52 protein-coding genes and 3 pseudogenes (1 of these 55 running past the window's edge) are annotated in these 57,671 nt (G+C 60.4%); 19 read left to right on the top strand and 36 right to left on the bottom strand.

What is annotated here, in order from left to right; translation table 11 throughout:
- The 10 genes and pseudogenes from maiA to G3O06_RS49955 form a co-directional block, all read right to left on the bottom strand.
- Nucleotides 1–580, bottom strand: partial view of a maleylacetoacetate isomerase gene (maiA, locus tag G3O06_RS14050; protein WP_205816425.1) — the 5' portion only. The gene continues 80 nt to the left of window position 1, outside the view; 580 of the gene's 660 nt are visible here — the first part of the coding sequence; its start codon is at nt 578–580; its stop codon lies beyond the left edge, outside the window.
- A 1-nt stretch (nt 581) separates the two neighbouring features.
- Entirely contained in the window at nt 582–1,913 is a 1,332-nt protein-coding gene (gene fahA, locus G3O06_RS14045; RefSeq protein ID WP_205816406.1) for a fumarylacetoacetase, read from the bottom strand.
- Nucleotides 1,910–3,244 (bottom strand): homogentisate 1,2-dioxygenase, encoded by a 1,335-nt coding sequence (gene hmgA / locus G3O06_RS14040; RefSeq protein ID WP_205816405.1) that lies wholly within the window; start codon nt 3,242–3,244, stop codon nt 1,910–1,912. Before hmgA ends, fahA begins: the two co-directional genes overlap by 4 nt.
- Before the next feature lie 3 nt (nt 3,245–3,247).
- On the bottom strand, nt 3,248–3,598 hold the full coding sequence (locus G3O06_RS14035; RefSeq protein ID WP_205816404.1) for a DUF2783 domain-containing protein: 351 nt from the start codon (nt 3,596–3,598) through the stop codon (nt 3,248–3,250).
- 5 nt (nt 3,599–3,603) lie between these two features.
- A complete protein-coding gene (locus tag G3O06_RS14030; protein ID WP_205816403.1) occupies nt 3,604–5,310 on the bottom strand; it encodes an FAD-dependent oxidoreductase in 1,707 nt (568 codons plus the stop codon).
- Between the two features lie 205 nt (nt 5,311–5,515).
- Nucleotides 5,516–6,307 carry an IclR family transcriptional regulator gene (locus G3O06_RS14025; RefSeq protein ID WP_205816424.1) on the bottom strand — a complete coding sequence of 264 codons (792 nt, stop codon included), beginning with the start codon at nt 6,305–6,307 and terminating at the stop codon, nt 5,516–5,518.
- Between the two features lie 163 nt (nt 6,308–6,470).
- Nucleotides 6,471–6,702 (bottom strand): annotated as a pseudogene (locus G3O06_RS49045) (porin); the annotation flags it as partial.
- Nucleotides 6,703–6,984: 282 nt separating this feature from the next.
- Nucleotides 6,985–7,527 carry a hypothetical protein gene (locus G3O06_RS49040; protein ID WP_241019927.1) on the bottom strand — a complete coding sequence of 181 codons (543 nt, stop codon included), beginning with the start codon at nt 7,525–7,527 and terminating at the stop codon, nt 6,985–6,987.
- A gap of 63 nt (nt 7,528–7,590) precedes the next feature.
- Nucleotides 7,591–8,367, bottom strand: coding sequence for a sulfatase-like hydrolase/transferase (locus G3O06_RS49960; protein ID WP_346779517.1), 777 nt, complete (start codon nt 8,365–8,367; stop codon nt 7,591–7,593).
- Nucleotides 8,368–8,391: 24 nt separating this feature from the next.
- Entirely contained in the window at nt 8,392–8,826 is a 435-nt protein-coding gene (locus G3O06_RS49955) for a twin-arginine translocation signal domain-containing protein (protein WP_346779516.1), read from the bottom strand.
- Between the two features lie 604 nt (nt 8,827–9,430).
- On the opposite strand from G3O06_RS49955, the gene G3O06_RS14015 reads away from it, so the two are divergent.
- From G3O06_RS14015 to G3O06_RS14005, 3 genes are all read left to right on the top strand, one after another.
- Nucleotides 9,431–10,666 carry an MFS transporter gene (locus G3O06_RS14015; protein ID WP_205816402.1) on the top strand — a complete coding sequence of 412 codons (1,236 nt, stop codon included), beginning with the start codon at nt 9,431–9,433 and terminating at the stop codon, nt 10,664–10,666.
- A 108-nt stretch (nt 10,667–10,774) separates the two neighbouring features.
- The gene (locus G3O06_RS14010; RefSeq protein ID WP_346779520.1) at nt 10,775–11,827 is read left to right on the top strand and encodes a porin; all 1,053 of its coding nucleotides are present in this window, start codon (nt 10,775–10,777) and stop codon (nt 11,825–11,827) included.
- A 15-nt stretch (nt 11,828–11,842) separates the two neighbouring features.
- The gene (locus tag G3O06_RS14005) at nt 11,843–12,205 is read left to right on the top strand and encodes a BON domain-containing protein (RefSeq protein WP_205816401.1); all 363 of its coding nucleotides are present in this window, start codon (nt 11,843–11,845) and stop codon (nt 12,203–12,205) included.
- Nucleotides 12,206–12,418: 213 nt separating this feature from the next.
- On the opposite strand, the gene G3O06_RS14000 is transcribed toward G3O06_RS14005, so the two are convergent.
- The 5 genes from G3O06_RS14000 to glnT all read right to left on the bottom strand — a co-directional run bounded on the left by G3O06_RS14000 (nt 12,419) and on the right by glnT (nt 18,380).
- Nucleotides 12,419–13,810, bottom strand: a complete 1,392-nt coding sequence (locus G3O06_RS14000; protein ID WP_205816422.1) for an ammonium transporter — start codon at nt 13,808–13,810, stop codon at nt 12,419–12,421.
- A gap of 196 nt (nt 13,811–14,006) precedes the next feature.
- Complete coding sequence (locus tag G3O06_RS13995) at nt 14,007–15,368, bottom strand: FMN-binding glutamate synthase family protein (RefSeq protein ID WP_124502117.1); 1,362 nt, start codon at nt 15,366–15,368, stop codon at nt 14,007–14,009.
- A 25-nt stretch (nt 15,369–15,393) separates the two neighbouring features.
- Nucleotides 15,394–16,083, bottom strand: a complete 690-nt coding sequence (locus G3O06_RS13990) for a protein glxC (RefSeq protein WP_205816400.1) — start codon at nt 16,081–16,083, stop codon at nt 15,394–15,396.
- On the bottom strand, nt 16,071–16,979 hold the full coding sequence (locus tag G3O06_RS13985) for a class II glutamine amidotransferase (RefSeq protein ID WP_205816399.1): 909 nt from the start codon (nt 16,977–16,979) through the stop codon (nt 16,071–16,073). Before G3O06_RS13985 ends, G3O06_RS13990 begins: the two co-directional genes overlap by 13 nt.
- A 12-nt stretch (nt 16,980–16,991) precedes the next feature.
- Nucleotides 16,992–18,380, bottom strand: a complete 1,389-nt coding sequence (gene glnT, locus G3O06_RS13980) for a type III glutamate--ammonia ligase (RefSeq protein WP_205816398.1) — start codon at nt 18,378–18,380, stop codon at nt 16,992–16,994.
- 249 nt (nt 18,381–18,629) lie between these two features.
- On the opposite strand from glnT, the gene G3O06_RS13975 reads away from it, so the two are divergent.
- Nucleotides 18,630–19,232 (top strand): XRE family transcriptional regulator, encoded by a 603-nt coding sequence (locus tag G3O06_RS13975; protein WP_124502114.1) that lies wholly within the window; start codon nt 18,630–18,632, stop codon nt 19,230–19,232.
- 212 nt (nt 19,233–19,444) lie between these two features.
- Here the strand turns inward: G3O06_RS13975 and hutG are convergent, their stop codons facing one another.
- Nucleotides 19,445–20,254 (bottom strand): N-formylglutamate deformylase, encoded by an 810-nt coding sequence (hutG, locus tag G3O06_RS13970; RefSeq protein ID WP_205816397.1) that lies wholly within the window; start codon nt 20,252–20,254, stop codon nt 19,445–19,447.
- A gap of 17 nt (nt 20,255–20,271) precedes the next feature.
- Nucleotides 20,272–21,237 carry a LysR family transcriptional regulator gene (locus tag G3O06_RS13965; RefSeq protein ID WP_205816421.1) on the bottom strand — a complete coding sequence of 322 codons (966 nt, stop codon included), beginning with the start codon at nt 21,235–21,237 and terminating at the stop codon, nt 20,272–20,274.
- Nucleotides 21,238–21,418: 181 nt separating this feature from the next.
- Here G3O06_RS13965 and G3O06_RS13960 point away from each other — a divergent pair, with 181 nt between their 5' ends.
- The 9 genes from G3O06_RS13960 to G3O06_RS13920 all read left to right on the top strand — a co-directional run bounded on the left by G3O06_RS13960 (nt 21,419) and on the right by G3O06_RS13920 (nt 31,293).
- Nucleotides 21,419–22,603 (top strand): FAD-binding oxidoreductase, encoded by a 1,185-nt coding sequence (locus G3O06_RS13960; protein ID WP_205816396.1) that lies wholly within the window; start codon nt 21,419–21,421, stop codon nt 22,601–22,603.
- Nucleotides 22,604–22,629: 26 nt separating this feature from the next.
- Nucleotides 22,630–23,409 carry an electron transfer flavoprotein subunit beta/FixA family protein gene (locus G3O06_RS13955; protein WP_205816395.1) on the top strand — a complete coding sequence of 260 codons (780 nt, stop codon included), beginning with the start codon at nt 22,630–22,632 and terminating at the stop codon, nt 23,407–23,409.
- Nucleotides 23,406–24,350 carry an FAD-binding protein gene (locus G3O06_RS13950; protein WP_205816394.1) on the top strand — a complete coding sequence of 315 codons (945 nt, stop codon included), beginning with the start codon at nt 23,406–23,408 and terminating at the stop codon, nt 24,348–24,350. Before G3O06_RS13955 ends, G3O06_RS13950 begins: the two co-directional genes overlap by 4 nt.
- Complete coding sequence (locus G3O06_RS13945) at nt 24,347–25,012, top strand: HutD family protein (RefSeq protein WP_205816393.1); 666 nt, start codon at nt 24,347–24,349, stop codon at nt 25,010–25,012. The genes G3O06_RS13950 and G3O06_RS13945 overlap by 4 nt, the downstream gene beginning before the upstream one ends.
- A 21-nt stretch (nt 25,013–25,033) precedes the next feature.
- Nucleotides 25,034–26,707, top strand: coding sequence for an electron transfer flavoprotein-ubiquinone oxidoreductase (locus G3O06_RS13940; RefSeq protein WP_205816392.1), 1,674 nt, complete (start codon nt 25,034–25,036; stop codon nt 26,705–26,707).
- 442 nt (nt 26,708–27,149) lie between these two features.
- A complete protein-coding gene (locus G3O06_RS13935; protein ID WP_205816391.1) occupies nt 27,150–27,968 on the top strand; it encodes a molybdenum cofactor biosynthesis F family protein in 819 nt (272 codons plus the stop codon).
- Between the two features lie 81 nt (nt 27,969–28,049).
- Nucleotides 28,050–29,351 carry an FAD-binding oxidoreductase gene (locus G3O06_RS13930; protein WP_205816390.1) on the top strand — a complete coding sequence of 434 codons (1,302 nt, stop codon included), beginning with the start codon at nt 28,050–28,052 and terminating at the stop codon, nt 29,349–29,351.
- Nucleotides 29,352–29,385: 34 nt separating this feature from the next.
- Complete coding sequence (locus G3O06_RS13925) at nt 29,386–29,754, top strand: cupin domain-containing protein (RefSeq protein ID WP_205816389.1); 369 nt, start codon at nt 29,386–29,388, stop codon at nt 29,752–29,754.
- Between the two features lie 51 nt (nt 29,755–29,805).
- Entirely contained in the window at nt 29,806–31,293 is a 1,488-nt protein-coding gene (locus G3O06_RS13920; RefSeq protein ID WP_205816388.1) for an aldehyde dehydrogenase family protein, read from the top strand.
- 69 nt (nt 31,294–31,362) lie between these two features.
- Here the strand turns inward: G3O06_RS13920 and G3O06_RS13915 are convergent, their stop codons facing one another.
- From G3O06_RS13915 to G3O06_RS13905, 3 genes are all read right to left on the bottom strand, one after another.
- Nucleotides 31,363–32,595 (bottom strand): porin, encoded by a 1,233-nt coding sequence (locus G3O06_RS13915; protein WP_205816387.1) that lies wholly within the window; start codon nt 32,593–32,595, stop codon nt 31,363–31,365.
- 334 nt (nt 32,596–32,929) lie between these two features.
- Nucleotides 32,930–33,634, bottom strand: coding sequence for a LuxR C-terminal-related transcriptional regulator (locus G3O06_RS13910; RefSeq protein WP_205816386.1), 705 nt, complete (start codon nt 33,632–33,634; stop codon nt 32,930–32,932).
- Nucleotides 33,635–33,654: 20 nt separating this feature from the next.
- Entirely contained in the window at nt 33,655–35,094 is a 1,440-nt protein-coding gene (locus G3O06_RS13905; RefSeq protein WP_205816385.1) for an APC family permease, read from the bottom strand.
- A 289-nt stretch (nt 35,095–35,383) separates the two neighbouring features.
- On the opposite strand from G3O06_RS13905, the pseudogene G3O06_RS49035 reads away from it, so the two are divergent.
- From G3O06_RS49035 to G3O06_RS49030, 3 genes and pseudogenes are all read left to right on the top strand, one after another.
- A pseudogene (locus G3O06_RS49035) lies at nt 35,384–35,551 on the top strand (IS3 family transposase); the annotation flags it as partial.
- 622 nt (nt 35,552–36,173) lie between these two features.
- Entirely contained in the window at nt 36,174–37,301 is a 1,128-nt protein-coding gene (locus G3O06_RS13900) for a DUF2827 family protein (protein ID WP_205816384.1), read from the top strand.
- A gap of 105 nt (nt 37,302–37,406) precedes the next feature.
- Nucleotides 37,407–37,668: pseudogene (locus G3O06_RS49030) on the top strand (IS5/IS1182 family transposase); the annotation flags it as partial.
- Here the strand turns inward: G3O06_RS49030 and G3O06_RS13895 are convergent.
- Complete coding sequence (locus G3O06_RS13895) at nt 37,629–37,832, bottom strand: hypothetical protein (protein WP_205816383.1); 204 nt, start codon at nt 37,830–37,832, stop codon at nt 37,629–37,631. The pseudogene G3O06_RS49030 and the gene G3O06_RS13895 sit on opposite strands and share 40 nt — an antisense overlap.
- 2 nt (nt 37,833–37,834) lie before the next feature.
- Nucleotides 37,835–38,545, bottom strand: a complete 711-nt coding sequence (locus G3O06_RS13890; RefSeq protein ID WP_346779515.1) for a DUF5672 family protein — start codon at nt 38,543–38,545, stop codon at nt 37,835–37,837.
- A 1-nt stretch (nt 38,546) separates the two neighbouring features.
- On the opposite strand from G3O06_RS13890, the gene G3O06_RS13885 reads away from it, so the two are divergent.
- Nucleotides 38,547–38,975 carry a hypothetical protein gene (locus tag G3O06_RS13885; RefSeq protein ID WP_205816381.1) on the top strand — a complete coding sequence of 143 codons (429 nt, stop codon included), beginning with the start codon at nt 38,547–38,549 and terminating at the stop codon, nt 38,973–38,975.
- A 556-nt stretch (nt 38,976–39,531) separates the two neighbouring features.
- Here G3O06_RS13885 and G3O06_RS13880 read toward each other — a convergent pair.
- The 4 genes from G3O06_RS13880 to G3O06_RS13865 all read right to left on the bottom strand — a co-directional run bounded on the left by G3O06_RS13880 (nt 39,532) and on the right by G3O06_RS13865 (nt 45,310).
- On the bottom strand, nt 39,532–40,863 hold the full coding sequence (locus G3O06_RS13880; protein ID WP_205816380.1) for a hypothetical protein: 1,332 nt from the start codon (nt 40,861–40,863) through the stop codon (nt 39,532–39,534).
- Between the two features lie 169 nt (nt 40,864–41,032).
- Nucleotides 41,033–41,782, bottom strand: coding sequence for a class I SAM-dependent methyltransferase (locus G3O06_RS13875; RefSeq protein WP_205816379.1), 750 nt, complete (start codon nt 41,780–41,782; stop codon nt 41,033–41,035).
- A gap of 25 nt (nt 41,783–41,807) precedes the next feature.
- Nucleotides 41,808–43,370: a UDP-N-acetylglucosamine-peptide N-acetylglucosaminyltransferase gene (locus G3O06_RS13870; RefSeq protein WP_205816378.1), complete on the bottom strand. Its 1,563-nt coding sequence runs from the start codon at nt 43,368–43,370 to the stop codon at nt 41,808–41,810.
- A 149-nt stretch (nt 43,371–43,519) separates the two neighbouring features.
- On the bottom strand, nt 43,520–45,310 hold the full coding sequence (locus G3O06_RS13865; RefSeq protein ID WP_205816377.1) for an OmpA family protein: 1,791 nt from the start codon (nt 45,308–45,310) through the stop codon (nt 43,520–43,522).
- On the opposite strand from G3O06_RS13865, the gene G3O06_RS13860 reads away from it, so the two are divergent.
- Nucleotides 45,293–45,580, top strand: a complete 288-nt coding sequence (locus tag G3O06_RS13860) for a hypothetical protein (RefSeq protein WP_205816376.1) — start codon at nt 45,293–45,295, stop codon at nt 45,578–45,580. The genes G3O06_RS13865 and G3O06_RS13860 overlap by 18 nt on opposite strands.
- A gap of 6 nt (nt 45,581–45,586) precedes the next feature.
- Here the strand turns inward: G3O06_RS13860 and G3O06_RS13855 are convergent, their stop codons facing one another.
- From G3O06_RS13855 to G3O06_RS49025, 10 genes are all read right to left on the bottom strand, one after another.
- Nucleotides 45,587–46,597: a DUF937 domain-containing protein gene (locus tag G3O06_RS13855; protein WP_205816375.1), complete on the bottom strand. Its 1,011-nt coding sequence runs from the start codon at nt 46,595–46,597 to the stop codon at nt 45,587–45,589.
- Between the two features lie 239 nt (nt 46,598–46,836).
- Nucleotides 46,837–47,595: a hypothetical protein gene (locus G3O06_RS13850; RefSeq protein WP_205816374.1), complete on the bottom strand. Its 759-nt coding sequence runs from the start codon at nt 47,593–47,595 to the stop codon at nt 46,837–46,839.
- Complete coding sequence (locus G3O06_RS13845) at nt 47,588–48,169, bottom strand: hypothetical protein (RefSeq protein WP_205816373.1); 582 nt, start codon at nt 48,167–48,169, stop codon at nt 47,588–47,590. The genes G3O06_RS13850 and G3O06_RS13845 overlap by 8 nt, the downstream gene beginning before the upstream one ends.
- A 350-nt stretch (nt 48,170–48,519) precedes the next feature.
- Nucleotides 48,520–49,863 carry a hypothetical protein gene (locus G3O06_RS13840; protein ID WP_205816372.1) on the bottom strand — a complete coding sequence of 448 codons (1,344 nt, stop codon included), beginning with the start codon at nt 49,861–49,863 and terminating at the stop codon, nt 48,520–48,522.
- Between the two features lie 153 nt (nt 49,864–50,016).
- The gene (locus tag G3O06_RS13835) at nt 50,017–51,072 is read right to left on the bottom strand and encodes a hypothetical protein (protein ID WP_205816371.1); all 1,056 of its coding nucleotides are present in this window, start codon (nt 51,070–51,072) and stop codon (nt 50,017–50,019) included.
- 18 nt (nt 51,073–51,090) lie between these two features.
- Nucleotides 51,091–52,263, bottom strand: a complete 1,173-nt coding sequence (locus G3O06_RS13830; protein ID WP_205816370.1) for a DUF2827 domain-containing protein — start codon at nt 52,261–52,263, stop codon at nt 51,091–51,093.
- A gap of 23 nt (nt 52,264–52,286) precedes the next feature.
- A complete protein-coding gene (locus G3O06_RS13825) occupies nt 52,287–52,883 on the bottom strand; it encodes a hypothetical protein (RefSeq protein ID WP_205816369.1) in 597 nt (198 codons plus the stop codon).
- Nucleotides 52,880–54,019 carry a DUF2827 domain-containing protein gene (locus G3O06_RS13820; protein WP_205816368.1) on the bottom strand — a complete coding sequence of 380 codons (1,140 nt, stop codon included), beginning with the start codon at nt 54,017–54,019 and terminating at the stop codon, nt 52,880–52,882. Before G3O06_RS13820 ends, G3O06_RS13825 begins: the two co-directional genes overlap by 4 nt.
- Nucleotides 54,020–54,021: 2 nt before the next feature.
- A complete protein-coding gene (locus G3O06_RS13815; protein WP_205816367.1) occupies nt 54,022–55,161 on the bottom strand; it encodes a DUF2827 domain-containing protein in 1,140 nt (379 codons plus the stop codon).
- A gap of 142 nt (nt 55,162–55,303) precedes the next feature.
- The gene (locus G3O06_RS49025; protein WP_346779519.1) at nt 55,304–56,170 is read right to left on the bottom strand and encodes a YadA-like family protein; all 867 of its coding nucleotides are present in this window, start codon (nt 56,168–56,170) and stop codon (nt 55,304–55,306) included.
- Nucleotides 56,171–56,462: 292 nt separating this feature from the next.
- Here G3O06_RS49025 and G3O06_RS49010 point away from each other — a divergent pair.
- Nucleotides 56,463–57,671, top strand: a 1,209-nt coding sequence (locus G3O06_RS49010) for a hypothetical protein (protein ID WP_346779521.1), incomplete at its 3' end; no start/stop codon positions are given.

The raw sequence follows: 57,671 nt of genomic DNA, 5'->3' as shown, positions 1-57,671 counted from the left end.
AGAGCCGGCGCAGCGTCGGGTACGCGTCCATCGGGATCGCAAAGCGGCGCGCGTTCCAGACCTGAGGAACGAGGCACAGGTCGGCAATGCTAGGCATATCGCCGAACACGCAGCGGCCGACACGCGGATCGGACGCGAGCTTGCGTTCGAGCGACGCAAAGCCAGCGCCGATCCAGTGCGCGTACCACGCGGTCTTCTGCTCGTCGCTGACGTCGAGCACCTTCTTCAGATAGGTCAGCACGCGCAGATTGTTCAGCGGGTGAATCTCGCACGCGATCTGCAGGACGACCGCACGGACGAACGCCCGGTCTGCCGGGTCGGCGGGCAGCAGCGGCGGCTCCGGGTAACGCTCGTCCAGATACTCGATAATCGCGAGTGATTGCGATAGCGGCTGCCCATCGCCATCGATCAGCGCCGGAACGAGACCATCCGGTTGCACCTTGCGGTATGCCTCGTTCAGTTGCTCGCCGCCATCGCGCAGCAGGTGCACCGGGAGCTGCGTGTAGTCAAGCCCTTTCAAGTTCAGCGCGATCCGCACCCGGAACGATGCCGAGCTTCGAAAGTACGTGTACAGGCTCAGATTAGGCATCCGGCCCCGCCCCATCGTCCGCGCTGGCGAGCGCAGGTTGGATCTTGCCGACGCACGTGCCGAAGCCGACGCGATAGCCGTCGCCCTGGCACCAGCCCGCTAGCGTGAGCTCGTCGCCGTCCTCGATGAACGTGCGGCTGCCGCCGCCATTCAGCGCGAGCGGCTCCTTGCCGTTCCACGTCAGTTCGAGCAGGCTGCCGAACGAATCCCTGGTCGGCCCGCTGATCGTGCCCGAACCCATCAGGTCGCCGACGCGCGTGTTGCAGCCCGCGACCGTGTGATGCGCGAGCTGCTGCGCCATCGTCCAGTACATGTGCTTGAAGTTGGTGCGGCAGATCGATGTCGCTTCGGCGACGCCTTCCGCACGCAGCGTCACTTCCAGCGCGATGTCGAACGCATGCCTGCCCGCGTGCTGCAGATACGCGAGCGGCTGCGGCGACTGTTCGGGCTGCGCGACGCGGAACGGTTCGAGCGCGTCGAGCGTGACGATCCACGGCGAGATCGTCGTCGCGAAGGTCTTCGCGTTGAACGGGCCGAGCGGCACGTATTCCCACTGCTGGATGTCGCGTGCGCTCCAGTCGTTCAGCAGCACCATCCCGAAAATATGCGCTTCGGCGTCCTCGCACGCGATCGGCTCGCCGAGTGCGTTGCCCTTCCCGACGATGAAGCCCGTCTCCAGTTCGATGTCGAGCTTGCGGCACGCGCCGAACACCGGACGCTCCTGGTCGGGCAGCTTCAGTTGCCCGTTCGGGCGCCGCACCGGCGTGCCGCTCACGACCACCGACGACGCGCGGCCGTTGTAGCCGATCGGCATCTCCAACCAGTTCGGCAACAGCGCATTCTTCGGATCGCGGAACATCGAGCCGACGTTGGTCGCGTGCTCCTTCGACGAATAGAAATCGGTGTAGCCGGGAATATCGACCGGCAGATGCAGCGTCGCGTCGCGTTGCGCGACGAGCACCTGCGCACGCAACGCGGCTTCATCGCGCAGCCGCGCGTCGCCGCGCGAGAACAGCGCCGACAGCTGCACGCGCACGCTGCGCCATGCATCGCGGCCGAGTGCGATGAACGGATTGAGCGTCGGCGCGGCAAATACGTCGGCACCGGCCGACAGTGTCACGAGGCCCGCACGCGCGAGCGCGGCGAGATCGACGATCTGGTCGCCGAGCGCGACGCCCACGCGGCGCGCCGGTTGCTTCGCATCGCTGAAGATCCCGAACGGCAGGTTCTGGATCGGGAAATCGCAGGCGGGATCGTTCGCCGTATCGACCCAGCTCTTGCGGGCCGGGTCGAGCGTCGCGCGCCAGTCTTGGGTATCGCTCATCTTTGCTCCGGATTGAAGTGTTTCCTGATGCCTTGCCAGCATTCGAAGTAATCGGCCTGCAGCTGCGCGGTGTCGAGCGCGTAACGCGTCGGCCGGATCAGCGTGCGGGTTTCGAACATGAACGCCATCGTTGCGTCGACCTTGTGCGGCTTCGTCGTGTCGCCCACGGACGCCTTCTCGAACGTGTCAGCGTCCGGCCCGTGACCCGACATGCAGTTGTGCAGGCTCGCGCCGCCCGGCATGAAACCTTCGGCCTTCGCGTCGTACGCGCCATGCACGAGCCCCATGTATTCGCTCGCGACGTTGCGGTGGAACCAGGGCGGGCGGAACGTATCCTCGGCCGCGAGCCAGCGCGGCGGGAAGATCACGAAGTCGATTGAGTCGACGCCCGGCGTGTCGCTCGGTGATTGCAGCACGAGGAAAATCGACGGATCGGGATGGTCGAAGCTGATCGAGCCGATCGTGTTGAACAGGCGCAGGTCGTATTTGCACGGCGCGTAGTTGCCGTGCCATGCGACGACGTCGAGCGGCGAATGGCCGATGTCCGCGCGCCAGAGTCGCCCGTTCAGCTTCGTGACGAGTTCGAACGCGCCTTCGCGATCCTCGTACGCGGCCTGCGGCGTCAGGAAGTCGCGCGGGTTCGCGAGCCCGTTCGAGCCGATCGGGCCGAGGTCAGGCAGCCGTAGCAGCGCGCCGAAGTTCTCGCAGATGTAGCCGCGCGCGTCGCCATCCGGCAGCGCTACCGTGAAGCGCACGCCGCGCGGGATCACCGCGATCTCGAACGGCTCGACGTCGAGCCGGCCAAGTTCCGTCGCGATGTGCAGGCGCCCCTGCTGCGGGACGATCAGCAGCTCGCCATCGCCGTTGTAGAAGAAGCGGTCCTGCATCGAGCGGTTCGCCGCGTACAGGTGGATCGCGCAACCGTTCATCGCGGCGGCCGAACCGTTGCCGGCCATCGTCACCCAGCCTTCGACGAAATCGGTCGGCTCGACCGGCATCGGCAGCGGATCCCAGCGCAGCTGGTTCGGCGGCGTCGGCGGCACGTCGGCCGAGTCGCCGAACTCCGACACGAGCCGCTGCGGGCCCGCGTACGGCTCGAACGGCCGGTGCACGGCCGCCGGGCGGATCCGGTACAGCCACGAGCGGCGGTTGTGGCTGCGCGGCGCGGTAAACGCGGTGCCCGACAACTGCTCCGCATACAGCCCGTAGGGCGCGCGCTGCGGCGAGTTGCGGCCGTGCGGCAGCGCGCCGGGCAGCGCCTCGGTCGCGAATTCGTTCGCGAATCCGCTCAGGTAGCCGGCGTCGCTCGGCTTCGTAAGGTTCATCTTCATTTGTCAGCCCTCCCGTCCTGTTGCACAAGCATGCGACGTGCCACCCAGTTCCAATACCGATTCTGCGATGCGCGCCTCGGCCATCTCGGCAGCAATCGCCGCAATATCGCCGATATGGTTCGAAAGCAGCAGGATCAATTTCGCATCGCGCATCGGCGCATTCTCCGTATCTCGATTCGCAATTGTGTCAGCTTGCGCCAGCGTTTCCGGATCGGCGACGCGCCGGCGAAGCGCATTCACCAGTCGCTCGTTCAACCGTATGCTCTGCGCATCGGTCAGGCCGTTATGTGTATCGATCAGGCGCTCATAGAACGCGTCGACTTCGGCGATGTTAGGGTCGAGAATCAGCTTCATGGTGTTCATGATTGACAGATGGCACGTTGGACGGCAGCCCGGACATCGGCCGGATCGAACGCGCGCCAGCGCGCGCACAGATGCTGGTCGGGCCGCAACAGATAGCACGATCCGGCGCGCGCATCGAAACGCTGCGCGAGCACGCCATCGATATCCTCGATAGCCGTAATGCCCGCGGGGGCCGGATCTGCAACCGCCTCGCCGCTCGGCATGACGACGATCCCGTGGACCGGCACATGATCGGTACGGAGGCCGGCAAGCCGTTGCGCGTATGACGCGGCTGACTCGCCAGGCGCTGCAAATACAACTACCGCGAATGCGCTTTCCGCAACGGTTTCGAGGAACCAGCGCACCCTGCCGTCGATCGCGATCGGCGCATCGGTGCAGACCGCCCCGAGCGCCATCGCGCCGGAAAACGTGTCATTCGGCGCGTCCGGCGTGTTCAGCGGCGAATCCGATAACACCGACGGCAACGACAGACGCCCGCTGTTGACCACCCGCCGGGCAAACGCACAATCCTTCGCTAGCTTGAGCGTCGCATCGCGGAAGACGCGCGAGATAGCGCTCTTGGGCGTGATGAAGTCAGTCGCTCGCGTCGAATTCAGAATGTTTTCCTCGGCCGCGAACTGCCGCTCCGACGCATAGGTATCGAGCAATGCATCCGGCGCCGTGCCGTCGAGCACGAACTTCAGCTTCCAAGCAAGGTTGTCCCCATCCTGCACACCGCTGTTCGCGCCGCGTGCGCCGAACGGCGACACTCCATGCGCCGAATCGCCGGCGAACAGCACACGCCCGTGACGAAAGTCATCCATCCGCAGGCACGAGAACGTATATACGCTGACCCATTCGAGCTCAAACTCGACATCGTCACCGAGCAGCGCCTTGACACGCGGTATCACACGCTCCGGCTCCTTCTCGGCGACCGGATCGGCATCCCAGCCAAGCTGGAAATCGATACGCCAGACATCGTCTGGCTGCTTGTGTAGCAGCACTGACTGATTTCGGTGGAACGGCGGGTCAAACCAGAACCAACGCTCGGTCGGGAACGATGCCTTCATCTTGACGTCGGCGATCAGGAAGCGGTCCTTGAACACACGACCGCGACTGTCGAGTCCCATCGCCTTGCGGATCGTGCTGCGCGAACCGTCCGCCGCAACCACGTACTGAGCGCGTACCGTGTATTCGCCGTCGGGAGTACTGACGCGCATCGAGACTGTATCGGCCGTCTGTTCGATCGCCTCGACCTGGTTGTTCCAGCGGATCTCGAGGTTCGACATCGTCAATGCTCGATCCGCGAGATAGCCTTCCACATAGTACTGCTGAATGTTGATGAATGCCGGATACGCGTGACCGGATTCCGGCAGCAGGTCAAACGTGTAAATCAGCTCATCCTGCAGGAACACCTTGCCGACGTTCCAGCGTACTCCCTTTTCCAGCATCCGCTTGCCGCAGCCCAGTCGATCGAAGATCTCCAGCGTACGCTTCGCGAAACAGATTGCCCGCGAGCCGGTTGACAACGTGTTGTCGTTGTCGAGTAACACGACACGTATGCCCTGCTGCGCGAGGTCGATCGCGGTGGCCAATCCGATCGGGCCTGCGCCGACCACGACGACCGGATGAACGATCTGGCGGTCTTCATCCTGTTCGGCCGCGCGCCGAAATGGGAAGCTCAGTTTCTGATAGTCGACCTCACGGTGCGCCGTTGCCTCCATTTGCATCCTCCATTCACGAACTGATTTGTCAGTACCTTATTATTCATCATTGTATAATCGATTGTATATTGCAGAATTGATGTTTACCCGAACCGCGAGCGGCAATTGACTGGCATGCCGCGGACGCGCACGAGCACGCACGCCGCGCCAATGGGGCATGCGCGATACGGCTCGGAATCGGGAATCGCGGCCCGGTTGAGACCGGTCAGGGGATCTGAAAGCCGAGCTTCGCGGAAATCGCGGCGGCGCAGTCGCGCAGCGCGGTGGCAAGACGACCGTTCCAGGCCGAGTCGAACGAGCCGGTCGGCCCGATCGCGGTGACGGCCAGCACGATCTGGCCGGTGTAGTCGAACACGGGCGCACTCATCGCGCTGATGCCCTGAATCGGAGCATCGAGCGTTCGTGCCAGGCCGTGCTCGCGGATCTCGCCGAGCAATGCATCGAGCTCGGACTGCTCGAACTTCGCGTGCACAGTGCCAGCCTGGCGCGCAACCTTCGTCTCGATCTCGACGAGTGCCCGAACCGTCATCGGCGGCAGATAAGCGGCGAATGCGAGGCCAGTTGCGGTCTGCAGCAGCGACATCACCGTGCCTGTCCGCATCGCGACGTGAATTGGATCGATCGCTGGCCGGATATGGACGATCGTCGGTCCATAGCTACCGGGTGTCGCGAGCGCGACGGTATGGCCGACCGTGGGCCCGATTGCGTCGACGAGCGGAATCGCGACCCGGACCGGATCCATCCGCTGCAGGCTGATGAGCCCCATCTGCAGCGCGAACGGGCCAAGCTCGTAGCGCCCGCTCGTTGGATCCTGGCTCACAAGTCCGAGGTTGCAGTAGCTGACGAGATAGGGATGTGCCTTCGCCGACGGCATCCCGGCCTTCTTCGCAAGATCGCCAAGAAGCATCGGTCCGCCGTGGTCGACAAGCGCCCGCAGAAGCGCGCCGCCGACCTCGATCGATTGGATACCCCGTTTTTCAACCATGATTCGCCTCATTCGATGTGATGGGCGAATGATATACGGTGCGCGAACACGGTTTCGCTTGCGCCGATCGTCAGTCAGATGTTCGCTCAGCGCCGCGGAGCCGTGCAGAAACGTGCAGGGCTCCGCCGCTCGCGTCGCGACACCCAGCAAATCGATCCCGCTGGCAGACGGACACTCATAACATCATACGAATGCCCGACATCACGGCGAACTGCCGGTTCGAATTACTGTTAACGAGATTCGGAATCTGCGCGTAATTGGCGCTCGCCCCCGTGACTGGACCGATACCTAGTCCCCCGCCCGACGCGAACTGGGAAATCTCGACTGCAATATAGCGCCGTGCGCTTGGACAGCGAATAGTTCGCGCCCAAATTCACCTGATGGAAGCGTGTGCTGTCGCCGCCGTTGACGCTCGGGGGGCAACAATCGCCCCCCTTTCCCACAATTACTCGCACCGTTCCGCTTCTGCAGCGCAGAGCAGCGCGACATGGCCACGGTGGCCAGCGGAACGAGCGGTACGCGGCTGGCCAACACTAGCGGTAACGCGCCCACGGATTACGGTGCGACTCGATTTGTGCGGAACAAGCGCGCCGGCGGCAACAACCGTTCATTGCCGACGTCGCTACCGTCACCAAGCCCCTCCCTGCTCGATAGCCGGTTCCCGCAACTCCGCGAAAATGGACGAGTTTTCAGACCGCGAAGACCACCTTTCCGTCCCGCAGCGGCAGCTCGCGGCTATCGTCGTGGCTGACTTCGCTCGCGAGCGTCGTATTGAGCAGCGCGTTCATCGCTTGAAGCAGGTCGCGATGTTTCGACTTGTCGGTCGCGAGATTGTCGACTTCGTCCGGATCCGCTTTCAGATCGTAGAGTTCGACGTCGTTGTGCGCGAACAGCTCATTGAGACTGTGTGGAGCGTTGTAGTCGAGCAGCGAAAAATAGCGGCTGAACCGGTAGCGGCCGTCGAACACGCTGCGGACGCCACCACGCAGCGACAGATCCGGTTGGAACGCCGCCGCCTGCTTCAATCGCTCGGACGCCGGCTTGCTCATATCGAGCAGCGACCGAAGCTCTTTCGCGCACCACTGCGCATCCGCAAACAGCAGCATGTGGTAGTTGAAGAGCGAAGCCGCGCGCACCGCATGCAGCGGCGCCTGGCTGGGATTCGCAAGCAGGGGCGCCGCGCTTCGCCCCGGCAGCCCGCGCGTAAGATCGGATAACTGACTGTCTGGCATGCCCGTCCGTTGCAGCAGCGTCGGTACGACATCCACGTGTGACGTGACGGCGTCGCAGGTTTTTCAGCCTGGATAGGCGGGATGGCTGACGATGAATGGAACGTGATTCTGCTCGCGGTAGGTGCAGGCGCCCCTGCCCCACATCTGATGCGCGCCGTTGAGCTCGCCGTAATCGGCTGTCATCACGATAATCGTGTTGTCGGCCATTCCAAGCGCATCGAGCGCGTCGAGCAAGCGGACGACCTGACGGTCGTTGTCACGGATGCAGTTGAAATAGTAGTCCTTCAGCACGTGCCACTCGCCATCGGTGCTGGGCCAGCCACCGACGATGTCCTCATTGGCCTTCATGTACTCGAGATGGGCCCGCGGCCGGCCGGGTGCATCGAAGGGCTGCTTGCGCGTGCGCGCGAGCGAGGCCGGCCACTCTGCGTCGTACGGCTCGTCGGCCGGCGGCGTCGCTGTCGCAAGAGCACCGCGCTTCGTCAGTGTGCCGCGTGCCTGATCGCCGCGCGGGTCCACGAACATTACGTCGTGCGGATTGACCAGATTGACCGCGAGGAACCAGGGCTTGTCCTTGCCGTTGAGCGACGCTCCCTTCGATTTCATCCAGTTGATCGCGCCGGACGTCACGAAGTCGTCGTATAGATAGCCGCCGAGCGTGTAACCAATGCTGTCGCCCATCCCGTAATAGTCGTGGAAGCCGTATTTCTCCATCGCGTTCGTGTACTGTACCGGATTCGCGGTAAACGGCTGCATGGTCGTGTTGAGCGTTCTGCTCAGATGCCATTTTCCCATGTAGGCTGGGTAGTAGCCCGCGCGCTGCATCCGGTGGCCAATCATCTCGATGTCCGTCGACGTATCGCGCTACCAGACACTCTCGCTGTTGTCGAAGACGCCCGTCTCCTGAATGTGTTGCCCGGTATAGATCGTCGAGCGCGACGGCGAGCAAACACACGACGCGATCTGGTGGTTTGTGAATGTCGTGCCTTGCTGGCGAATCCGCTCACGGCCCGGCGCCGGGAACCGTGTGGTGTCGAAGTACCGCTCCTGATCGGAAATAACGAAGAGAATATTCATGCCTTTCGGCAGCGACGCAGGCGGGACCTTCAAAGTCTGCGCCGACGTCCGCCTGGCGGACACCGACGCCTGAGGCTTTTCGGCCGCCAGCGAGGCCTGGCCGCCAATCCCGAGCGCGGCAGCGGCAAGGCTCGCCGACTTCAGGAAATCGCGCCGTGACGGCTGCGTGCCCTCCGGGTTCTGCTGGTCATGCGTTGCACGCTTGAGTTGCTTTTTTTTCAATTTCATCTTCAGTATGAAGTCGGAACTGCGTTCTCCTGCAGCGCGGACTGCTCAAGGCCGATCGGCATGCGGACAGCTAACCGTGTTTGGGCCTTCTTCCTCTCCGTTTTGCAACACTCTGCCTCCGACCGCGAGATAACACTATCAACCGAAGGTATGCAGGCCATACCGATGGTTGATAGCTGAGTAAATTTTTGTCTCTTACATTTGATTTCATACCGAACGCCCTTGCAGCCGGCCAATAAACATACGATTAATTTCCTCTTCAGAGAGTCTTAGCCGCGGAAAGCGAAGCGAAAGCATCGAGCGCCAACGTGAACGAAAGAGCGTTCACAAGCGGGAAATCCATTCCGGTCGAGGCTACGAGTAGGCCGAAGCCATTCTGGTCAGGAATGGCATGATCGTCGCCGCTAGAAGCAATAGTCAGATCGAAGAAGCTGCGTCACGGAATTTACTCGCCTGGTTCGATCGACACATTGGCGATACCGGTTCCACCTGGAAAAATTGATCCGGAATCGCAGGCGCGGACAAATTCAACAGTTGCCTTACCATTATTTAACCAAGCAAATCATCATATTCTGGATTACTAATGAATACACGTAGAATGGAGAACCTACTGGTTCTCTTGCTGGCCCTGGTCTGGGGGTTCATCTTTCTCGATCGATTGGCGATAGCTTTCCTCACGCCAGAACTCGTGAACGTGTTCCACATGAGCAATACGCAGATCGGGCAGATCATGCTGACGACCACGCTCGCGTACTCTGCATCAGCCATCTCGCTGACGTCCTATATCGACCGAAAGATCGGTTCCCGTATCGGTCTGGCAGTACTGGTTATCCTTACCTCTGTCTTTGCCGGAGCGTCCGCAATGTCGGGGACTTTCTCGACATTGCTGGTCTTCCGGGTCCTCACCGGTGCGTGCGAGGGGCCAATCTTTCCCCTCATGATGGCGATCCTCTTTCGCCACAGCAGCCCCGGCCGATATGCCGTGAACGTGGGATTCGTCGGGGCTGGCGTGGTGATTATTTGCCTCACGCTGGGTCCGATCGCCGTTACCCACATCGCAGCAATTTTTGACTGGAAAGCCGCATTTATCTTGAGTTGTCTGCCCTCTCTGCTGCTGGGCTTCGCGGTGTTCTTTTTCCTGCGACATGACGCCATTCCGGGCGACGAGCCGGAAGCAGACGAAAAGTCCGGCGGCTTTCGCCAGCGCATTGCCGATACTGTCTCGACTCTTCTCGTACGAAACGTCTGGCTGTCGGTCGTTGTCTGTACCCTCACGCTGTCTGGAATGTGGATGGGTTATACATTCGGCCCCTTGTACTGGGTCAAAATCGGCAATCTCTCGACTGAGAAGATGGGCAGCCTGGCGTCAATATCTGGATTCTTTCAGATTATCTGGGTTATCGGTATTCCGATTGCGTCTAACTACATCGGCCGCCGCGCAGCTGCCATTCTGTTTCTCGGACTTGCGGCCGCCCAAATGCTGTCGCTCTACTTTGTTGGACCGTCGACCACGACGACCACCATGTACGTCCTCCTGGGCGGTGTAGCTGGAAGTGCGACGACCCTCTTCATGGCGTTATTGAGCGTCGAAAGCGTCCCGCCCCGTCTCGCGGCAACGGCAAGTTCGCTCATTATGGGAACAGGCGAGATTTTGGGCGGCGCCGTGGCCCCGATGGTTGCAGGAGCCTATGCCGATCGTCTTGGACTCCCCGTGGTGTTGTTCATTGGTGGGGCATGTCTCGCCATGGGTGCCGTCGTTTCGATTTTCTTCAAGGAAACACGAGCGCCGCGTCGTGCGAAGTCGTCCACGGCCCTGACAGCCTCGATCAAGTAACCATTTTCAATCGAATCATGCGGCGGTGAAACAGCCGCCCCTGTCCCGAATCTTTTCTTATCTAATCATGAAAAAAATCGACCATTTATTGTTAGCATAGCGAATAAAATAGCGATACCAAGCGCAGCAATACTGCTCTGCCTTCCACATTGGGCTTCAGCACAAAGTTCGGTGACGCTGTATGGTGTGCTGGATGCCAGCCTTCTGTACACGAGCAGAAACGTAGGCGCGGTACCGGGGCAAAACGCTGGCAAGCAGTTCTCGATCATCGACAGCGGACAAGCGCCGTCGCAGTTCGGATTGAGGGGCACCGAGGACATCGGCGGCGGTCTGAAAGCTCAATTCGCACTCGAAAGCGGTATCAGTGTGGCAAACGGTGGCTTCAATAGCTCGAACGGCAATCTGTTCGGTCGCCAAGCATGGATTGGACTGGACGGAGCCTTCGGCAACGCTAAGTTTGGTCTGCAGTACTCGCCCTTCTTCCTCACCCTGTACGACCTGGATCCGCGCGGCCTGTCATTGTTCGGTAGCAGCCTGCTTCCGTATGTCGGCGCCGTGGCTGCGACCGGCGTCTTCAATACAAACGCGCTGTCATACACCAGCCCAACGATCGCCGGCTTTCAGGGAAGCGTCATGTTCGCACCTGGCGGTGTGCCGGGCGATTTCCGTGCTGGCCGACAGTATTCGGCGAGCTTGAAGTACGACAACGGTAGCTTGCTGGCGGAAGCATCGATCTATGACAGCAATGCTGGCGGCGTGCAAACGCCAGTGCCCAGCGACACCCAGTTCGAAGGACGAATGCTCGGTGCCGGTTACCGCTTCGGAAAGCTGACAGTGAAAGCGTCGTTCGTCAACTACAAGGTGGCCGGCTCATTCAACAGCAATGTCTATGGCGGTGGCGTCGACTACGTCCTTACGCCGAGCATCGACCTCAATGGCGGCGCGTGGTACTCGAAAGATCGCAACAACTCGAACAATCACTCGCTGCTCGGTGCATTGGGCGCGAACTACTTCTTGTCGAAAGCCACGACGCTGTATACCCAGGTTGCCATCGTGAACAACCACGGTGCAATGAATACAGGGCTGGCAACCAACGGGGGGACAGCCGTGGCCCCTGGTACGACTACCGGCGTCAATATCGGCATCAAGCACACCTTTTAACCAGGGAACATCGACATGAAGAAAGCTTGCTCGATCGCAGTACTGTTCATCGCATCGATCTTGGGTAGCTCGACACTCGCGCACGCACAGGCCGGCAGTTCTCCCGAGGTGTCGACGAATCCGGGCAGCGCGCGGCAAGTCGCGAAGGAACAGCGGCGCGCCGACCGCAAGCTCGCGACGCAGGTGCGCCGCACGCTCGCGAGATTCAAGGGCATCGACAGCACGCAAATCGTCGTTTTCGCGAAGCAAGGTGCTGTAACCCTGACGGGCAGCGTGCCCGACGCCTCGCAGATCACGTTGGCGGTCGACGCCGCGCGCGGGGTGAGCGGTGTCATCAGCGTCGACAATGCGTTGCGAATCAAGGCGGCAGCACAATGATCGTATTGCTTCAATAGATCGTCCTTGACGAGGATGAACGCACACTGTTGATTTCCAACCCACGCCCGTTCGACGGCTATGTCGAGCGGACGCTGCGCGTGCTGTCCACCAGTCTCCCCCACTTCCAGCGTAACCGCTACAGCGTTCCCACGAAGTACATTAACCTGCTCGTGAGGCCGGTTGGCAAAGAGAGCGGCACGACTTCGCCACGCCTCACGAATGATAGGCCGTCTCCCCGTGCGAGCTGACGTCGAGCCCTTCGCGTTCGCCCTCGCCATCGACACGCAGGCCAATCGTCATATCGACGAGCTTGAATGCGACAACCGACACGACCGCCGACCACACGAGCGAGGTCCCGGCGCCCCAGCACTGCGCAATCAGTTGCTCGCCGATGTGGTAATCGGCGACCTTGTTCCCGACGTAGTCGTAGATCCCGGTTCCGCCCAGCGACGGCGATGCGAATACCCCGGTGAGCAGCGCACCCGCGATGCCGCCGATGCAGTGCACGCCGAATACGTCGAGCGAATCGTCGACGCCGAGAAGGCGCTTGAGCCCGTTGACGCCCCAATAGCACACGATGCCAGCGATCAACCCCATCGCGATCGCGCCCATCGGCCCGACGAATCCACATGCCGGGGTGATTACAACCAGCCCGGCGATCGCGCCGGACACCGCGCCGAGCATCGACGGCTTCTTCTTCAGCGACCATTCGACGAAGGTCCACGACACCGTCGCCGCACATGTTGCCAAAAGCGTCGTGACGAATGCCAGCGTGGCCGCACCGCTTGCCTCGAGCGCGGAACCGACATCGAATCCGAACCAGCCGACCCACAGCAGCGAACCGCCGATCATCGTCAACGTCAGGTTGTGCGGCGCCATCGTCTCCCGGCCAAACCCCGCCCGCTTGCCGATCATAATCGCGCCGACCAGCGCCGAGATGCCCGCATTGATATGCACCACGGTGCCTCCCGCGAAATCGATCGCACCCTTCTGGAACAGGAACCCGGCCGTCGCGTTGGCCTTGTCAGCCGCCGCGGCGCTCGTGTAAGCATCGGGGCCCGCCCAGTACCAGACCATGTGCGCGATCGGCAGGTACGAGAAGGTGAACCACAGCACCATGAACGCCAGCACCGCGGAGAATTTCGCGCGCTCGGCGATGCCACCGACAATCAGCGCTGGCGTGATTGCAGCAAACGTCAGCTGAAACGACACATAGATGAACTCAGGGATCACTACACCCTTGCTGAACGTCGCGGCTGTCGAGTCTGGCGTGATGCCAACCAGAAACGCCTTCGAGAGTCCTCCGAAGAATGCATTGCCCTCCGTGAACGCGATGCTGTAACCGTATACCGCCCACAGTACGCCGAGCAGGCAGAACACCACGAGTGTCTGCATCAGGATCGACAGCATGTTCTTCGCTCGCACCATGCCACCGTAGAAAAGGCCAAGCCCTGGCGCCGCCATCATCACGACGAGCAGCGTCGCGACGATCATCCACGCGGTGTCGCCCTTGTTCGGCACCGGCACTGCGGCTGCCACTTTGTCATCCGCGAACACGGGCAGCGCCAGCAGCCCAAGCCAGGCCCATAGAATCCAGCCAATCATCTTTTTCATGTGTCGTTTCCTCGAACAAAGACGTGCACCGCACCGCGACGCACGCGCGAACTGATGACGAACCAGCAATATCGGAACGAATGCGACACGACGCGGGTTCACCGCGCGTGTCGCATAACCTGAACCGGTTGATGACGGACGCCGCATGCCCACACGGCGCCCCGTCACACACGCGATTACATCGGAATCACTCGCGCCCGCCCGGAATCCACGACGTGCCGGCAAGCGGCACCCGCGCCATTCCGGCCGCCTCGACCGTCAGCGCGACGAGATCTTCGCGCTCGAGGTGGTGCACGTTCTGCTTGCCGCATGCGCGCGCGATGGTCGTCAGTTCCATGTTCAGCGTCTTCAGGTAGTTCCGCACGCGACGCGCGCCCTCTTCCGGTTCGAGACGCTTTTCCAGGACTGCGTCCTGCGTCGTCACACCGACCGGGCACTTGCCGGTGTGGCAGTGGTGACAGAAACCCGGCGACGTATGGAGTGCCGCGTAGTCGGCCACGGCCGAATGCAGCATGCCGTCCTGGAAGTAGGACTCGCTGTTGCAACCGAGCGCCATCAGGACCCCCTGGCCGATCGCAACGGCATCCGCGCCGAGTGCGAGCGCCTTCGCGACATCCGCCCCCGTGCGGATACCCCCCGATACGATCAGTTGAACCTGCCCCTTCATGTTCAGGTCCTCGAGCGCATCGACGGCTTGACGAACCGCCGCCAGCGTCGGGATGCCGACGTTCTCGATGAAGCAGGTTTGGGTCGCCGCCGTGCCGCCCTGCATGCCGTCGACCACGACGACATCTGCACCCGCATGCACCGCGAGCTTCACGTCGTTGAACGTGCGCGTTGCCCCGACCTTCACGTAAATCGGCTTTTCCCAGTCGGTGATCTCGCGCAGTTCCTGGATCTTGATCGCGAGATCGTCCGGGCCGGTCCAGTCCGGATGGCGGCTTGCCGAGCGCTGGTCGACGCCCGCCGGCAGCGTGCGCATCGAGGCCACGCGTGGATTGACCTTCTGCCCGAGCAGCATCCCGCCACCGCCTGGCTTCGCGCCTTGCCCGATCACAACCTCGATCGCATCCGCACGACGTACGTCGTCGGGATTGAACCCGTAGCGCGACGGCAGGCACTGGTAGACGAGCGTCTTCGACGAACTGCGCTCTTCCTGCGTCATCCCGCCGTCACCGGTCGTCGTCGACGTACCCACCTCCGTGGCTGCACGGCCGAGCGCTTCCTTGACGTTTGCCGAGAGCGCACCGAAGCTCATCCCTGCCACGGTGATCGGGATGTCGAGCACGACGGGCTTCTTTGCGAAGCGCGTGCCAAGCACGGTCTGCGACGTGCACTTCTCGCGATAACCTTCGAGCGGATAGCGCGACAGCGACGCGCCGAGGAACAGCAGATCGTCGAAATGCGGCACGCGACGCTTTGCGCCCAGACCACGGATCTCGTATAAACCGCGTTGAGCGGCCGTGTGGATGTAATCGATCGTCTTGCGGTCGTAGCCGTACGACTCTTCCTGCTGCAAGCGGGCGAAATGAATGGGTTTGACTTCCATGGCGTTTTCTCGATGGAGCGTGGATTCAATATTCCTGGTTCGCGTCGGCGTTCCAGTGGTAGAGCGTGCGGGCCGAAGCGATGCGCTTGAACGCACGCGGATTGTGGTCGAGCCCGGCCGCGTCGAGCAGCGCCGCGACGGCGCTGACGTCGGCGTCGGCCATTGGCTCGAACTGCGCGTCCGCGCCGAGCGACTTCACGTCGCCCTTCACGTAGAGCACGGCTTCATACAACGAATCGCCGAGCGCATCGCCCGCGTCGCCGCAAATCACCATGCGGCCGGCCTGGGCCATGAATGCGGAGAAGCTGCCCACCGAACCGCCGACGACGATGTCGCCGCCCTTCAGCGAGATACCGCAACGCAACCCCGCATCGCCGTCGATCACGAGCAGCCCGCCGTGCGCGGATGCGCCCGCACCGTTCGACGCGAAGCCCTTCACGTGCACCTTGCCGCTCATCATGTTTTCCGCGACGCCCGTACCGGCACTGCCCTCGATGACGATCGTCGCGCGCTTGTTCATGCCGCCGGCGTAATAACCGGCGTGGCCATCGATCGTCACGGTCACGTCGGCATCGACGCCGACCGCGATGTTGTGCGCGCCGTTCGGCGACGCCACGACGACCGCCTGGCCCTCCAGCACGTCCGCATTGCCATGCAGGTACTGATTGACGTCCCGGACAGTTGCGCTGTCCAGGTCGAATGTCATGCGTTCCATACGTACATCTCCTCGGGTGCGGGTTCGAATACCTTGGCGTTCTTGATGTCGGGCAGATGCGCGAGCGAGCGGAACTCCGATGCGATCGCGACGTAGTCGTCGTTCTCGGCGACGACGGCCGGCTTGCACGCGAACGGGTCGCGAATCAGCGCCAGCTCGGTCGGCGTACCCATCAGGAACGTGTAGAAGCCGTCGAGCTCCTCGAAGCCCTTCTGCAGCGCAACGGGAAGCGTGTCGCCCTCGCGCAGCCGCCATTCGAGGAAGCGGCACGCCGCCTCGGTGTCGTTGTCGGTATCGAAGTGAATGCCCTTCGGCTCGAGTTTCCTGCGCACGCCGTAGGGGTTCGACAGCGAGCCGTTGTGGACCAGACAGAAATCCTCGCCGGCCGTAAACGGATGCGCGCGATCCGGTGTCACGGCGGACTCCGTCGCCATCCGTGTATGGCCGACCAGGTGCGAACCCTTGAGGCCGCCGAACGCATAACGTGCGGCGATGTCCGCGGGCAGCCCGATGTCCTTATACAGGTCGATCGAGCGCCCGGCCGACAGCACGTATACGTGCGGGTAGTGCTCGCTCAGCCAGTGCCGGACCGTATCGGCCTGTGCGTGGACGGTCAGCACCGCGTGGTTCCCCTTTGCATCGACGCGCGCTACCGCGTCGACGGACGCCTTCAGCCGGTCGAGCAGCACATCCCACGGGAAATGCTCACCTTCATCCGTAAAGCCTGAGTACAAGCTCAGCTTGCGCTGGTCCGGCTCGACCACGTCGCCGAACACCGCGAGACCGGCCGAGTCCGGTCCCCGTTCGGTCATGCCGATCAGCATCGGCACCATCAGCTCGCCGAGCCGGTCGCGCAACGCCGACGTCTTGACCAGCAATCCTACGATTCCACACATGTTGTCTGCTCCTCAAAAAAATTCGACGTACTGCTTGATTTCCCAGTCCGATACGTGGCGCATGTATTCCAGCCACTCCATCCGCTTGAGCTTGAGGAATTCGTTGACCACCGGCCCGAGCGCATCGCAGATCGTCCGATCGGCTTCAAGCGCGTCGAGCGCCTCGCCGAGGTTCTGCGGCAGCACGCCGATGCCGTGTTCTCGAAGCTTCTGCGCGGGCCACTCGTACAGGTTCTCGTTCGCGGGCGCCCCCGGCGACAGGTCACGGTCGATACCGTCGAGCCCGGCGGCGATCACGGCTGCCGTCGCGAGATACGGATTGCATGCACCGTCCGGCAGACGCAGCTCGATCCGGCCGCCTGGCATGCGCACCATCGTCGATCGATTGTTGTCGCCATAGCTGATGTAGGCCGGTGCCCAGGTCGCGCCGGTCAGCGAGCGACCGACGACGAGACGCTTGTACGAATTCACCGTCGGATTGCAGAGCGCCGTCAGCGCAGGCGCGTGCGCGAGCAAGCCCGCCGTGAACTGGTAGCCGAGTGCAGACAGGCCCATGCCGAGCGCATCGCCATCGTCGGCAAACAGGTTGCGCTTGCCGTCGCCGATCGACATGTGCATGTGCATGCCGTTGCCCGGGCGGTTTGCGAATGGCTTCGGCATGAACGAACAGATCATTCCGAGCTCGTTCGCGATTTCCGACGCGGCCATCTTGAAGAACACGTAGTGATCGCACGACGTCAGGCAATCGGTGTACGTGTAGTTGATCTCGAACTGCCCGTTCGCATCCTCGTGGTCGATCTGGTAGACGTCGATGCCGACCGCGCGCAGCGATTCGGTGAGCTTTTCCAGGAACACACGGGTGCGGGACAGCCCCTTGTAGTCATAACAGGGCTTCGCCAACGTATCGCTCGAGTCGCAAGGCTCGAGCACCCCCGACACCGAACGCTTCAACAGCGAAAATTCGGGTTCGAGGCCGGTAAAAAGCGTCCATCCGCGCTCGGCGAGGCGGGCAACCTGCTTCTTCAGCGTCACGCGCGAATCGAACACCCACGGTGCGCCGTCCACATGACCATCGCAAGCGATCCGCGCGAGTCCAGCCTGCCACGGCACAGGCGTCAGCGTCGCAAGATCGCCGACCGCCATGTAGTCCGGCCCATTCGGCTCGATACCGACACCCCAGATCGCGAAGCCCGCAAAGCCCGCCCCCGCGGTCAGCACGCTGTTCAGATGCGCGACCGGCACCGACTTCGCCTTGGCCACGCCGTGAATGTCGACGAATTGCGCGAGCACATACTTGACGCCGTGTTGCCCAAGGTATGTCTGCGCTTCGTCTACCGAATCGAAGCGGGGTACGCTTCCGAGCGCGTTGACCGGCAACTGGCTCGTATCGTTCAGGTTCATCGTCTCTCCTTGCAACTGCTTCGTTCACTGGTTTGAGGAATCCGCCCGACTGACGAGCGGCCCAACTGCGCAACATGAGCAAGCACCGCGTCCGGTACGCTGCAACCACGCTTTCAACATGCGGAGATATTTATTGTCACGAAACAATAATTCCCCTTATGAAACCTTCAGCGCGCATGCCGGCATTTCCGCCTGTGCCGGCGCGCACGCCGCAATCTGCTACTCTTGCCCCTTTTGCCGAGGCCGACGATGCATACCGCTGACGACAGCAAGACACCGCTCGAACGCTATCTCGGGTCGACCATTCGCGAGCTTCGCCAGCGCCATGGCCTGACCATCGCCCAGGTCGCCGAACAGGCCGGCATCAGCCGCGGCATGCTGTCGAAGATCGAAAACGCACAAACCTCGACCGGCCTCGACGTACTCCACCGGATTGCCCAGGCGCTCGGCGTCTCCATGGCCGTCCTGTTCCGCAACTTCGACGTCCCGCAAGGCGGCGCCCAGCTCGTCAAGAAGGGCGCCGGCATGGAAGTGGTCCGCAAAGGGACGAAAAGCGGCCACACCTACCATCTGCTCGCCTACGACCAGGGTCCTCGCAAAACATTCGAGCCGTTCCTGATCACGATGGAAGACCAGGCGGAACGCTTTCCCGTGTTCGAGCATCCCGGCACCGAGTTCATCCACATGCTCAAGGGCGTAATCGAATACCGGCACGGTCAACAGACCTACATCCTGCATCCCGGCGACACCCTGACGTTCCGCGGCGACGTACCGCACGGCCCCGAACGCCTGATCAAGACCCCGATCCAGTTCCTGTCGATCTTCGTCTACGGACAACCTGCCGACGAATAAGCATCGCGTCACGGGAGATAATGCAAGCCTCGTGCCAGGTTTATCTGCAGGAATCAAAGATTCCCATGGATAAACACTCCGGGCGACACGGTACCTGTATGTCATCCAGTGCGCGCCGGCCTCTTGCGTGTTACGGGTGCGGTTCCACGCCACTTTCGGTGCAGCGTCGCACTGATACGGGTACCGCGGTTACGAAGATGTATCAGTGATCCTTATGCTGCGACCGGCGACAGCGCTGCCAACGCATCCAGTGCCGCGCGGATCATCCGGCGCACCGTGGGCTGCACGAGCGCCGCGCGCGCAGGATCGTATGCAAACGGGAGGGCTTCGTTCATGTACGTCGACTGACACATCTCCAGCTGGATCGCGTGCACGCCATGCGATGGCCTTCCGAACGAGCGGGTAATGAAGCCGCCCTTGAAGCGGCCATTGGCAACCGACGTGAACGGGCTTGCCGCGGCCTCGCGTTCGACCGCGGCCTGTACGGACGGCGCGACGGTCCGGCCGTCCTGCGTGCCGATGTTCAGGTCGGGCAGCTTGCCGTCGAACAGCCTCGGCAGCGTGCTTGCGATCGAGTGCGCTTCCCAGAGAAGCACGTTCCCGTGACGCTCGCGCAACCGCGCCAGCTCGGCCGCCAGTGCCATGTGGTACGGCTGCCAGTACGCGCCGACCCGGCGGCCCTTCTCTGCCGCGTCCGGTTCGCATCCCTCTCGATAGACCGGCTCGCCTCGAAACGTTTCGGTCGGACACAGGCCCGTCGTTGTCTGGCCGGGGTACAGGCTCTCGTCGTCCGACGGCCGGTTGAGGTCGATCACGTAACGCGAGAGCGTCGCGCCGAGCACCGTCGCGCCGAGCGTCGTCGCGAACGCATACAGGCGATCAAGGTGCCAGTCCGTATCAGCAAGCGTCAGCGCACGATCGGTGTACGCATCGCACAACGGCGCGGGTATCGCCGTTCCGAGGTGGGGAATCGAAATCAGCAGCGGCGCATCGCCGCGTTGCAGCGTGTATAGGTCACTCATCGAGGGTTCCGTACGAATCAAAGCAATGCATCTTCGGGTAACTGCGGCACGGCGCGCGCGAGCGCGGGCCGGATCGAATGATCGAGTACGGATCGCGTCAGATCGACGATCTCCGTGACGAAGTCCTCCCACTCGCCCTGCCGATGCAGGAGAAAGAAATCGCGCCGGCCGAGCCGGCCGGACGGCAACGGCAGGACGGCAATATCGCCGAGATAATGTCGCGCCTGCCACAGGCACAGCGGTGTCGAGACCGCGAAACCGAGCCGCGCGGCAACCAGGCTCAGCAGCGGATCCGTCGCGTCGAATTCAAAGCGCCTCGGGCTGTCGATACCGAGGTGACGGGCGAACCGCTCCACCTGCTGACCGATCACGGACCGCGCCGTGTAACGGATCAACGGCAGTTCGGCGGCCAGCGTCCGCCAGTCGGCCTTCGGGCGACCGGCCACATGCGCACGCGCGACGACCGCGACAAACGCTTCCGAGAACAACGGCACCTCGACGATGCGCGCATCGCTGACCGTGGTTTGCGTGCACACGGCGACGTCGATTTCCCGGTCATGCAATTGCTTGCTCAAGCCCGGCGTGATCCCGGACCACATCGAAATCTGCCTCGACGCGCCCGACACCGCGCGGATCAGTTCCGGTCCGACCGTCGCCGCGAACGAATCGACGCAGCCGAGCCTCACCGGCAGGCGCCCCGCGTCGGACGCATCGCCGACGCGCGTGCTGACCATTTGCGCATGCTCGAGCAGCGGGCCGGCCAGTTCGAGCAGGGCCCGGCCGGCGATATTGGGGCGCGGCGGGCGACTCTCGCGATCGAACAGCACCGTCCCCTGCTCGCGCTCCAGTGCCGAAACAGCCTGGCTGATGGCGCTCTGGCTGACACCGATACGCCTCGACGCACCGGTCATCGAACCGGTCTCACACACGGCGACGAATGCCTGCAGGGCACGCAGGTCGATTGGCGATGGGGTGCGTCGCATAGTAGCTCCAGATGCCGAGGGGGACGGCCATTCCGCCAATACGCGACGAATGGTCCGCCGGTTCGGTTCACCCGGGTGCTGAATGAGCACTTCCGGGCACGTTGCATAAGTTTGCCTAATACAAAATTCGGCAGCATCACGGCTCCCTAGAATCGGCTCGTCGTCTACCCAGAGGGAAACCATGAGCCATTTCGACTTCATCGTGATCGGTGCCGGCGTGATCGGCACGTCGGTCGCACATCATCTTGCGTCGCTCGGCGCCCGTAACGTCCTCGTCATCGAACGCGGCATGATCGGCGCAGGCACCACGTCGCAATCGTCCGGCCTGCTGCGCACGCATTACTCGGTCCGCCAGAACGTCGAGCTGGCGCGCTCGTCGTGGTGGGCCTTCAACAACTTCGCCGAATACGTCGGCGACGACGAGGCATCCTGCGGGCTCGTCAAGTGCGGCTACATGATCTGCGCGCCGGATGGGGAGAAACTCGAGCCGCTGCGCGCTTCGCTCGGTGCGCAGCGGGCGATGGACATCGACGTACAACTGCTCGATCGGGACGAGGCACGCGCACGCCTGCCGATCGCGCAGTTCGACGACGCGGCGCTGATCGGCTTCGAACCGGAAGCCGGCTTCGCCGATGCTTACCTCGTCGCGACGAGCTTCGCGAAATCGGCACGCCGACGCGGCGTGAAAATTCTCGAGGGCACGACCGTCACGGGTGTCTTGCGCGACGGCCGTCGCATCGTCGGCGTCGATACGAGCGCCGGTCGCTTCACGTGCGGCACGCTGATCAGCACCCAGAATATCTGGACGCCGGAACTGTCCGGCTGGATCGACGTCCCGCTCCCCGTCTCGCCGGAACGGCACACCGTGCTGGCGCTCGAATGCGACGCGAGATATTCGTTCCAGATGCCTGCATTCAAGGACCTGGGCTCGCCCGGCATGCTCTATTACCGCAGCTACGGCGGCAGCCAGATGCTGGTCTCCGAAGGCGTCGTCGGCGAAACGCTGCATGCGCCCGAAACCGAACAGGGCGACATCTCGCTCGATTACGTCGCCGAGGTCGGCATGCAGGTCGCCGAGCGTTTTCCCGCTTACGAGACGGCCGGGCTCGCTTCGTCGTGGACCGGCGTCTATGACGTGACCCCCGACTGGAACCCCGTGCTCGGCAACGTCGGCGACATCGAAGGGCTCGTGGTCGGCTTCGGCTTCTCGGGCCACGGCTTCAAGCTGTCGCCCGGCATCGGCAAGCTGCTCGCGCAGCATGCGCTCGGACAGCCGACCGACGTGTCGCTCGCCCCTTACGCGCTCGAACGCTTCGCGACCGGCGCGTTGCTCACCGGCAAGTACGGCCTCGGCGCCGTGTCCTGATCTCCCCCTTCCGACGAGACATTCCCATGCCCCTGAAGATACTGGTGCCCGTCAAGCGCGTCGTCGATCCGAACGTGCGCGTGCGGGTCGGCTCGACCGGTTCGATCGAGACGACCGGCCTCAAGATGTCCATCAACCCGTTCGACGAATGCGCGCTCGAAATGGCGCTGCGCCTGCGCGAAGCCGGTCATGCCGCGCAGGTGAGCGTCGTCACGTGCGGCCTGCCCGCGTGCCAGGACGTGCTGCGCACCGGCCTCGCCATGGGTGCCGACGACGCGATCCTCATCGACACCGGCGACGCCGCCGCGTCGCTCGACTCGCTGGGTGTCGCACGGTTGCTGCATGCGTACCTCGGCACGTCACCGTACGACCTCGTGCTCTGCGGCAAGCAGGCGATCGATGACGACACCGGCGGCGTCGCACCGATGCTGGCCGGCCTGCTCGGCTGGCCGCAGGGGCTCGACGCGACCGCACTCGCGCCCGATGGCGACGGCTGGCGCGTCACGTGCGGCGACGACAGCGGCACCGCGACCTGGCGGCTGGCCGGACGCGCCGTCGTGAGCGCCGACCTGCGCCTCGCCGAACCGCGCCGCGTGACGCTGCCGAGCATCGTCAAGGCGAAACAGAAGCCGCTCGCCGTCGTTCCCGCCGCGCAGTTCGCGGTCGATCTCGCGCCGTCGTCACGTGCAGTGCAACTCGACGAGCCCACCGTGCAGCGCGCAGGTCACCGCGTGGCCGATATCGACGCGCTGATCGCCGCACTCGCCGCACACAACGTCCTTGCCCATACAGGAGTCTCCGCATGAGAACGCTCGTTGTCTCCGAAGCCACGGCCGACCATACGCTGCCGGACGCGGTCCGGCGCGTCGTGACCGCGGCAACGGCACGCCGGCTTCCGGTCGACGTGCTGGTGCTCGATCCCGCGGCCGCCGCGGAGGCCGCGCTGATCGACGGCGTCGACCAGGTGCTCCGGCCCGATCCGCCGGACGCCGCCGGCGTCGTCACGCCGGAAAGTCTCGCCGCGTTGCTGGCCGGACTGGCGCCGCGCTACACGCTGGTCGCGGCCGCCCATCGCACGCTCGGCCGGAATGCGTTGCCGCGCGCCGCCGCGCTCGCCGGTGCGGCTTTCATCGCGGACGTAACCGGCATGATGAACGATGGACGCTTCGTTCGCGGCCTGTATGCGGGGAGCATCGTCGCGACCGTCGAAAGCGCGCGCGAGGTCACGTTCGCGACGGTGCGTGCATCGTCGTTCGCGGCGGCGGGCGCGCGCGCCGCACCGGCACCGATCGGTTCCGTGGATACACTGCCCGCATTCGTCGCGACGACGCTCGTCGAACGCAACGGCGCCCAGGCGACCGGAATCGATCTCGCAAATGCGCCGATCGTCGTGTCGGGCGGGCGCGGGCTCGCGTCCGGCGAGAACATGGCACGGCTCGGCACGCTCGCATCCCGTTTCGGCGCGGCACTCGGCGCATCACGCGCCGCGGTCGACGCCGGCTATGCACCGAACGCGATTCAGGTCGGGCAAACCGGCAAGACGGTCGCCCCGGACACATACATCGCATTCGGAATCTCGGGCGCCATTCAGCACTTGGCCGGCATGAAGGATTCGAAGTGGATCGTCGCCGTCAACAAGGATCCGGATGCGCCGATCTTCTCGTTCGCGGACGTGGGCTTCGTGGGTGATTTGTTTGACGTGATGGCCGCAATCGAATGTCACATCGACGCCGGGGGTGGCGTATGACGCGACCGGATTTCGGGCAGGGCGGCGTCCGGCGCCTGCCTGCACCGCTCTCCTCCACCGGGCGTGCGCCGTCAGCATCGCACTACCCGTCCGTCCGGTTCATCGATTGCGCGCAAATCGAGCCTGAAGCCTGGGCAAACGGCGCCGGTGTCACGCGAACGATCGCAAACCAACTCGACGCCGACGGCAACGTCGACTGGCGTGTCAGTCTCGCAACGCTCGACGGCTCGGCCCGCTTCTCGCAGTTTCCGGGCGTCGACCGGATCCTCGTGCCGGTCGACAATACGAGCGTCGAACTCCGCGCGCAGGACGGGCACCTTGTCGCCCACCCGATCGTGCCGGCTCACTTTCCCGGCGATTTGCCGGTGTGGACGACCGATATCGTGCGGCCCACGCACGTGCTCAACGTGATGACGCGCCGCGCCGCCTGCCGGGCCACCGTGAGCGTGGCGACGTATTCGCGTCGCGTGACGCCGGCGCCGACGCATCTGCTGATTTGCGCGGCCGGCCAATGGCGCTTCAGCAGCGCGTCGCTCAGCACCCAGACGCTGCTGCCGATGCATGGCCTGTGGCTCGACGGCCGCGGCGAAGCACTCGATCTGCAGTCCGACGCACTTGACTCCCGCCTGATCTCGATCTCGATCGAGCCAGTCGAACGCTAATCCCTGCCCTTTTATCCGCTCATGTCTCACGCCTCGCTTATCGAACAACATGGCCCGCGCGAATCGATGGAATACGACGTCGTGATCGTCGGCGGCGGCCCCGCCGGGCTGTCGGCGGCGATCCGGCTCAAGCAGCTGGCCGCCGAGAAAGGCACCGAAATCGGCGTGTGCGTGCTCGAGAAGGGTTCCGAGATCGGCGCGCACATCCTGTCGGGCGCGGTGATGGATCCGCGCGCGATCAACGAACTGTTCCCCGACTGGAAGGAACGCGGCGCGCCGCTCGACGTCGAGGTGACGGAAGACCGCTTCCTGTTCCTGTCCGAGAAGAGCGCGGTCACCACGCCGAACTGGGCGCTGCCCGCCAACTTCCAGAACCACGGCAACTACGTGATTTCGCTGGGCAACGTCACGCGCTGGCTTGGGGCACAGGCCGAAGCGCTGGGCGTCGAGATCTTCCCCGGCTTCCCGGCCGCCGAGATCCTGTACAACGACGACGGCTCGGTGAAGGGCGTCGCGACCGGCAACATGGGCGTGGGCAAGGACGGCGAGCCGACCGAGAACTTCCAGCTCGGCATGGAGCTGCATGCGAAGTACACGCTGTTCGCCGAAGGCTGCCGCGGCCACCTCGGCCGCCAGCTGATCTCGAAGTTCAAGCTCGACGCGAACGCGGATCCGCAGGCCTACGGGATCGGCATCAAGGAACTGTGGGAGATCGACCCGGCCAAGCACAAGCCGGGCCTCGTGATCCACACGGCCGGCTGGCCGCTGAAGTCGGATACGTACGGCGGCTCGTTCCTGTATCACATGGACAACAACCAGGTCGTGGTCGGCTTCGTGGTCGGCCTCGGCTACACGAACCCGTACCTGTCGCCGTTCGAGGAGTTCCAGCGCTACAAGACGCACCCGTCGATCCGCGCGTTCCTGGAAGGCGGCAAGCGCGTGTCGTACGGCGCGCGCGCGATCACGGCGGGCGGGCTGCTGTCGCTGCCGAAGACGGTGTTCCCGGGCGGCGCATTGATCGGCGACGATGCGGGCTTCCTGAACGCATCGCGAATCAAGGGCAGCCACGCGGCGATCAAGACCGGCATGCTGGCGGCCGACGCCGCGTTCGACGCGGTGCAGGCCGGCCGCCAGTCGGACGAGCTCAACGCGTACCCGGATGCCTTCAAGCAGTCGTGGCTGTACACGGAGCTGTACCGCGCGCGCAACTTCAAGCAGTGGATGGCCAAGGGGCTGTACCTCGGCACGCTGATGGTCGGGCTCGAGCAGAAGGTGATGGGCGGCAACGTGCCGTGGACGCTGCACCACAAGCATGCGGACCACGAGATGCTGAAGCCGGCGTCGCAATGCGAGCCGATCGAGTATCCGAAGCCGGACGGCAAGCTGACGTTCGACCGGCTGTCGTCGGTGTTCATCTCGAACACGAACCACGAGGAGAACCAGCCGGCGCACCTGACGCTGAAGGATGCGAACGTGCCGGTGAACGTGAACCTGCGCACGTATGCGGGGCCGGAGGGGCGCTTCTGCCCGGCGGTCGTGTATGAATTCGTGAAGAACGACGACGGCAGCGACCGCCTGGTGATCAACGCGCAGAACTGCGTGCACTGCAAGACCTGCGACATCAAGGACCCGACGCAGAACATCGTGTGGGTCACGCCGGAAGGCGGCGGCGGGCCGAATTACCCGAACATGTAATTGCCGGAACGCATCGCCACAAGCGGCGCGCCTGTTTGGCAGCCGCAAACTAAACGGGGTGCTGCTTGAAGCAGCGCCCCGCTTGCATTCATCGTTCGACGGTCGGGGCTGGTTTCGCTCCGACATCGAACCCGAATTCCCTACATCGCCCGTTGCCAGCCTTGGCGACATGCTCGAGGCTGCATGCTACTCGCCCCCTCCGTCCTAGTTTCAACCCTTCTTCTCACTCCTTGTCGTCGAGAAAATCATCCTTTTGGTTGATTCAATCAATTTCCGCGGCTACCTAAAATCGGCTCGATCCTATTCGACAACACGATTCGAAGCACCCGTCGCTCCCTCCCTCCCTGGTCTCACGTCGCCCAGGTAACCGTTTCCCGTAGCGGGATCGATTGTGCGATCGAACAGGCAAGTGCAGCGATTTCTACTCCAAGGAGACACCGTCATGGATTACAGCATTACCCAAGCCATCGAGAACCATCAGTTCGTTCCCGTCGAGCAATGGCCGACGCTCGAACAAATGGCCGACGGCTTCGCGGAACACAAGTATCCGCGCACCTCGGTTCTGGCAGGCGTACGCGAGGTGTTCCGCTTCGACAATGGTTGGCTCATCGAGCACCACTTCCTTGACGAAAATACGCTCTCGTGGAAGCTGCTCGAAGGCGAAGGCGCGGGGGCGAGCGGCACGCATGCGTACGAAGCCATGGAAATCCGCCCGGGCGTGGTGTTCGTCGAATTCTTCAAGGACGGATTCGACGAAAGCGTGACCCTCGTCTGGAAGCTTGAGAGCGGCAACCTGTTCGCCGCCGTCTCGGGCTTTGTCGATCGGAACGGCGAGAAACGCACCACCACCACCTATCAAACCGCGACTGTCGACGGAAAACCCGGCGACGCGCCTATTCGCCAGTCCTCTTCCCTGGTCGGCAAACGCGTGCTCTATCGCTACAGTTCGGACGACTGGTACGAACACGTCTATTTCGGCCGCGAGGTGATGGCCTGGCATTGCGTCAACGGCGCCGAAGTCGGTGTGGCAGACGTCGAGAAGTGCGCGTACTTCGATGTCGCACCGGACCTCCACATCCTGTTCTGGACAGAAACCATCATGCCGGTGGAATCGATCGTGGTGATCGATCTCCAACGCATGCGTTCCACCGGCCGGTTCTTTTGCTGGGATCCGAAGCCGAACCGGATGGTCCACCTCACGTTCGGCTCGAAAGCGACCGTCCTCAACGACACGGCCTATCCGGCCACGTTCGCGGAGTGAGACTCGGAAACCGGCAGCGGCCCCTCGTGAATCAATGGACCGGTTCACCCGCCCGCTAACGCAAAGCAAACAACCCATACAATGCATGTAGACGAAACCGCGACCTACTACACCGCAACCACCAAGTACGCTTTGAGCTTCCGGTCGCTGGAAGCCGATCTGGAAACCGATGTGGTCATCATCGGCGGCGGGTTCTCGGGTATCCACACGGCGCTCGAACTGGCCGAGCACGGGCTCACGAATACGGTCGTGCTGGAAGCCCGCCATCTCGGCTACGGCGGCTCCGGCCGCAACGGCGGCCACGTCATGGTCGGAGTCGGACACGACCTGAACGGTATCAAGCGCGACGTAGGTGAAGACGGCCTGCAGGCGATCTTCGCACTCAACGATCTGGGGCCGCAGATCATGCGCGAGCGTATCGCCAGGTACGGCATCCAGGCTGACATTCGCAGCGGTTATGGTTATCTGGCCTTCAATGCGCGCCAGGCCCGTACGCTGCAGCAATGGCAAGCCGAATTTGCGTCACTGGGATCGCCGCACGAAATCCGCTACCTCGAAGGCAGCGAAGTGAAGCAAATCATCGGCTCGGACGTCTATCATGCAGCACTCCTTCATAACGGCTGCGGCCACGTTCATTCGCTGAACCTGCTGCTGGGCGAAGCCCAGGTCGTATCGGAGCGCTACGGTGTGCGCATTTTCGAACACAGCCCCGCTCTGCAAGTCACCTATGGCGATCGCATCCATGTCCGCACAGCGAAGGGCAGCATTCGGGCGAAGCAACTGGTATGGGCCGTGGACGGCTTCAACAACCGCATCGAGCCCGAACTGCATAGAAAGACACTCGATGTCTGGGCGTTCAATTCAGTTACCGAACCGCTGCCGGCCGCGCTGATCGAGCAACTCAGCCCGATCCGTGGTGCGTACAGCGATATCCGGCCCGTCATCGATTATTTCCGCGTCACCAACGACAACCGGCTGATGTTCGGCACCGCGCACCAGTTGCTCGAATACATGCCGAGCGACCTGTATGCCTTCTGCCGGGCTCGCATGCTGCAGATCTTCCCGTACCTGACCGACGTCAAGATCGACATGGCGTGGGGCGGCCCGCTGCCCTGCAGCCTGAAACTCTTTCCGCAACTCGGCACGCTCGTCGACCGGCCCAATGTCTTCTATGTACAGGGCTACTCCGGATTCGGCGTCACGCCCAGCCAACTGCTCTGCAAGATCCTGGCGGAAGGGATCATGGGCGGCTCCGACCGCTACCGCCTGCTGAGCTCGATCAGCCATACCTCGATCCCCGGCAAGGATCATTTCCGCGCGCTGCTGGTCAGCCTCGGCAAGCTCGCGCATCAGACGTCCGGCTATTTCCACGGGCGCCGTTGAGCGCCACTCGAACCTTCCCGTTCAGGAGCACACCATGTCCATGATTCCTCTTCAGCAAGGCAAAACCATCGCCGAACTCGCTTCGCTCGGCAGTCTGACGGCCCTCGGAGGCGAAATCCTCGAAGGCGGCGACGTGCAGGCGTATGCACACAGTACCTACGGCACCTTCACGGACCCCGTCAATGCAGGTTATTTCGGCACCAGCAAGGGCAAGTACCGCCTCGTCTACCCGTTCTCGGAGCAGGCGACGATCATGCATGGCGAAGTGCGTATCACCGATGAATCGACGGGCGAGACCCGGCACTTCAAGGCCGGCGACTCCTGGTTCGTCACGAAGGGCACATCGACTGTCTGGGAAGTACTGACCGACGGCTACACGAAGCATTTCCTGCTGTTTGCCTGACGACACACCGGTTCTTCGCACCCTTCAACATCCATTTTCGATGGGTTCTCCATGACAGCGATTTCAATTCTGCCTGAAGTCAAGGCCTTTCTTTCCCGCCCTCACGGGCACTACATCCACGGCCGTGCAGTCGAAAGTCGAGGTGACCGCATTGCGGTCGTGAACCCCTCGAACGAACAGGAAATCGCCGATGTTGCCGACGCGACGCGTGACGACGTCAATGCAGCGGTGGAATCCAGCCGCGCCGCGTTCGAAGGAGCCTGGGGACAAACTACGCCGGCCGAGCGGGCGAATGTCCTGCTGCGACTGGCTGATCTGTTCGAGAAGCATCGCGAGGAACTCGCGCAAATCGAAACCCTGCAGTCGGGGAAGATCATCCAGATTTCGCGCGCGTTCGAAGTCGACCAAGCCATCGGCTTTCTAAAGCATTATGCCGGCGCCGCCACGCGCATCCACGGCGAAACCATCACCCCATCGCTGCCGTCGTTCAACGGCGAGCGATACAGCGCATTCACTCGGCGCGAGCCGGTTGGTGTGGTGGTCGGCATCGTGCCGTGGAACTTCTCGATCCTGATCGCAGTCTGGAAATTCGCGTCTGCACTGGCGACCGGCTGCACCGTCATCATCAAGCCGAGTCAGTTCACGCCGCTGACACTACTGCGCATCGCCGAACTGGCTACCGAAGCCGGTGCGCCGGCCGGGGCGTTCAACGTCGTCAGCGGCGGCGGCAATCCCGGGCGCTGGCTGATCGATCACGAAGAGACGGCCAAGGTCAGCTTTACCGGCTCGGTGCCGACCGGCATTGCAGTCGGCCGCAGTGCGATGGACGCCAAGCTCACGCGGGCGACGCTCGAACTCGGCGGCAAGAATGCCGTCGGATTTCTGAAGGACGTCGACGCCGACAAGACCGTGGCCGGCATCCTCGAATCCGGCTTCGTTCACCAGGGGCAAGTATGTGCCGCCGGCGAGCGTTTCTTCCTGCATCGCTCGCGCCTCGACGAGGTGCTCGAAAAGCTCAAGCATGCGCTGGCGAGCCTGCAAATCGGCGATCCGATGGACGAACGCACCCAGTTCGGTCCGCTCTCGAACCGCGCCCACTTCGACAAGATCGTCGGCTTCTTCGATCTCGCGCGCAGCGAAGGCAGCACGATCGCGTTCGGCGGCCAACCGCTTAACCGCACCGGCTACTTCGTGACTCCCACCGCAATCCTCGTCAACGATCGCCGCGCGAAGATGCTCAGCGAGGAAACCTTCGGCCCGATCGCGACATTCCTGGCCTATGACGATGAGGCGGAACTCTTGGACCTGTTCAACGACACGCCGTATGGGTTGGCGGCGAGCCTGTGGACCAACGATCTGAGCAAGGCGATGAACCTGATTCCTCGAATCGAAGCAGGTACCGTGTGGGTCAACATGCACACGTTCCTCGATCCTGCCCTGCCTTTCGGCGGCGTCAAGGCATCAGGCGTCGGCCGCGAGTTCGGCTCGGCCTTCATCGACGACTACACGGAACTGAAGTCGGTCATGATCCGGCACTGAAGAACACCGGGCATCATCCATTCAAGGGCCGGCGCGGCGAGGCGCCGGCCCTTTGCATTCGTGCCGCGATCAGAACGTGTGCTTGATTCCGACCGATACGGCCACTTGCGACGAGGCATTTGCGCTACCCACATAGGCCAACTGTGCGTAGTTCCGCATCACGCCGGTCAGCGGGTCGATGCCCAGACCATCGCCGGCCATCTTTTCATAGTTCACCGTCGTGTACAGTGCGGTCCGCTTGGACAGGCTGTAGATGCCGGCCACACTCACCTTGTGAATATCGGTCCGCGAATCGGTGGCCGATATCTTCGCAAGCGTGTAGCTGTACGCGATGCCTGCCTGCAGCGCCGGCGTCACGTTATAAAGCGCGCTGGCTTCGGCCGTGTCGAATCGAATATCGCTGACCGGCCCCGCAATCGCCGTCAGGTAGCGGCTACCCAGCAGCTTTGCCTGCGTGACTGTGGCCGACAGGGTCAGCTTGTCGAACGCATAGCTGGCGCCCGCTCCGAACGTGCGCAGCTCGTCGCTGTCGTGCATCCCGCAGTAACTTGACGGACTTTGCCCGCAACTCAGTTCGCCGATATACGCAGCTTCTCCGCGTAGCCCGGCTGTCAGCGGATTGCGCATCGACAGATAACCGGCCGCGGCCGAGAACGGACCGTTCGAATAGTTGATCGCCAACGCCCACGCGCGGTTTGTCGCGAACGCACCGGCCTGATTGCCGAAGCTGAACGTACCGCCAAACGACAGACCGGAAAAGCTCGGGCTCAGGTATTTCACGGCATTGTTGACGTTGAAGGCTGCGTTGAGGTTGTCGATATCGCCGAAATGCGCGCCAGCAGGCCCCGCCCAAGTATTGCTGACCGCGAACGGCCCCAAGGCATCGGTATACGAATCGAACTGTCGCCCCAAGGTAAGCGTACCCCATCGGTCCGATTGAATCCCGACGATGGCCGTCGCGTCGAACAATGCATTCTGCTCGAACAGCGCACCATTATTCGAGAGGAAATAGTTCCTCAGGTCGAAGACAGCGTTGTATCCCCCTCCCAGGCTCTCGGTACCTTTGAAACCGAGCGTAGTAGGGGCGACGTTTCCGCTTGTCATGCTCCACGCTTGTTTTCCGGCGACGCCACCCGCCACCGATTGCTGCTGATTGTTGACGTACGTGATGCCGGTGTCTATCACACCGTATAGCGCGACGTTGCTTTGCGCGTAGGAACTGCCGCAGGCAAGCATTGCCGCAACCGCGATCGCCCCACCTCTGCCTCCGTGACATGCCAGATCGAAAAGACATGCTTTCATAAGTAGTAATCCTTAGCTTTTTTAGCGCGTGCCTGACAGCTTTCTGCCAGCCCCGCCTGTCTGACTTTGCGGATTAACCGCACTATCTCGCGGCTAGCCGCCGGTTCAGCGGAACGGATAATCGTCCTGCCGAATCGATTGTCCTGCGCCGATCCACTACGCCGACATCAACCGTTTGGTTGATTTCGCGACCTGGACGGGTAAACACTTAAATGGAATGGCGCGGAGAAGACCGCGAAAGCGGAAAGCCGATACAACCGTAGCGGCATGATGGAGTGCGGTAACTGATGACTTGCATGTTGCTGCCGGGCGGCAGCGGCCGCGGCAGCGAAGATCAATGGAAACCGTACTCGGACAATTTCGACACAAGTGTCGATCGATTCGACACACCGACCTTGTGGAAGATCTTCAGTACATGGGTCTTGACTGTAGCCACGCTGATATTGAGGCTCGACGCGATATCGTTGTTCGTGGTCCCCCGCATCATCAGGTCGACCACATCGAATTCACGCGACGACAACAGGAAGCTTTGCGCCACCTCCCGCTTGCGAGCCGGCGTGCCACGATTGCGCGCCCGGCAAAGATTGAACTCGATGTACGGCTGCATCGCATCGACCGCGGACAGGATCGCCGCGTCGTCATCGCACTCGTGAAGCAGCAGCGACATGCCGCCAACCATGCGTCGCTCATTCCGAAACAACATCTCCACGACATCCGTATAACCATGCGCGCGGAGGAACCGAACATAGTGCTGATCCTCTGGACAGTGACCGACGCGCTGCGTCAGCCTCGCACTGCGCAAATCCGACAGGGCGACCCGATGAATCTCGAACGGGTCGTACTTGCACATGCCGGTTTCGTATTGGCGATGGAACGTCTCGGGCACCTCATGGCGCTGGAAATCGCAGTAGCCGGTATTGTCGTCGACGAAATAGAACGCCACCGTCCTGACCCCGGTCGTCCGCGCCACGAAATGAAGGGTCTCTTCCACAAAGCGCGAGTCCGCCGAGAACTGATTCCGCCGCTCCGCATTCGTCAACTCGCACTCATGCATTTCGACTACACCTCGCTCAATAAACGCCCCAGATTCGCGTACAGCGCCGGGCGAGCCGACCTGAGCCACATCGCAAAGGCGGCACCGACGACCGCAACCGCCAGGGTCGCGAACGGCACCATACGCGCCACGATCGAGTCGCTGCCGCTGAGCAAGTCGATATGCGCAAATATCTGCCACAGACAGAAAAACAGCCCCAGTGACGCCAGCACGGGCGCCACGAGACGCTGCCAGATCGACACGCCACGGCTATTCTTCCAGAAAAATCCCAACACTGCCAATGAAGCAAAACCCTGAACCGCAACGATGCCGACCGAGGCCACAACGCTCGACCAGGGGAGCACGCCCATCAGCGGATCGACATGCTTCACAGCACAAGCCGCCAGTACCACCAGCGCACAAGCCGTCTGCACCGCGCTGGCTACATAAGGCGTTTGCTGAGTTGCATGGGTACGCGCCAGGACGGGCCAGATCACGCCCTCTCGCGCGAGCGAGAAGAAGTAGCGGGAAATCGTATTATGAAAGCTGATCAATGCGGCGAGCAGGCTCGTGATCATCAGCACGCCCATTACATCGGCCGCCCATCCGCCCACCAGCTTTCCCGTCATCGTGAACCACATGTTGCCCGGATCCTTACCGGCTTGCACGATTGCGTCGGTTGGCCCGTAGGCGGTGATAATCATCCATACTGAGACGGCATACAGGCACATGATGGCGGTGATCGCCAGGTACGTTGCGCGCGGGATACTGCGCGCCGGATCTCGCGCCTCTTCAGCGTAGATCGCCGTGGTCTCGAAGCCCATGTACGAGCCGACGACGAACACCAGGGACGGTCCGAACCCTGCCGTGAACACTGTCGACGGGGCAAACGAACTCAGCGAGAATCCCTGGGGCCCTCCATGGCCAACAACCGCAGCATCGAAGATCACGATGATGGCGATTTCGCATCCCATGAGGATACAAAGAAACTTGCCGCTGAATTCGACGTTGCGGTAGCCAAAGTAGTGCACGACAAGCACCACGGCTGCGGCCGAGACCCACCATGGCGCATGCACCGCAAGGTGGGCTTCCAGGGACTGACTGATGAAGAAACCGACCAGCGCATAGCATGCAAGTTGCATCGCGTTGTAGGCCAGCAGCGCGAGAAATGCGCCACCGACGCCTGCCGGCCGGCCAAGGCCCGTCGCGATGTAGGCATAGAACGCCCCGGCGTTTTTCACGTAACGGCTCATGGCAGCGTATCCGACACTGAAAAGCAGATAAATCAGGCCAGCGAATACGAATGTGCCGGGAACGCCAATCCCGTTGCCGAGACTGATGCTGACCGGTATCACGCCGACAAGCGCGGTCAACGGGCCGTTGGTTGCAATAACAAGAAATACGATCGACAACATGCCGAGTGCGTTTTTCCTGAGTGCTGGTTTGCTTTGGATGTTTCCATTCATTTTCGACTGTCTCCTGAATTCACGACCTTCTCAGCAAGGCCGGATTGGGACAATTCTTCAAAACCAAATCACCGCGCACAATCAACCGTTCGGCTGATTTTTTCTTTCAATTTCGATACACCAACCTGCGCCGCCTGCCCTCGCCAGCGCGCGAGCGGCCAAAAAGCGAATGACGACCAACCCGTGAACCGCCCCGGATTTTGTGGAGGCTCCAACTCTTTAGAGCATGAAGCCATGAATAGAAGTAGTCGGGGTTTTCCCGCAAATCCGAACGCGTGCGGTGCGCCTGATGCGCGAGCAGCATAGCGAACATTCGTCGATGTGGGCTTCCATCGAATCGGTCGCCCCGATGATCGACTGCGCACCGCAAACACTGCACGTGTGGGTCAAGTGCGACCAGGTCGACCACGGTAAGCGCGATGGCGTTACGACAGACGAGCGCGAGCGCCTCAAGGCACGGAGCGCGAAGTCAAGGAAATGCGACTGTCGGAAGGCAACAACGCCAACCACCGCTCGCTAAGGCCCGCCAAGTAAGACTCCCTCGATCGCAGATGGCTATCTACCCACGATCCTACCCTTGTTTTCTCCGGCGGCAAGCCAAAGTCGACAGCGTCTACCGTAATTTTCCCCTTCCATATGGGACGGTTTTGTGGGGTACGGTCGCAAGTTCCGTCAAAACTCCTCATTGTTCAGACTTAATTTGTGCGACCAGTTTTTAAAAAATATACGATTCCTAGTATATCCCACCCACCAGCCTGCTCCTTCTTCGGTCAGCGCGAGCCATCCATATTGTTGCGAGCATTGGAGTAGCTAGCCGTCATCGGACGCGAGACGCTAGCGATGTTCGGATTGGATCGGTCGATACAACATCATGATGTTGGAGAAGCAGAACTTCCGCATCAGCGATAGATACCGATAGCTGACAGATTAACGTTTCGCATCAATTGAATAACTATTCGTTGCAGCAGCGCCGCGCTCCCTGGACTCATGCCGGAGCGGCATAATACCTATGCTACGATGACGACCGCCATGTCAGTCGCTACGTGCCGACGACGCTCCGATACCGTTTTGGAACCACTATGAAAATAAATGTCGCAATTACGATGAACGTACAACGCGACCCAAATCAGTCGATCTGGTGCAACGGCGCGAATCAGCATTGCGTGTATCTATATATGCTGCTGAAGCAATCGCCGCTAATCGGCAACGTATGGCTCGCACACGATGATGGTGTCACGGAATATCCTCCCGCGCTAATGATGGATGCGTTCGGCAACGCACTGCGGCCGCTGTCGGCGATCATCCATCAGACCGACCTGCTGATCGAGATGAATGCGTTCGTCGATTCCACGCATACGGATGCTATACGCAGGCGAGGCGGGAAATGCGTGTCCTATCGCTTCGGCAACGACTACGTGGTCGCAGTCGAGACGATCAACTTCGACAGAGGAAATTGGCGCCCAAATCCATACCGCGTACAGTTCGATCAGATCTGGACCAACCCGCAGCACATGCACACATGCGCCGCCTACTTCGAGGCCGTCTATCGCGCGCCGGTGATTGAGCTGCCGCACATCTGGTCACCGTACTTCATCGAACGTAGCCTCGACGCCGATCCCCAACTGAAGGCGCGTTTCGGCTACCGCAACCACGGCCCGGCCAAGCGGATCGCATTCTTCGAACCGAACCTGAACGTCGTGAAGAGCGCGATCGTGCCGATGCTCGCGGCAAACGCGTGCTATGTTGAGCACCCCGAACTCGTCAAGCACGTGTATATGACCAACACGTTCGACAAGAAGGAAAACGTCGCTTTCAAGCATCTTGCGCTCGGCCTCGAGGTCGTGCGGGATGGCAAGGCGACTGCCGACATGCGTGGACCGTTCGTCGCGTGGGCCGCGCATCACACCGACATCGTCGTATCGCACCACTGGGAAAACGGCCTGAACTACCTGCTGTACGACGCGCTGTATGGAAATTATCCGCTGGTGCACAATTCGCCGTTCCTGCGTGACGTCGGCTACTACTACCGCGACTTCGAGATATTCGACGCGGCGCGCGCGATCGCGGTCGCCGCGCGGACGCACGACCTGCGCCTCAACGACTATGCAGCAGCAACCCGCCGCTACCTGCATTCCGTCAATGCACTCGCCGAACACAACGTGCGCGCGTACTCCGCACAAATCGGACAGCTGTTCGGGAATCGTTAGCCTTCGATGGGTAAATCAACCGCCTATTCTGGCAGCGCGCCTCGTGCTGCTTCGCGACTTCGACGCTCGACAACTTTGTTGCCGAACATTGCTCGCAAGTGCGACCGTCCGCTTTCGAAGCCACGCATTGTTGAGGGCGACAGCGCTTACGGTCACGACAAATACCACCCGTCCGCTACACGCTGCCGGCAGCGTGACTGAAAATTCCCGACGCGGCGAGCCACATGGCAGACGATTGGGAAAGACACGTTGAGTAGTCGAACACACCATTTCACGGCCCCAGAACTTTCGACGGCGGAGTATCCACCTCGAACGTCTGGCACTCATTCACGAAGTCTTCGCGAACATCGCCGGCAACATCAGCTGATAGCGGAAACTGAAGAACGCCTTGTAAGGCAGGTGGACAACACGTCGCCTTTGCGCGCTAACCGCCACACCGACGTCGCGCACGCTTGAAAGATCATCCGGATTGCGTTCACCACGTGCCGTCACGAAGTCCAGTTTCTGTTGCAGCTCAATGGTCGTCTTCACGTTCAAAATAGTTCGCTGTCTTTTCTTTTAACCGCCCTTTCACAGTCGTCGATGTACTGAACCACCGCATGGCTTCGCACACCGGTAGCGATCATATTATGTAAAATTTGCTGCGCATACCAGATTCGCCGGTAGCGTTCGTACATCACCTTCACGCAAGCGAATTGGCTCAGATCGTAGTAAGCCATCAGCAATTGCATCACCTCGCTGGACGTGAACGAGCGGACGTCGAGCGCGCGGACAATGTCCATCATCGTGTCGTCGTCGACATGTCTCCACAAATTGAACGCCGCGTCAAATCCGAATGTTGGTCCGTCGGGGCGAGCACGTTCATAGGCGAAGCGATCCGCAATCTCAGGGCGCACAAAGCGAATACCGAACTCCGATGAAGGCCGCGGTCGATACATCCGGCAGATCAGGTCATCTTCGTTCATCCCGTCAAGAAGCTCAATCCGCTCATCGTCAAGCGCCCGCAGCAGCTTTGTCGATCGCAAGGAAAATCCTCCGTTTCCGACATTCATGCCGTCTCGATGAAATGGCCAGCTCGCGCCGATATAGTCATAGTCGAAAAACGTCTCACTCCACACCGCGGTGTCCACTACATAGCCGCCCCACTGGACGACAAGAACCCAAGGCGTAACCATATGGTCCAGCAAATGTTTGACCATGAACGCGGAATAGTCCGCTCGTGACTGCAGACAGGGAATCAGCACGGTGCGTGCCCTGGTCGGCACCGTCTCGCGGGTGAAGAGGATCGCATCGGCGAAGCTACATTATGCTGCCGATATGTCTAGCGCACGCGCGGCGAGCGCCGGATGGATCGAGTCGGCCGCACATAGCGTCGCATTGCGCAGATCCACGACCGGATCGCTGTTCACTGTTATTCGAATCATCGAGCTGGTTGATACATGGCTGACTACATGGCAGGTGTCCTTCTGGAATCAAAAATCCTGCAGCGTACGCGAGGTAAAGACCATCCTGTCGAATACCGGCATCCAATCTTTCAGTTCCTCGTTGACCGCTATCGAGGGCGACATTGGTAAGGTACACCGGCTGCCCCATCGTTTCGGCATCGTCGTACTCTGCACTTACCGCAATTTGATTGGTATCGGTACCGCAAACCGGACGTCGAGAAACTCTTGAGTTGCCACGTAATGACGGAATAGCGCAGGTGACTTGGCACGGTCTCGGCCGAATTCGTTTTCCGCGTCAATGTCGACCCATTCGCTTGGGCTCAACGACGGCTTTAGAAATGACGTCGAGGCAGGAAAAGTAGCGCATCTGCCCGAGAATCTTCTGTAGGACCAGTAGGCCCAATCTCGAAGATTTGCCACGCGCGTTGCGACAAACCCACTCCAGTTCTTCGACGTCCAGTGCATAGCAGCCGCACAATTCGAGAGCCGAAAGGATCTTGTGAAGCGAAAATCCGCGAGTAGGTTCAAGAGTTCGGGGAGAAAGTATCAACGGGTCCCAGTTCGCGACAAGAAGAATGCCGGAAAGCCCCACGACTTTCCAACGGTGCGCCTGCGATCACGAAGTCGCCGTGGCTCCGGGGGAAGGAGCGAACATCGGTCGATAAATGCCCAGCATTCGTCGTCAAATACACGATTTGACCATGCGCTTTTTTGTCAAAACGATGAAAAGGCTAACACGATTCATCAAGCGTAAGCAGCCTAATTGTTCATCTTGTTAAAGGTTATTAGGCACGTCTCAGCACACTGGACTGCATATTCGACCGCTCCTGAGCGAGCATCAGCATGGCACGGACCTCAGTGGTCATGCCGAAGAAATGAGCCATCAGGCTGGAATCGTTGTGGAAGAACCATGGCGTATTCAAACCGATCAAGTCCTGTCCAGCGTCAAGATCCCAGTCCAGCCGGCACGTAAGGAGATCGGCGATGATCGTTTGATCCCCACCGCTCGCGTATGTGCTCGATTTGTCCGGCACCGTCTGGATAGCATCAAGGATTTCATTTAGCAACTCGATGTTCCCGCTTGTCTGGCGAAACCCGAGTACGCCGCTATTGACGACCCAGGGCCCGATGTCGTGAGCAACAACGATGTCTCGATTCTTCAGAAGCGGTTCGATTTTCTTTTGTTGATCGACAAAAAGAATGTCCGAGTCGATCCACATCATCCATTCATGACAACACAGGTGCTTTCTTATTAACCAGGGTTTAAGCCATGCACCTGTTACGCCTGGTTCAGCTTCAGCAGGTGTGACGCGATACACATAAAGCGTATAGTTGTTTCGTCTGCAATAGCGCAAAAAATTGACTTCCGCAATCGCACCATACTTGCGGATGTTCGGCGTGTAGTACATGACGATTGCCAACGCTCGCCCGGGGTTGTAAACGCTGAAATCACCCCGACCAACGTCAATCGGCTCCGGAAACTCCATCAGGGGCACACTCTTTTGCTGCCAGTCGTTTACGTGCTCGAATAGCGCTGCACGAAAGCGCGGATGCGTTCCGCAGTATAGAGCAACATCAGACAGCACGAGTACCCATATGTTCGCATATTGCGCCCACGATGGCTGACGTCGCACGTTGCATATTATGGCACAATAATTTCCAGCGAGTTGCATGTACGGAGGCACATACTCCAATTCTGTATGGAGTTCCCGTTCGTCAGCAAGCCCTGCAGTTACTTTGGCCCGTGAGATGAAACCGGAGATCATCGCGCGTATCGTCGCCGTGTTGCGCCAGACCTGGACGGCAACCTGTCTGTCGTAGCCTTCTCCATCAATACTCATCAGGAGATGATCGCGTCCCTCGGCCATGTTTTCGACAGGATACATGCCAAAAAATACACAATCTTCCGACGCACATACTAGAAGCGCCTGCTCCGGCAGTCTCCGAAGATAATGCAGAATCAGCTCATATTTATAGAGAACCCGATGTGCGGCACTCTGAAGACCAACAGTCGACACCTCCGCGTGCTCATACCCCATCCGCGAACAGTAGTGCCGATGATTATTGATCACCTCTGGTTCATTATGTTCGAGAATACTCAGGCAAAGAGTTGTCATCGTAGTGCGCAGAAGGATAATAAATGCCGCCCCGATCTAGCAGATCCACACGATAAATCCGGATGATCGCGCGACGGTCTGCCTGGAGCGTTGCTTCGAGTAACTCAAGAAACTAACTATTCAGCGCCGAAAACGTAACCGAGACAACCCTGCCCCTATTGTTTCTCAGTCATCCGTGTCGGAATGTATAAGGAGTACCATCACCTAACTCAATACTCTGCCGAATCCGCACCTCCAGGTGCGCCGGCTTCAGCGCACTACCGTCCTGCCTGAGAACGGGAACAGACCTGGTGTTAATGCTCCCAATCAGCCCCTCGAGGGAAATGGAATAAGGCTGATAGCCTCTCATGATGAAGATCTGCATGAATTCGCTGCGCATGAACGCCCATCGATCGTGCCATCCGAAATCGTGTTCGGACCACACAGATATGTGGGCCTCCGAATGCTCCATGTCGCTCACGTCGTAATACAGAAATTCCGGCGCGATCACCACGATATACGCGCATCGATACGTCAAAAAATTCAGCAGATCCAATGCGCGAGACTTTGGGATGTGCTCGATACAATCTCCAATTATGGCAAGATCATAGAGTCGATTTCTATAGACAGGATCGGCAACCATATCCGCTGCATCCATAACCAGAACATCATCATATTTCTCGCGCAATCCGTAATCGGCGACGTAGTGCTGGACGATCTCGGTCGCTGTGACATGCGCATCAATGCCGGCCTGACGCGTAAGATCCGCATATTTTCCTTGGCCGGCACCAATGTCGAGAATGGATCGCGGCCCGATCTTCTTCACCATTTCCACATACAATTCGTTGAACACGCTGCAAGAGTTACCCGACATATCTACCCTGTATAAACCAGCTTTGAAAATAATATTTTTGGATCGCACGGCCGATGCGTCGGACACAAGATTCGTCACACGCCATTCACTATCACTCGAGCGTCTCCGCCGACGGCGGACCCAGCGTACCAACCGACGCCATGTCTCCGACCACCAAGGTCCAGAGTTCCTCGAGTCGACGCGCGTAGTCGGTACTGTCAAACAGCGCGTGCCGATCGCGGCTCGATGTCAACCACGCAGTTAGTTCGCGCGCACGACGAGGTGCTTCGATTAGACCTGCCAGGCAGGTTTCATAGGATGTCGGATCATATGCAACAAGATCCGGCAAACCGATATCATGCAATAGCGAAGCCGCAACGCGTGACGCAAAGGTTTCCCCGGCACAAGTCACGACGGGGGTACCGGCCCACAATGCGTCGCTCGTCAACGTATGGCCGCCATAGGGCCAAGTATCAGCCACAACGTCGGATAACGAAAGGCGAGCAAGATGCACCCCTGCGACGTCAGGGCTGGCAAAATGCAGACGCGCTGGATCGACACCTCGGATGCCAGCCTCGAGTCTCAGGTTCGTGCGAACCTCCGCATGCGCGGCGAGTAGCCACAGCACGCATTGCGGATAGCGGCGCAGCAGCGCACACCAGATGTCGAACACCTGTGGAGTAATCTTATAGGACTGGCCGAAGTTCGCTAGCACAAAGGCATCGTCTGGAATGCCGAAGTCCGCACGCGATGCAGTATCGGGAAGTGGGCGTCGATGATCGTTAGGTTGATAGCAACCCGATAATCTGAGTACGCGGCACGGATAGTGGTGCTCCAGGTGCGGTGGAATCACGATTGCATCCGCGATAAGAACGTCGACGAGCGGAGCAGCGATGGGACCCGGGTAGTAGAGCCACGCGATCTGAACCGACGCAACGCGATGAGCGAGAACCTCGACGCCACGGTTGGTAGGTGCCTGAATATAGACGAGAATATCGAGAGACTCGTTCGCAATCAGGGTAGCAATTGCTCGACTATCCATATCGCCCACCGCCACGAAGCGATCGAAAGCGCGAGTGAGGCGCGCTCGCATCGCGTCATTGGGCGGTTCTGGATGCATATCCCACGCAATGTACTCGAAGCGATCTCTGTCATGAGCCTCGATCACCCCAGCCATCAGATAAGCGGTCGCCTGAGAATAGAAATCTTCGCCCAAAAAACCGATGCGAAGACGCCTCGCTGTTGGCGTGCGCAGCATGCTTGCCGTGTTGGGCAATCGGGTGACGCCTATCGTGTCCAATACGAAGCGCGCATGACGTTCGGCACATGCACGCTGAATCGCCGCATCGAAGTAGGGCGAGGCCAGGCTGGTTTCCCCTAGCGCCCATCCTGTATTGAAGTGTGCCATCCCGTGGACGACACGCTGCAGATGATCATAGCGCCGCCAGTCGCAGACTTCAATCGCGCAACTCAATTCCTGGAGCGCTGCATTGAAATCGAACGGTTGGCGTTCACCGATTTGCGCGTAGAGTTTTCTGGCGGCCTCGAACTCCCGTCTCACGTGATGGGTCCGGGCGGCTCCGAATATGGAATCCACGTTCTCGTCAAGCCTTCCTAGTTCGCCCACTGCGCAGAACGTGGGGTCCGATCGATTCAGCAACATATCGAAGCTCATAATAAGTCGACCGTATCGCCCCATGCGACCCGATCGTTGCGGGAGGCAGACCCGGTGTTTTGCGTCTCATAGCGCCGGTATGTCGTCTGCACGAGCCCCCCCTCTCAACTTATTCATTTCGTCAACGTTGGTGCTTCCCATGGCCGCCCTCACTTGCGTACGACGAAGACGATGCGTCGGTTCTCGAATCGTCCGCGTTCGGTCAGATCGCTTGCACGCGGGCGAGATGAACCGTAACCCCGAGCAATCAAATTTTCGGCCGGCACGCCCTCCTGGACAAGAAATGTGCGAACCGCTTCCGCCCGTTTCACAGACAGTTTGAGGTTCGACTCGTTGTCGCCTGTATTGTCCGAAAACGACTGGATCTCCAGGCGCACGATCTGCCTTCTGGCAGCACAGAGGTTCAACAGGTGGGCTGATTCGCGCAAGTTCTCGACTGCCGTTGCGGGTATGTGACCGCTTCCCCTAGCGAAGGTAACCACCTGCATATTGAGCACTCCGTCGAGCGCCTCACACGAAGCGCCATGCACTCGGCCGTCGAGCGCGCGCCTGAACGATGCCGTAGCTTTCGCTCGTTCGCTTTCCAGATCGAATGCAGTGATCTGCCATGACGGACCAAAAATCTCACGCATACGGGGCAGCCAGCGTTGCCGCAGATCAGCCGCCGCCCCGCCCAGTTCGATATGCGTCCCGTCTATCACCACATCTGCACGGGGCACCCGCATTAACGGGATAAGCGCCTGCAGATGGCCCATCCACTGCGCTCGAACCGCTGGATCCACCGTCACATCGGCGGTGAAATTACGGGAACCCATTGATAATCCGACGTCATGTAGCAAGCGCTCTTTGTCATCATCCGTCGCAACGATCGCAGACAACGCAAGCATGCTCATACGACTGACACGAAATGCGAAATGCGAGTATTGCGCGTGCGCGGATGGGAGAGCAGGCCCGGACAACACGGCCGCCGCGGACGCTGGAACCGACGAGACGAGCGCATTCCGTGCGTCACCTGTGATGATTGAGCCCGATATCGCATCGTTCACACTCGTACGGCAGCCGCCCCTCGCCGACCAAGACGGCGGCGATTGTGGGGACGGCCGATCGGGCACCCCGGATACTTGCGCGGTGTGCGCGGAGAAAGGAAGCTGCCAATGGATGGGTATAAGCGCCGCAACCGCGGCCCCTGTCAAGGATGCGACGAATACCACGACCATGGGCCATGTCCTTCGGCCGCGCACCGCATAGGCGCTTCTCGAAACAATCCCGGATAATGACTGTGGATCGACTAGATCGTTATCGCATTCAGGGGGCCATGCTGCACGCTGTTGTTGCCTGCATGCGAGTATACGCAACTGAGCCGGAATCGTGTCGCGGAACGCGTCGACGTCGTCGAATCCAAGCACTCGTGCAAGTCGGTCCGTCAACCGAGACTCGAGTAACGGCCACTGGTCAGCAAGCAACTGCGTCAGATCAGCGGCCATGCGAGCTTCGATAAGCAAATAGTGCTTGAGAACCCCCGACATAATGCTCGTCATCACGGCATTCAACGCAAACGCAGACTGAGCGGGGACACCGGCATGGTCAGCGACAAAGTCACCTAGCTCGCCCATGGATACACCCAAACACGTACGTGCAAATAACTGCCCTGCCGCCTCGAGCGCCCAGAGTCCCGAAGGCGAAGCCAATAGCACTTGAAGCCACTCGGCGATCGCGTCGTTACTGCCCGGCGCCATGACTGCGGCCAGTACTTTCTCCGCGCCGTGGGCAGTCGCGCCAGCTGCCATGACCGCAGCCACGAGCGCTGGTGCCGAGTTGCGCACGATACGACGAAGTGCATCGGTCGAAAGCCCGAATTTCCCGGAGATCTGCTCCAGTACGGAATCTGACACTATCGACTCCAATTCCAGAACGAGATCGACTTGACCGATATCTTTCATATAACCATTTCGGTTCGTGCCTCCACATCAGGGGAACACGCAACGACGCGCCGAACCCGTCGCAACCATCAGCGCGGGCAGACGAGCAAAAAAACGCGCCTTCCCTATCGACTAGGTAAAGCACGAAAACGAGAGAAAGACACACTTGATGGAACAGTGCGTGCCAAGCCTTATTCGACTATATGGGTACTTTCAGATCACTTAGTCATCACGCCGCCGACCATGCCAAATCGACCGTACGGGCACGTCAACGTGCTTTCTGGTTTCTGACACGTATCAGTACCACGAGGCGGCAAACGCTGCACCGGTCACGAGACCCGCGACAAGTCCGACAACCCGGCCGAGGATAGCCTGATTCAAGTCGATGTCCGAAGTGAAGATGTCGCGCCCATGGCGCCATACGCTGCGCTGCAGCATGGGCCCCACGAGCAGCAGCCCAGCCGAAATGCCAGCCGCTACGCCGAAGCAAAGATATGCGCTGCTTTCGCCCAGAAGACCCCACTGGTCGCCCAAATAGGCGATCGCCACGACGACGATCATACTGACGAAAAATCCCAGCAGCACGCCAGAAACGAAGCGTTCGCTCGGATGACTCTCCAGGTTCACACAGTGGCTCGGGCGGCAAGCGAGCGACCGGAACACATTCGACCGCTGCCTCGTTCTCGACGATTGCGTCGATTCGAGCGGCACGTCGTGCGCAACCGCGCGCAGCCTGGGTTGAATCGCGTCGCGAAACTCGACAGCGTTGCAGAACCCGAGCTCAATTGCAATTTCGTCAGTCAGCCGCGATTCGATCAACGACCATTGAGCATCGAGCAATTGCGTCAGCTCGTCGATCGATCCTTGTTCAATGAGCATGTGATGTTTGAGAAGACCTCCCAGGACACCGGAGACCACCGCGGTCAACGCAACGGCAGTCTGAGGTGGCACACCGCACTGATGGACAACGAGGTCCGCAATCTTCGTAATCGACGCAGTGAAACACCCGAGAGCAAACATCTGACCGCTCGCCTCAATCTCCGTCACCCCAATCGTCGTTGCCGACAAGCCTTGCAGTTGCTCGACAATTCGTGCGTTGGTGCGGGTGTCCATGACGGCTGCCATTAAGCGCGATGCACCGTCAGCGGTTGCGCCAACCATCATGAGCGCGGCGACGAACCCTGAGGTGGCAGTCGTCACCGCTCGGTCGAGCACGTCCGGCGCAAGCCCGAACCTCTGGGACAACTGGTCCAGTACGACACCGGAAAGTGCGGAGTTCAATGCCGTAGCAACATTGATATTTTTCATTGGCTGGTTTCTCTCATATCCCCGACAAGTCCGTCGAGATCACGCCTCACCTGTTCCCGGAACGGATCCCACCGCGTAAATTCCGCCGGCCAGTAGAGAGCTTCAACGTCGGGTACCAAGGGCTGTTGTATCGTTCTCTCATCACGCGATTTGGGCATGATTCGGCTGCAGCTCTTCACGCACTTCCCGCCGCGATGGGTGTCGCATCAATATTCGGGTCGCTCTCATTCGCTGAACCCTCAGCGGAAGCTCCAGGTTCCGTAGTGGGACAGTCTCACCCATGGCGCCAGGAAGATTTTCCCCCCGGTATTTCGCCATGAATCGCAGAAGTAATAGTCTTCGGAGATAAGATCATCCTCATTCGAATCGAGCGGACAATGGAAAAACGCCGTGATCCGGTCGCCCTGCGTCACCTGCTCCTGGGACAAGAGGATTTGACGGTTCCGGTAAGTGTCGAGGCGACCGGAATGCGTGAGCGTCATGAAGACCGATCTGCGCACCAACATGAAGCCCGTACCGGCACGGCGAATTTCGATCAACGGCTGATCCCGGATACGGCTAACGTCCACTAGGCCATCCATTCCATGCACGAAGGTCGACCCCGCATGCTCGTCGATGTTGGTGGCGCCAGCCTGGACCGCGGCACGCACGCGGCCCCATTCGATATGCTTGCGCGAGTATGCGCCGCAGACAAAATCGACGTCGAGATCCAAAAGGCGCAGTACGTCTCGCGGTTCAAAGCCGATGTCGGCATCCACCATCAAGATGTGTGTGATGTCTGGCGCCTTGAGAGCCCAATGCAGCAGGACATTCCTGGCTCGTTGAACAAGACTCTCGTTGGATACCGTATAGAAATCGAATGGAACGCCGGCCTCGGCTAGTTGTCGACCGAGGTCGACCATTCCGACACAGTAGTTGGCCATGCAGGCGCCACCATACATCGGCGTAACGATGGCCAGTTTCACCGGCTGCCGGGCCACGCCGGCATTCTCACTCATTGCGACCTCCGCACCGGGGTACCACGCGCTGCAGGACGGCAAGAAATCGACGTGCCGGCTCAATCGAGCGGAACATGAAAATTCCCCGGTCCGCGGTGCCGCGCAGGTCGAGCGCAACGACCTGGATGTCCGGATCGACCACATTCAGCGGGGTGCCCGGTGCAGGTTGCCTGCCGCTGGAAGAATATGACACTGCAGCCATCGTCGTGATCTGCATGCGCGTAACGTCAGTCAACCGTAAGACCGACCGATGGCTAGCGGAGGGGGCGCTATCACGCTGACGCATGACGCGCGTAACGATCGTACACGCCGAAGTGTCGACGGAACTCTGATCCTCGACGTGAATGAATGAACTCCGGTGTGCGGGTCTTCCACCTGACGCCGGGTATGAAATCGAGAACCTCACGTCGCCCTGGTCGTCGATCAATTCCTCGAGCATACGTGCATCGGCCGACGGAATCGGAACGCTACCGGCTGCGGCTTCCAGCGTCCCCACGTCGTCTGGAGAGGCATGAATGCCAGCGCTCAACGTGATCAGCACGATACCGGCAATGGTATAGAGTCGATTGTTCATTTGTTACGTGTTCCTGGTATGTTGGCCTCTGAAACCACTCGTCCATACGACGTCGTGCCAGCGGCGCACTGTCTTCTTCCCCAACCGAGGGTGCGGATATCTCGTGCTTTCCAATTCCCGGATTGCCATTCCGTCGATTGTCGAATCGCCGCTACTCCTCTTGATTCGCACGCACTGCACGCGTCCTGCATCGTCCAGCAACAATTGCACATGCACCTGGTCGATTCCACCGTGCCCATGCCCAATTCGAGCCAGCAATTTGTCCATCAATCCCATTCCCCTCTATATCCTCGACTGGTGCTTTACTCGCGAGTAGCAGTCATCATGCTGAAGCGAGATCAGATAGTGGTTCAGCTCGGTCGTGCCGCGAACGCATCCTCGGCAGGTTCATGTCTCTCCGCTTCACCGGAATCCCCGGCATTCACCCGAATCGCGATATTCCACTGGACGTGACACTTTTGTCCTGGAAGAGCCAGTGCGCGCAGCATCAAACGGTTACCGGAGCACACCGACAGGCTGGCATTCTGTGGAACCTGCAACGGGTAGGCGATGCCGTCCCGTGCTACCTGGGCGTGCACGCACGACGGCTGCCCGGATAGGTGCGTCACGTTCAACTCCAGCATGCCCCCGGCACAAGTGGAATCGAACTCGATCTCGTGAGCTCCCCAAGCGCTGATTGACAGCCCCGCAGCACCCGGCGCCACATCGCCGATAGAAATCGCAACGTCACGAAAGCGATCGACGCGTGCTGCAATCGGTTCGAGTCCCAACTCACGGAAACGCGAAAGCTGCAGGCCTGCCAGATCAATCGGCGTCAGCACATCCATCCCGTCTGGAACCGGTAGACTCAGTCTCGCGCCTTGCTCGAGAGCCGCAGCGTGGTGGCGCGTGAGATAGCGCCACCTGTTCAGGTGGAATCGCACATCACCCGTCATGTGCAATGCACGCACCAGCTTGCCGTTATGTTCGAACGACACCGAACCGATTCCCAGATCATGACGCTCGTGCAAGCCCCACTTGCTCACGAAGTTCTGTTCGGGTCCGAGCAGGCTCACGCCACCGGCGGCGCCCCACAAATGCAAAAAGGTCGTATCAAGGCCGTAGATGGAAACAAAGTCTTCATTAATCCGGGAAACACAGTCACGAACGTAGCTCCCGAATCGCTCCCAGGCCGTGCGTCGCCCCACCACCAATCCGGCCTGCAGCGCACCGCCCAGCCGTTCTATCAATTGCCCGACGCACTGCTGTGCGAGTTCCTCACGACGCGGGCCGGTCAATGGATCCGTAATAAACGTGCAGAAAAGCGGATCGGGCGCCACATACACACATCCGTCGTCAACAACCTGCTCGAACACGTCGAAACCCGGCCCGGGAAACCAGATATCGGCGTCATACAGCGCGACCGCTTCGATGCTGGGATCATCGGCGATCACGCGCGCCGCGGACGTGAATCGATCGTAGGCCAAGTCACCAATCTCGACGGACTTATAGAGTTCGATGCCCTCTCCGCGCAGAATTTCCTGTTTACGTGCGCTCAGGCCATATCCGATCACTCCGAGGCGTCCGGTATAGTCCGTCGCACGAAGCGAGAGAATGAAGGGAATCAACATCTCGTACCACGCCTGATCGTTATCGTCGATCGCGACGAGAACCAGGATTGAACCGCTCTCACATACGGCAGCAGAATCAGTCATTTCAACACAATCCTTGATAAGTAGTATGGCGAATGATTCGCAGCGGAAAATTATTCATGGCATCAACGTGCCGACTTCTCTATCGATGCGCGTGCACATCACGCACGCATAGCCGTCGGTAATTCGGTAACGGAACTCGCCACATCACGCGCATCATCGCAACACGCTAGACAACGCGGGCGAGAGACCGTTACCGGGTACCACCTCCGGCCTTTTGCCACTGTTTGCGTCCAACGCAGCGGCCGACGACGCCGCTGCCGATGCTGCAACGGACGCCGTATGGACAACCGGGATGTCGACTGCTGCCGTGGAAGGCACACTCACGTGTGGAGGTAACGCGATGCCCATCGACTTGCATATGGCCCTCACTGACTGTGACGGCATGGGCAAGACGCCCCAATATACGAGCGCATACGTTGCGATCGTCATCGTTGCAGCGCCTGTCATCAAACCGGTTACCAAGCCTCGGCGTGCAGATATAGCCGCCCCCGTGTTCGCACCGCGCTCTCCGAGATCGGCGCGACTCAGGTTCGGTTCCTCCGAAGCATCAATGACAGATGCATCCTGCTGCAGTCTCCGGTGTGCATTGGAGATGGCCTCAACGAACTGACTCCGCTGCTCGAATCCCAACGCGCTGGCTAGGCCATCATCCACCTGGTCGGCCATTGCGGGCCAGTGCGGCATCAAAATGCGCTGCATGACATCCGCGTCACTTGTCGGTTCCAACAATACATGACGTTTAAGTTGTCCAAAAAGCACTGCAGAGACGATACCGGTCCAGGCGCGTGTCGCTTGCACCGGCACCCCGGTGCGGGCCGACACGATATCGCTGAGCCCTGCGGGCTCGCCTCCCATGGCCATCGCCAGAGCGGCAAACCCTTCAGCTTCGAGCTTCTTGAGCGCCATGGTCGTTGCCGTCAGTTCACCCAATCGTTCGATTACCCGAGCATTCACCTCCGGAGACATGACAGCGTCGAGCAACGCGCGATGCGACTCTATGCACCGGGAAATAAGTGCGATGGCAAGCGCCGTTCCGGTTTGGCGCGTCAGTTCGACAAGGATAGCCTGAGACAATCCGAACTTTGCGCCAAGCTGCACGAGGACAGGCCCTGAAAATGCTGCAATGACCTCGTCAATGGGGCGGCCAACGGCGTCGACGATATCAAAGGTCATTCTCGCAAGTGTGTTGCAACGGGTTCCAATCTGCATTTCGGACGTTCGCAACCTTCATTGAGTGGCTGGCGAAGTCACCAATTGGTCGAGCAATGCGTCGTATACGCGAACAACATCGGGGTTGGTGGCCAGATAAGCTCCAATCACGTCTCTCTGCTTCTTTCGGTAAGCTTCCCAGCTTTCGTCGTGATGACGTACCGCGCGGACGAGCTGGCGCGCACCCTCTTCGATGTTGTTGTCCGGATAAAAATATCCTAGGTCGCGACATAGATGAGCATTGTGAACAAGCGGATATCCTTGCCAGCAAACATCAAAATAGAAGTAGTTCAGTGCCAGCCCCCATTGATGCGAAATCACGATGTCGCTGTGGTTCGCCAGGAATTGAGGCGTATCGAAGCGGCCGAGGAAAGAGGCTCGATGTGTACGCACCATATCGAGTGTATGGGCGATGCTTGCGAACATCGCGCTGTACTTGGCCAGGTGTTCCGAATTGGTCACATTCAGATAGCCGATCTCTTCACCGATTTGCCGAAAGGCGCAGTCTGCGATCAACATCGGATAAAGGCAGAACTTCAACACGTCGAAGTTTGGCTCCATGACCGTCAGCCGGCGTGGCCCTACCCGCGGGCGGTAAGTCCCGCCATCGGGCAACCCGGACGCTTGCGCTTCCAGACACATCGGATCCCAGACGAACGGTACAGCGCGGACCGGCTTCCGGCGCAAGGTCGAAAAGAAGTGCCAACTGGTCTCGACGATCTGCGGAATCACCCAAATCTCGTCATATCCTTCGTTGATAAATATCCCGCCGTCGCCACGCGAGAAAATCATGGCCTCCATGTTCTGCACGTATTCAGGTCCGCAGCAATAGCTGACGATCCGCGTTCCACTGGCCCTCAGCCAAGCGGTCTGTTCAGCGCTGATCTGTCCACCGAGTTCGATCAGCACGTCCAGTTCATCTTTCACGTCTGTGAAGGAATAGGTCGGGAACGTTTTTTGATCCCACGGCAGTGAGTTCGTCACGTGAACCGTTGTCGTGTTGACGAGCATTACCCGGTGACCACGCGGCGACTGGCTGAACATTCGCGCGAGATAAAGCGCATTCTGCTTGATACCGTTTACCCATAAGCTCTCGCCCTCTTCGCGTAGACCGATCGTGATGCCGATGCGCAATCCGCGGCGCTCAATCTGGCTCGAGAAGTCGAATTTCGTGGTGAGGATATCTTTCATGTATGCAGTCATTCAATCATTCATCAGGGCGAGCCCGGCCAGCTGTAATCGACTTGCCGTCGCAGGATCAGACAAGATGGCGGAGTCTCGACCAGCGTGACCGTTTCGGTTGGCCGTGCCGGCGTCGTATATACAGTTACCGATCGCACGAGCGCCGTCGCGCGGTATCCACGTAATTCGCTGTTCGCCACGTTGCGGCACGGTGTCGCGGCACTAGAAACCCGTTCGACCAGAATCGCGCAGTTGCCACCCTGCATGGGCGCCGTGGAGAGTGACAGCAGTGCGGAAGCTCCATTGAATTCCAGTCCGGTCAATGAGAAAAGCGGGCCCTGATCTGGGCGAAGATGGTCCCAGTCGATGACGATGTCGTGCTTGATCGTTCCAGTGAGCGCGCGCGACGAAACCTGATTCACTGCGGATAGGCAGCGTTTCACACCCACTTGCGCCGCCGCCTGAGCAAGCAGATTCTCTGGCGAGGCGGGCATGTCCGGCACCAATGACTGTGAGGAAATCGGCTGGGCATAAATCCCCCGCGACATGCACTCGATCAGATTCACGACGATAAACAACCGGTGAAGCCGCCGCCACATCGGGTACGGCATATGCCGTGCTGCGTTCATGCTCGATACTCCGTCCTGCGGGGTTCCAGTTCCAACAGAGCCTGTGTGTAGGTCAGCACGTTCTGGTCAGATTCCGGATCCAGCATGTCTAGAAACTCACGAGCGGTTCGTCGATAGTCGTCGAGCCGCATGTCGTGCTCCAGAAAGGCCCGCCGCAAAGCGCCTGCTCCATCATGGCAGTCGAAGTCACGATAGCGATAACCGCATTGCCCAATCAAGTCAGAGTTATGAATCAGAGGAAAGCCACCGTATAGTGCTTCGTAATACAAATAGTTCTGTGCGTTCTCCCAGTGATGCGCGACAATTGCGTCGGCTTCATTTCCCATTATCTGGAACACTGGAAAGCGTCCCTCGAAGGTTCCAATACCGTGGCGGATCAGATCAAGTCCTCTGGCAAAGTTCACAAAGGCAGGGTTGTTGATGAATCCGTGCGTGTTGTAGACACGCAGATACTGAATCATGCGCGGATCGGCGCGGTGTGCCAAATCGGCAACGAGCATGGGGACGAAACTCGTCTTTACCATGCACAGATTGGGCTCCATGATTGCCAGGCGCCATTTTCTCCGTCCGGCCACGTAACCAAATTCTGTATGCCCGGCTGCACGCAGCGTCTGCTCGACAAGCATCGGACTCCACAGGTGCTGCATGACGCGAACGGGGGCGCGATGCGCACTTCGATAGTAGTCGGCACAGGTGTGCTCGAATGCGGGTAACGTCCAGATCACGTCGTATGGCGTTCCGGATATAACCATCCCGTGCTGCTTGCCGAACATCGTGCGTTCGATATCGATGCAGTAGTCGTTCGCGACTCGCATGCCCACGACTCGTCCGCCGCGCGAGCGAAATTCTCGAGCCCAGTCCGGACTGAGCTGCGCGCTCAGCTCGATGACAATGTCGAGCTGTTCCATCGCCGTCGCGAGGTCGATCACCGGCACCGGCGCGAGCGCCAGAAAATCGCCGGCCTGAGCCGGATCGCCATCACCGCCGTTGACGATAAACGCCGATTCGATAGCGGGCGAGCGCGCAAGCAACTGGGTCAGAAAGAAGCAATTCTGGAATATGCCGTTTTCCCAAAGTGACTGTTGCCCCTGCCGCACATACAGTGTCACGCCGACTTTCAAATTGCGTCTGCTCATACTCAACACGAGCCTCCCCTACGAGCATCGTGAAGGGCTAGCAACAGCAGCGTATAGGCTCGCTTGTTATCCTCAGCATCAGGCGCGAGTTCCACGAGGAACTCGCGTGCGTCACGCTGATAAGTGGGAAGATTTTCCCTGTGGTGGCATGCAGCATGAAGCAGTTGGAGTGCGCCGGCACTCGCCTTGAAGTGCGGATAGTAGTAGCCGACTCGACCTCCCAGCCACTCGGAATTGTGGATCAGAGGATAGCCGCCATAGAGCGCATCCATGTACAGGTAGTTCTGATCGTTGTGCCACTGGTGACTCACTACTGCGTTGGCGTGCTGAGCCATGTAGGCCGGGAAATCGTGGCGGCCCTCGAATAGCGCACGCCCCGCTTTGACGATTTCCAGCGAGTTGGCGAGATAATTGAAGGTGGGATGGTCGGCCATATGAATGCTGTTTAGCACCCGCATACTCGCGATCGCGGACGGGTTGCCGCGATATGCTTCATCGCACACGAGCATCGGGATGGCACAATTCTTCACCACCGAGATATTGGGCTCGAAAATGGCCACATTCAGCGGCACCGAATCGGTTGCGCCCTCTGACGTATTGAAGCCAAATTGCAGCCCGTGCTGCTCGAGCGTGGCGATGCGTCGATCAATAAACTCGGAACTCCACAAGTACGGCACCTCCACGACCGGACAGCGATGGATCGCCTCGAGCATGCCCGTAAACCGTCTGTCCTTGGGCAAAATCCAGACCATATCGCACCGATCGGCTCGAGCCGCATATCCTCCCTTGGAGAACAAAATCGGCTCGATGAGCGCTGCATAGGGTTGCCCGCAAGCCAGAAATACGACCTTTACCCCGCGCGCGCGCATGTAGTCGAGCCATTCGACATCGAGGCCGCCCGCCATCTCGATTACGACGTCTACGTGTTCCGTCGCATCGCGCGGCTTCATCACTCGCAGCCGCAGATCGCCAAGGACGACGTCGTCCGGCATCACGCCCTGGTCACCACTATCTAGCAGGACAACGTCGCGCACGAACGACAATTGTTTGAACAACCTCGACAAAAAAATCACGTTCTGACCGAGGCCGTTCTCCCAGATGTTTTGCCCCGCATGTGTGAGTACCGATAAGCCGATCCTCATCTGTTGTTCCTCATTAATTTGATATCTCGTTGCCATCAGCAAATGGCGTGGGACAGTTCATTCGTCTGTCGACGGACTCCTTCGCCGAGTGCGAGGTCGGCTGACCTCGCACCCGATACGCGCCAGCCTGTCGGACACTCCATTACCACTGATACGACACGCCGGCTCCATACACACTTCCCGAACCTGAGATGCTTGCACCGCCCTTGATTTTCAGGTTCTGCGTGACACGCGCGCTGAAGCCGATCGCCATGGCCTGATAACCCTGGTAGCTGGCCGTGCCGATCCCCATCGCAAATTGCTTACCGGGATCGACCTCGGGAATCATCCCGAGCGCCGTCGCCCCCGCGATACCCGCATATGCCAGACGCGCCGTGTGGTTGACAGAACCCTGTACGCTTTGGAGCTGCGACACGTTGACCGCATCCGTCGGATTCACGCCTGCCGCCACGTTGGTGATGCGGCGCTCGTTGCCCGGCGAACCTATGGAGATCGTGTTGTCCTCGCTAGCTATCGAGTTCGCACCGAGTGCCACCGAATTCGCCCCCGTTGCCGTCGAGAAGGCCCCGAGTGCCACTGCGTTGGACGCCGTCGCAGTGGCGGACGCACCAAACGAAGCCGCGTTATTACCCGATGCCAGCGTATTGGCACCCACGGCAGTGGTCGGGTCGGCCGTCGCATGTGCGTTGAAGCCGATTGCGACGGAACCTGCAAAGTCGGCGACCGAGCGATACCCGACGGCCGTCGTGTTGTCACTCTTGGCCTGCGCGTACGCACCGAATGCAGTTGCCCCCGTGGCACTCGTCGTCGATGTGCCTGCCGATGCGCCCAACCCCAGTGCCGTCGTATCGATACCGTTCGCAATCGTGTTGCCGACCACGGACACTGTCGACAGCGTGCTACCCGATGGGCCGAATGTTTGGAGCGTACCGTTAGCGCCGCCGCCTTCCACGCTCATCCCGAGCGTTGCCCCCTGACTCGCGGCCGCGGCGTTAGTCGCAGCGAGCACGCTCAAGCCGCTCGACATAGTCGACAGGCCCGTAGACAGCGACGTGAGCCCCGTGGTCGTCGACGTGGACAACGTCGAGGTGCTAGCGCTGACCACGCTGACCGCAGTCGACAACGAAGCCAGCGAAACGCTGGATCCGCCGCCAGACGAATTGGGGATCGACGATATGTTGCTGTTCATCGTGCTCAGGCCTGTCGAAACCGACGCGATTTCGCTCGCAATCACCGTCGACAGCGATGTGAGCTGACCCACGTTGACCGCGTCGGTGGTATTGGTTCCTGCCGCGACGCCCGTGATTATCCCGCTCGAAAGGATCGTCACGCTGCCCACCGACAGATTGCCCCCGACGGAGACATTGCCGGTCGTAGTAATGGTGCCGGTACTGATGCCCGTCGAGATCGACGTGACAGTCGACGAAAGCGACGCAGACAGGCTCGAGAAATTCGATGTCGTGGTGCTGACCGCACTGGACAGCGACGTGACGGTGCTGCTGGTTGTGCTCAGCCCCGTGGACAACGACCACACGCTGCTGTTCGTCGTGCTCAGGCCCGTCGAGATCGAGCTCACCGAACTGTTGGTCGTGCTCAGACCCGTCGACAGTGACGACACGCTGCTGGTCGCCGTGCTCAGGCCCGTCGAGACCGACGTCGACAGCGACGAAACCGTGCTGTTCGTCGTGCTCAAGCCAGTCGAGATCGAGCTCACCGAACTGTTGGTCGTGCTCAGACCCGTCGACAGCGACGACACGCTGCTCGTCGTCGTGCTCAGGCCCGTCGACACCGACGTCGACAGCGACGAAACGTTGCTGTCCGTCGTGCTCAAGCCCGTCGAAATCGAACTCACCGAGCTATTGGTCGTGCTCAGACCCGTCGAGACCGACGAAACATTACTGTTCGCCGTGCTCAGGCCAGTCGAGATCGAGCTCACCGAACTGTTGGTCGTGCTCAGACCCGTCGACAACGACGACACGCTGCTCGTCGCCGTGCTCAGGCCCGTCGACACCGACGTCGACAGCGACGAAACCGTGCTGTTCGTCGTGCTCAAGCCAGTCGAGATCGAGCTCACCGAACTGTTGGTCGTGCTCAGACCCGTCGACAGCGACGACACGCTGCTCGTCGTCGTGCTCAGGCCCGTCGACACCGACGTCGACAGCGACGAAACGTTGCTGTCCGTCGTGCTCAAGCCCGTCGAGATCGAACTCACCGAACTATTGGTCGTGCTCAGACCCGTCGACAACGACGACACGCTGCTGGTCGCCGTGCTCAGGCCCGTCGAGACCGACGTCGACAGCGACGAAACCGTGCTGTTCGTCGTGCTCAAGCCAGTCGAGATCGAGCTCACCGAACTGTTGGTCGTGCTCAGACCCGTCGACAGCGACGACACGCTGCTCGTCGTCGTGCTCAGGCCCGTCGACACCGACGTCGACAGCGACGAAACGTTGCTGTCCGTCGTGCTCAAGCCCGTCGAAATCGAACTCACCGAGCTATTGGTCGTGCTCAGA

The organism is Burkholderia sp. Ac-20345 (genome assembly GCF_017104825.1).
In the GTDB taxonomy this organism is placed as follows: domain Bacteria; phylum Pseudomonadota; class Gammaproteobacteria; order Burkholderiales; family Burkholderiaceae; genus Burkholderia; species Burkholderia lata_B.
Note: the sequence above shows the minus strand (reverse complement) of the source record. Positions and strands in the feature narration are given on the sequence as shown.

Coding starts and splice junctions, on each gene's coding strand:
- fahA (WP_205816406.1), bottom strand. CDS start 1,913: ATGAGCGATACCCAAGACTGGCGCGCGACGCTCGACCCGGCCCGCAAG.
- hmgA (WP_205816405.1), bottom strand. CDS start 3,244: ATGAAGATGAACCTTACGAAGCCGAGCGACGCCGGCTACCTGAGCGGA.
- G3O06_RS14035 (WP_205816404.1), bottom strand. CDS start 3,598: ATGAAGCTGATTCTCGACCCTAACATCGCCGAAGTCGACGCGTTCTAT.
- G3O06_RS14030 (WP_205816403.1), bottom strand. CDS start 5,310: ATGGAGGCAACGGCGCACCGTGAGGTCGACTATCAGAAACTGAGCTTC.
- G3O06_RS14025 (WP_205816424.1), bottom strand. CDS start 6,307: ATGAGGCGAATCATGGTTGAAAAACGGGGTATCCAATCGATCGAGGTC.
- G3O06_RS49040 (WP_241019927.1), bottom strand. CDS start 7,527: ATGCCAGACAGTCAGTTATCCGATCTTACGCGCGGGCTGCCGGGGCGA.
- G3O06_RS49960 (WP_346779517.1), bottom strand. CDS start 8,367: ATGATTGGCCACCGGATGCAGCGCGCGGGCTACTACCCAGCCTACATG.
- G3O06_RS14015 (WP_205816402.1), top strand. CDS start 9,431: ATGGAGAACCTACTGGTTCTCTTGCTGGCCCTGGTCTGGGGGTTCATC.
- G3O06_RS14005 (WP_205816401.1), top strand. CDS start 11,843: ATGAAGAAAGCTTGCTCGATCGCAGTACTGTTCATCGCATCGATCTTG.
- G3O06_RS14000 (WP_205816422.1), bottom strand. CDS start 13,810: ATGATTGGCTGGATTCTATGGGCCTGGCTTGGGCTGCTGGCGCTGCCC.
- G3O06_RS13995 (WP_124502117.1), bottom strand. CDS start 15,368: ATGGAAGTCAAACCCATTCATTTCGCCCGCTTGCAGCAGGAAGAGTCG.
- G3O06_RS13990 (WP_205816400.1), bottom strand. CDS start 16,083: ATGGAACGCATGACATTCGACCTGGACAGCGCAACTGTCCGGGACGTC.
- G3O06_RS13985 (WP_205816399.1), bottom strand. CDS start 16,979: ATGTGTGGAATCGTAGGATTGCTGGTCAAGACGTCGGCGTTGCGCGAC.
- glnT (WP_205816398.1), bottom strand. CDS start 18,380: ATGAACCTGAACGATACGAGCCAGTTGCCGGTCAACGCGCTCGGAAGC.
- G3O06_RS13975 (WP_124502114.1), top strand. CDS start 18,630: ATGCATACCGCTGACGACAGCAAGACACCGCTCGAACGCTATCTCGGG.
- hutG (WP_205816397.1), bottom strand. CDS start 20,254: ATGAGTGACCTATACACGCTGCAACGCGGCGATGCGCCGCTGCTGATT.
- G3O06_RS13965 (WP_205816421.1), bottom strand. CDS start 21,237: ATGCGACGCACCCCATCGCCAATCGACCTGCGTGCCCTGCAGGCATTC.
- G3O06_RS13960 (WP_205816396.1), top strand. CDS start 21,419: ATGAGCCATTTCGACTTCATCGTGATCGGTGCCGGCGTGATCGGCACG.
- G3O06_RS13955 (WP_205816395.1), top strand. CDS start 22,630: ATGCCCCTGAAGATACTGGTGCCCGTCAAGCGCGTCGTCGATCCGAAC.
- G3O06_RS13950 (WP_205816394.1), top strand. CDS start 23,406: ATGAGAACGCTCGTTGTCTCCGAAGCCACGGCCGACCATACGCTGCCG.
- G3O06_RS13945 (WP_205816393.1), top strand. CDS start 24,347: ATGACGCGACCGGATTTCGGGCAGGGCGGCGTCCGGCGCCTGCCTGCA.
- G3O06_RS13940 (WP_205816392.1), top strand. CDS start 25,034: ATGTCTCACGCCTCGCTTATCGAACAACATGGCCCGCGCGAATCGATG.
- G3O06_RS13935 (WP_205816391.1), top strand. CDS start 27,150: ATGGATTACAGCATTACCCAAGCCATCGAGAACCATCAGTTCGTTCCC.
- G3O06_RS13930 (WP_205816390.1), top strand. CDS start 28,050: ATGCATGTAGACGAAACCGCGACCTACTACACCGCAACCACCAAGTAC.
- G3O06_RS13925 (WP_205816389.1), top strand. CDS start 29,386: ATGTCCATGATTCCTCTTCAGCAAGGCAAAACCATCGCCGAACTCGCT.
- G3O06_RS13920 (WP_205816388.1), top strand. CDS start 29,806: ATGACAGCGATTTCAATTCTGCCTGAAGTCAAGGCCTTTCTTTCCCGC.
- G3O06_RS13915 (WP_205816387.1), bottom strand. CDS start 32,595: ATGAAAGCATGTCTTTTCGATCTGGCATGTCACGGAGGCAGAGGTGGG.
- G3O06_RS13905 (WP_205816385.1), bottom strand. CDS start 35,094: ATGAATGGAAACATCCAAAGCAAACCAGCACTCAGGAAAAACGCACTC.
- G3O06_RS13900 (WP_205816384.1), top strand. CDS start 36,174: ATGAAAATAAATGTCGCAATTACGATGAACGTACAACGCGACCCAAAT.
- G3O06_RS13880 (WP_205816380.1), bottom strand. CDS start 40,863: ATGACAACTCTTTGCCTGAGTATTCTCGAACATAATGAACCAGAGGTG.
- G3O06_RS13870 (WP_205816378.1), bottom strand. CDS start 43,370: ATGAGCTTCGATATGTTGCTGAATCGATCGGACCCCACGTTCTGCGCA.
- G3O06_RS13865 (WP_205816377.1), bottom strand. CDS start 45,310: ATGAAAGATATCGGTCAAGTCGATCTCGTTCTGGAATTGGAGTCGATA.
- G3O06_RS13855 (WP_205816375.1), bottom strand. CDS start 46,597: ATGAAAAATATCAATGTTGCTACGGCATTGAACTCCGCACTTTCCGGT.
- G3O06_RS13850 (WP_205816374.1), bottom strand. CDS start 47,595: ATGAGTGAGAATGCCGGCGTGGCCCGGCAGCCGGTGAAACTGGCCATC.
- G3O06_RS13845 (WP_205816373.1), bottom strand. CDS start 48,169: ATGAACAATCGACTCTATACCATTGCCGGTATCGTGCTGATCACGTTG.
- G3O06_RS13840 (WP_205816372.1), bottom strand. CDS start 49,863: ATGACTGATTCTGCTGCCGTATGTGAGAGCGGTTCAATCCTGGTTCTC.
- G3O06_RS13835 (WP_205816371.1), bottom strand. CDS start 51,072: ATGCAGATTGGAACCCGTTGCAACACACTTGCGAGAATGACCTTTGAT.
- G3O06_RS13830 (WP_205816370.1), bottom strand. CDS start 52,263: ATGAAAGATATCCTCACCACGAAATTCGACTTCTCGAGCCAGATTGAG.
- G3O06_RS13825 (WP_205816369.1), bottom strand. CDS start 52,883: ATGAACGCAGCACGGCATATGCCGTACCCGATGTGGCGGCGGCTTCAC.
- G3O06_RS13820 (WP_205816368.1), bottom strand. CDS start 54,019: ATGAGCAGACGCAATTTGAAAGTCGGCGTGACACTGTATGTGCGGCAG.
- G3O06_RS13815 (WP_205816367.1), bottom strand. CDS start 55,161: ATGAGGATCGGCTTATCGGTACTCACACATGCGGGGCAAAACATCTGG.